The organism is Nonomuraea sp. NPDC001684 (assembly GCF_053596515.1).
On the sequence record NZ_JBSFGJ010000020.1, the window covers coordinates 1 to 51,934 of the forward strand.

The window sequence follows — 51,934 nt, forward strand, 5'->3', positions numbered from 1 at the left end:
CATCCTCGGCATGGACATCAAGGGCCACACGGTCCACAAGGTGCTCGTGGAGGAGGCCAGCGCGATCGCGGAGGAGTACTACTTCTCCTTCCTGCTCGACCGCGCCAACCGTACCTTCCTCGCGATCTGCTCCGCCGCCGGCGGCATGGACATCGAAGAGGTCGCCCACAGCACGCCCGAGAAGGTCGCCAAGGTGCCGGTCTCGGCCCTCGACGGCATCGACCGCGCCAAGGCCCGCGAGATCGCGGTGGCCGGCGGGCTGCCCGAGAAGTCGCTCGACGGCGCCGCCGAGCTCATCGAGAAGCTGTGGCACTGCTTCGTCGACGAGGACGCCACGCTGGTCGAGGTCAACCCGATGATCCTGTCGGCCGACGGCCAGGTGAAGGCCCTCGACGGCAAGGTCACCCTCGACGAGAACGCCGGCTTCCGCCAGGCCGACCACGAGGCGCTGGCCGACAAGGCCGCCGAGGACCCTCTGGAGGCCAAGGCCAAGGAGAAGGACCTCAACTACGTCAAGCTCGACGGCAACGTCGGCATCATCGGCAACGGCGCGGGCCTGGTCATGTCCACCCTCGACGTGGTGGCCTACGCGGGCGAGGCGTTCCCCGGCAAGCCGTCCCCGGCGAACTTCCTGGACATCGGCGGCGGCGCCTCGGCCGAGGTCATGGCCGCGGGCCTGGAGATCATCCTCTCCGACCCGAGCGTCAAGTCGATCTTCGTGAACGTCTTCGGCGGCATCACCGCCTGCGACGCCGTGGCCAACGGCATCGTCTCGGCGTTCAAGCTGCTGGAGAGCCGCGGCGAGGCCGTGACGCACCCGCTGGTGGTCCGCCTCGACGGCAACAACGCCCAGCTCGGGCGGCAGATCCTGGCCGACGCCGCGCTCCCGCGGGTCGAGCTGGTTGACACGATGGACGACGCGGCCAAGCGGGCCGCCGAGCTCGCTGCGGTAGGTGCGTGAGTCATGGCTATCTGGCTGACCGAGAACAGCAAGATCATTGTTCAGGGCATGACCGGCGGTGAGGGCACCAAGCACACCCGCCGCATGCTCGCCTCCGGCGCGAAGGTCGTCGGCGGCGTCAACGCCCGCAAGGCGGGCATCACGCACGAGGGCCTGCCCGTGTTCGGCACGGTGAAGGAGGCCATGGAGCAGACCGGCGCCGACGTGTCGGTCGTCTTCGTGCCGCCGGCCCACACCAAGGCCGCCGTCAAGGAGGCCGTCGACGCCGAGATCCCGCTCTGCGTCGTGATCACCGAGGGCATCCCCGTCCACGACTCGACCGAGTTCTGGGCGTACGCGGTGGCCAAGGGCAACAAGACCCGCATCATCGGGCCCAACTGCCCCGGCATCGCCTCGCCCGGCGCGTCCAACGCCGGCATCATCCCCGCCGACATCACCACCGCCGGCCGCATCGGCCTGGTCTCGAAGTCCGGCACGCTGACCTACCAGCTCATGTACGAGCTGCGCGACTTCGGTTTCTCGACCGCGGTCGGCATCGGCGGCGACCCGGTCATCGGCACCACGCACATCGACGCGCTCCAGGCCTTCCAGGACGACCCCGACACCGACGCGATCGTGATGATCGGTGAGATCGGCGGCGACGCCGAGGAGCGTGCCGCGGCCTACATCGAGCAGCACGTCACCAAGCCGGTCGTGGCCTACGTCGCGGGCTTCACCGCCCCCGAGGGCAAGACGATGGGCCACGCCGGCGCCATCGTCTCCGGCTCGGCCGGCACCGCCCAGGCCAAGAAGGAGGCCCTGGAGAAGGTCGGCGTCCGCGTCGGCAAGACCCCCTCCGAGACGGCCCGCCTGATGCGCGAGATCATGCAGTCCCGCTAGTCACGCTGGAAAAGCCCCGCCTGGCCGCCGCCATGCGGGGCTTTTCCATGCCGCCGGGCGTCCCAGGGCCCGCCGGGCGGCGCGTAAAGGGCGGGGAAAGGGCGCGAGGCGCGTTCGCGGGGGTCTCACGGCGACAAAGTGGACCCGCTGCGGCGCGTCAACCAAGCGATGGTTGGGAAAGATTGAGAAAATCACATCTGTGACGGCCATTCTCGACCAGTTGCGTACCGCCCCCAAGTCGGTGCTCGGCAAGCTCCCCGGGGTCTCGACCGACGACGACGAGACGAGGCGGCCGCTACCCGTGTCGGGCATGCTCGCCGCCGCCTGCACGCTCGGCGTCGGCCTGGCCGTGCTCACCACGCTCACCCTCGTCGGCTGGATCGCCGCGCCGCGCGGCACGCTCGGCGCGGGCCTGCCCGGCGTGTTCCGCGCCGCGGCGCAGCTCTGGCTGGCCGCGCACCACGCGGGGTTCGCGATGCCCGGCGGCCGGGTCGGGCTGCTGCCCCTCGGGCTGATGGTGCTGCCCGCCTTCCTGCTCTACCGCGCCGGCCGGTGGATGGCCCGCGACGCCGACCTGCGGCTGCGCCTGCCCGCCCGGCTGCCCAAGAACAGCCCGCGCGAGCAGGCCACCGCCCGCCGCCGCGCGCAGCTCGTGCTGGTCGGCCAGGCCGGCGTCTCGCTGGCGGCCCCCTACGCGCTGCTGGCCGGGCTGATCGCGCTGGTGGCGAGCAACGAGATCACCCAGCCGTTCATCGGCGAGGCGCTGCTCAGCCACTTCGTGCTGGCCTTCCTGGCGGGCTCGCTGGCCACCGCGCGCATGATCGGCCCGTGGCGGATCATGCTCAAGCTGCTGCCCGAGCGGCTGCGGGCCGTCACGGCCGGCACGGCGGTCGCCACCACCGCCCTGCTGGCGTCCGGGCTGGGGCTGGTGCTGGTCGCGGTCGTGCTGAACTTCGGCCAGGTCAGGGACCTGTCGAACGTGCTCGCGCCCGGCTTCGTCGGCGGCGTGCTGCTGTTGCTGCTCCAGCTCCTCTACCTGCTCAACGCCGTGATCTGGGCCTCCTCCTACATCGCCGGCCCCGGCTTCGCCATCGGCGCGGACACGCTGGTCGCCCCGACCGGCGTCGAGCTCGGCACGGTGCCGAGCCTGCCGCTGCTGGGCGCGCTGCCCGAGAGCGGGCCCGTGCCCGCGTGGATGATGGCGGTGATCGCGCTGCCGTTCGCGGCGGGCGCGGTGGCGGGCGTGTTCGTGGCCCGGATCTCGCCCTCGCATTCGTACGAGGCCGCCCCCCTGTGGGGCTTCCTGACCGGCGTCTCCACCGGCCTGGTCGCCGGCCTGCTGGCCGCGCTGTCCGGCGGGCCCATCGGCGGCGGCCGGCTGTCGGCGATCGGCCCGTCCCCCTGGGAGGTGGCCCTGTCGGTGGCCCTGGAGGTGGGCGTGGCGGCCGGCATCTCGGCGGGCGTGGCCAACCTGCTGCTGCTCAACAAGAAGGCCCGCGCGCCGCTCGACAAGGCCGCCGCCCCGGTCCGCAAGGCGGGGGCGGCCATCGCCAAGGCGGCCAGCAAGGTCGGCCTGGCCGAGTCCGACCCGCGCCCCCTGCCCGGCCACTGGATGGACGCCACCGAGGCCGACACCCAGGAGATCCCGGTCATCAGGGACGACTGGCAGGACGAGCACGCCTCCGCCGAGGCCGAGACCCTGGCCCAGGCCCGCCCACGCCCGGCCGAGCCCTCGGACGGCCCGGCCCGTCCGCCGCGCAAGGACATCGTGGACGAGTCCGACGACCGCGGCGGCCACGTCATCTACGTCGACCCCTACGCCTGGGACCGCGACTAGCCGGGGCGCGGGGCTAGGACTGCATCGCCCCGAGCAGCTGGAGGACGTCGGGCGGCAGCTTGCGCTGCGCGGCGTCCCTGAACTGGGTGAAGCACTCGCCCTGGGCCGAGACCGTGCCCGCGCCCTTCATGCACTCCTGGTAGGCGGAGTATTCGTCCATCAGGTAGAGCTGCATCCCCGTGGCCATCGCCGACAGGGCCAGCGCGATGGAGGAGATCGTGATGCCGCCGACGGCCGTGCCGGTGGGCTTGTGGGCGCCGCGCAGCCGCGGCAGCGCGCGGATGCCCGACATGAGCGCGAACAGGGCCATGACCAGGCCGGCGAGCGGCAGCATGAACGTCATGGCCAGCGCCGCGATGGACAACCAGATCGCACGGCGACCCGCTGAATCGGCGGGCTGCTGACCCGCCGGTGCCTGCACCGGTGTCGACACCTGACCTCCTCTGCGTCGCCGGGCGAGGAACAGATACCCTGTCAGCCCCACCCTGTTTCCATTCTTTGGAGTGTGCGTGTCAAAGGCTGGGCGGCTCGTCGTCCTCGTCTCCGGCTCTGGAACCAACCTACAGGCCCTGCTGGACGCTTCCGCCGACCCGTCGTACGGTGCGCGCGTGGTGGCGGTGGGCGCGGATCGGGACGGCATAGAGGGCCTGGCCAGGGCCACCAGGGCAAATGTCCCGACGTTTGTTGAAAAACTGGGCGATCATGCGACTCGGGCGGACTGGGATGCCGCTCTCGCCGCCAGGATCGCATCGTACGAGCCCGACCTGGTGGTGTCGGCGGGCTTCATGAAGATTTTGGGCGCGCCCACGCTCGACGCGTTCCCCGTGCTCAACACCCATCCGGCGCTGCTGCCGTCCTTCCCCGGCGCCCACGGCGTGCGCGACGCGCTGGCCCACGGGGTGAAGGTGACCGGCTGCACCGTGATGCTGGCCGACGCGGGGATCGACACGGGCCCGATCGTCGCCCAGGAGGCGGTGCCCGTGCTGCCGGACGACGACGAGCCGGTCCTGCACGAGCGCATCAAGACCGTCGAGCGCCGCCTGCTCGTCGACATCGTCGGCCGGATGGCCCGCGAGGGCTGGACGGTCAGCGGACGCACCGTCCGCATCGGCAACCAATCAGGAGGGGAAAGCACGTGACTCGCATCGCCATCCGGCGCGCGCTGATCGCTGTCTACGACAAGTCCGGGCTCGAAGAGCTGGCCAGGGCACTCGACGGCGCCGGCGTGGAGATCGTGTCGACAGGCGGCACGGCCGCCGCGATCGCGTCCCACGGGATCCCGGTGACCAAGGTGGAGCAGCTCACCGGCTTCCCCGAGTGCCTCGACGGCCGGGTCAAGACGCTGCACCCGCGCGTGCACGCCGGCCTGCTGGCCGACCTCACCAAGCCCAGCCACGTGGCCCAGCTCGACGAGCTGGAGATCGACCCGTTCCAGCTCGTGGTGGTCAACCTCTACCCGTTCCAGCAGACGGTGGCCTCCGGCGCCTCCGACGAGGAGTGCGTCGAGCAGATCGACATCGGCGGGCCCGCGATGATCAGGGGCGCCGCCAAGAACCACGCCACCTGCGCGGTCGTGGTCGACCCCGCCGCCTACGGCGACGTGCTCACCGCCCTGGACGAGGGCGGCTTCACGCTGCACGAGCGCCGCCGCCTGGCCGGTGTCGCCTACGCCCACACCGCCGCCTACGACGTGGCCGTGGCCAACTGGTTCGCCGGGCCGTACGCGGGCGGGGAGGAGGAGTTCCCCGAGTTCACCGGCGTCGCGTACGAGCGCAAGGCGACCCTGCGCTACGGCGAGAACCCGCACCAGCGCGCCGCCCTCTACACCGCCGGCTCCGGCGGCCTGGCCAACGCCGAGCAGCTGCACGGCAAGGAGATGTCCTACAACAACTACCTCGACTCCGACGCCGCCTGGCGGGCGGCCTGGGACTTCGCCGAGCCGTGCGTGGCCATCATCAAGCACCAGAACCCGTGCGGCATCGCCGTCGGCGCCGACGTGGCCGAGGCCCACCGCAAGGCCCACGCCTGCGACCCCGTCTCGGCCTACGGCGGCGTGATCGCGGTCAACCGCGAGGTCACCGTCGAGCTGGCCCGGCAGATCGCCGACGTGTTCACCGAGGTCGTCGTGGCTCCCGGCTTCAGCGCGGAGGCGCTGGAGGTGCTGCGGGCCAAGAAGAGCCTGCGCCTGCTGCGCTGCCCGGAGGGGCCGTCCCAGCCGCTGGAGTTCCGTCGCGTCGACGGCGGCCTGCTGCTGCAGGCGGTCGACCGGATCGACGCCGCCGGCGACGACCCGTCGGCGTGGGAGCTCAAGACCGGCGCGGCCGCCTCGCCCGAGCTGCTGGCCGACCTGGCCTTCGCCTGGCGCGCCTCGCGCTCGGTGAAGTCGAACGCGATCCTGCTGGCCGCCGGCGGCGCCACGGTGGGCGTGGGCATGGGCCAGGTCAACCGGGTCGACTCCTGCCGCCTCGCGGTGAGCCGGGCGGGGGAGCGGGCGGCCGGCTCGGTCGCCGCCTCCGACGCGTTCTTCCCGTTCCCCGACGGGCCGCAGGTGCTGATCGAGGCCGGGGTCAAGGCGATCGTGGAGCCGGGCGGCTCGATCCGGGACCAGGAGGTGATCGACGCCTGTGAGCAGGCGGGCGTCACCCTCTACTTCACCGGCACCCGCCACTTCTTCCACTGATCACCGGTTCATCGGATAAAGGGCAACAAGAGATCACTTGTTGCCCTTTATCCGTTTTGGCGGCGAGCATTGGCACTCCCCGGTTACCCTGATTGCCGCCCTGCTGTGCTGATTCCCCCGGAGTTTCCATGCTCGACGCGACCCTGCATGCCTTCGTGACCATGAACGGCTTCTCGACCAGCCCGTTCGTCCTGCTGGTCCTCGCCTTCATCGGTGCCTACCTCGGCAGCCGGGTCGTCGAGCTCATCCCGTACACCCGCCGGATCATCGAGCGCCGCGAGGCCCGCTTCGCAGAGCGCGACTAGCCGCCGGTTCTCGCATCTGCTGACGGACGCCGACGCCGTCGAGGTAGGTCTCGATCGCGCCGAGTTCGGCGGTGCCGACCACGGCCGCGACGTATCCGTCCGGCCGGATGAGCGCCCACTGCTCGGGCGACAGCCCGTACGCGCTCCGGACATGGCCTCCGGTGTCGAGGATGTCGTCGCCGATGACGTGGATGCGCAGGCCCCTGCGCGGTTCCGGGACCGCGGCGTCGCCGGGCTCGTAGCCGAGCAGGGTCCAGTGCGGTCCCTGGAACAGGCTGAACAACCGCGTGGCCGGCCCGCCCGCGCCGGTGACGGGGGCGTCGGGCGCGCGGTCGCCGGCCGCCACGCCCTTGTGGGGCTCCAGGCCGGTCAGCGACAGCGACGAGTCCGGGTAGCCGACATCGAGCTGGGTCACCTCGCGGCCCCGGCGCATCTCCCGGTTCCTGGCCGCTTCGAGCAGCTTCTCGGACAGGCCGAGGACCGCCTCGGCGACCGGCCGGCGCTCCTCCTCGTAGGTCGCCAGCAGTGACTCCGGCGCGCCGTCGAGCACGGCGGCGAGCTTCCAGCCGAGGTTGTAGGCGTCCTGGATGCTCGTGTTCAGGCCCTGCCCGCCGGTCGGCGGATGGCAGTGCGCGGCGTCCCCGGCCAGGAGCACGCGCCCACGCCGGTAGGCGTCGGCCAGCCGGGCCTGCATCGTGAACACCGATGCCCAGGACACCTCGCGGATCACGATGTCGTCCTGGCCGCCGCGCTCGTGGAGCAGGGCGGTGAGCCCTTCGGCCGAGAGGTCGACGTCCATGTCGAGGGGGACCGGGGCCATGTACTGGAACATGCCGGTGCCGTGGAGCGGGCACAGCGAGACGCTGCGCTCGGGCTGCTCGTCGCCCCAGCGGTGCCAGACGCGCGACGAGGCGCCGTCGGCCCGCACGTCGGCCACGAGCGCCCGCACGCCGAGGGCCTTCCCGCGGAACTCGATGCCGAGGGCCTTGCGGACGAAGCTCGATCCGCCGTCGGCGCCGACCAGGTAGGCGGCTCGCACGGTCCGCTCCCCGCCGGAGGTGGCCATCCGCGCGGTCACGCCGTCGGGGTCCTGGTCGAAGCCGACGAGTTCGCAGCCGTACTCCGGGGCGTGGCCGAGTTCGGCCAGCCGCTCCCGCAACCGGCGCTCGGTGCGGAACTGCGGAACGAGCAGCGGGATCTGGTACGGCTCGGCGGGCGTCGGCTCCGGCAGGATCCCGGCGTGCTTGTCGACCGGTCCGTCGGGGGTGTAGGTGCGCAGGGGAGGATATTCGCCTCCCGAGGCGACGATCCGGTCGACCACGCCGAGGTCCTCGAACACCTCCTCGGTGCGCGGCTGGATGCCCTTGCCGCGTGAGCCGATGAACGGATGCGGCGCCTTGTCGATCAACCGGAACGCGATGTTCCTGCGGGCGAGATCGATGGCGAGGGTCAATCCCGCCGCGCCGGAACCACAGATGATCACATCAAGGTCTTCGTTGCGTGCCACGGTTCACTCTCCGTCGGTGGCGGCCGGGCAGGTCGGCCCGTCCGGTGCAAATTTATGTGTATTAAGCACGGAGTATGATCTGCGGCCGGAGCGGCCGTCAAGCCGCCGTCCATGGTTGACGCGGCTTCACGGTCATCGAGCACACTGTCTTGAGCTGCCATTTTGTGTCCAGCTATGCATGGAGAAAACTCTGATCCGGGTGTTGTGATCAGGCTGTCCCGATGCCGGAAAATTATGTGTATTCTGAGCGCATCTTCGCGTCCTCGCCATGCGAAGGAGGCGTCTCCGCAGGTCTGCCGGAGGCTGCCGGTATTCTTGGCACCTCCCCGTCCGCAAGGGCACGTAAGGCATCGGTGGCGAGCATGGCTTCCCAACACCGCCGGCACATCACGTTCCGGCGCCTGCATGAGTCGCTCGTCGACCTGATCGCGCTCATGAACCTGCCGCAACGCGACGAGGTCCTCATGGCCGAAGCGGGCATCGATCTCGACCGCGCGTTGTTCAAACTGATCGTCGGAATCCGGCGGTTCGGGCCCATCGGCGTGGTCGAACTCGCCGAACGGGCCGGACGCGACCACACCACCGTCAGCCGGCAGGTGGCCAAACTCGCCGAGCTCGGCCTGATCGAGCGGCGTCCGAACCCGGCGGACCGACGGGTCAAGGAAGCCGTGATCACCAGCGCGGGCCGTCGCGTGACGGACGCGCTTGAGGAGGCCCGGCAGCGGCTCGTCGACTCCGCGTTCGCCGAATGGAGCGATAGGGACCTCGTTCAGTTCGAGCAACTGATGCGCAGGTGCGTCGACGACATGCTCGCCATGTCCGCGGCCGACAAGGAAGAGAGCGGCTAGGGCGTCGAAGCCGGCGGGCCGCCCCCGGCCATCGCCTGCTGCGCCAGGTTGTCGACCGGCTCGGCGGCGTCGAGCTCGCTGATCCGCTTCTCACCGCCATCCCGGGTGAGGTGGCCAGCGTGCCCAGCAGGGTCAGGGCATGGGCCGAGCATGAGTCCGGCTCGGCGAACCAGCGCTCAACCTGGTCGAGCCGGCGGCCGGACCGCCGCTCGCGGCCGGCTCACTGGCCGGACAGGCGCCAGGCCAGCCGGGCGGCCCCGGCCAGGCCCGCGCGCACGCCCAGCGTGGTCGGCCGCACCCGGACCGCCCGGACGAACGCCAGCCCCGCCACGTCGTCGAGCGCCCGCTCCAGCGGGCCGAACAACACCGCGCCGGCCGCCGACACGCCGCCGCCGATGACCACGGTGTCGAGCTCGACCGCGGCCGCCGTGGAGGCGATCAGGCCGGCCAGCGCCCTGGCGCCGCGCTCGAAGGCCGAAAGCGCCACCGGATGCCCGGCGGACGCGTCGGCGGCCAGCGCCCTGGCGTCGCGGTCGCCGGTGGGCGCCCAGCCGTTCTCCAGGGCCCAGCGGGCCAGGTTGGGGCCGCTGGAGTAGCGCTCGACGCAGCCCCGGCCGCCGCACTCGCAGCGCTCGCCGCCGGGATCGACGCTCATGTGGCCGACGTGCCCCGCGTTGCCCGCCGGGCCGAGCAGCGGCGCGCCGTCGATCACCAGGCCGCCGCCGATGCCGGTGGACACGACGACGCCGAGCAGCGACGTGCTGCCCTGCCCGGCCCCCAGCCAGTGTTCGCCGAGCGCCATGCACTGGGCGTCGCCGGCCAGCACCACGGGCAGGCCGGTCAGCCGCCGCAGCTCGTCGCGCAGCGGGAAGCCGCGCCAGCTCGGCATGTTCACCGGGCTCACCGTGCCCGTGGTGAGGTCGAGCGGGCCCGCGCAGCCGACGCCGACGGCGTGCGGTGCCGGGCCCCCGCCGGTCACCTCCGCGACGAGGGCCGCCAGCGCGGACATGACGTCGGCGCGCGGCGTGGGCCGCGCGGCGGAGCGCAGCAGGGAGCCGGCCTCGTCGACCAGCGCGGCGGCGAGCTTGGTGCCGCCGATGTCGACGGCGAGTACGCAGGTCATCCGGGTATGGGGGGGCCGGGCCGGCGGAGGCCGCCGAGGCGTGGCAGGGGGAAGCGGGCGCGCAAGGGGAACCTCCGTGGGACAGGGTGCCGGCGCCCGACACGATATGCCCTTCCTTGATCGATGACAACGATGTCATCGTTTCCCTGTGGACAACGGACGCCGCCTGCCTCCCATCTGTGGAAAAACTGTGGACGGACGCGCGGCCGGTGCAGGGAAGCCGACCAGTCATGGAAGGATTGACGGCATGAGCGCAGTGAAACTCGACGGCAAGGCGACAGCCGCCAGGATCAAGGCAGACCTCGCGACCCGGGTGGCCGCGCTCAAGGACCGCGGCATCACGCCCGGCCTGGGCACCGTCCTGGTGGGCGACGACCCGGGCAGCCAGATCTACGTCGCGGGCAAGCACCGCGACTGCGCCGAGGTCGGCATCGCCTCCATCCGCGTCGACCTCCCGGCCACCGCCACCCAGAAGGACGTCGAGGCGGCCGTCGACGAGCTCAACGCGTCCCCGGCCTGCACCGGCTACATCGTCCAGCTCCCGCTGCCCCAGCAGATCGACACGATGGCGCTGCTGGAGCGCATGGACCCGGCCAAAGACGCCGACGGCCTCCACCCGGTCAACCTCGGCCGCCTCGTCCACATGGTCGACGCGCCCCTGCCCTGCACGCCCCACGGCATCGTGCTGCTGCTCCAGGAGTACGACGTGCCGATCAAGGGCGCCGACGTCGTCGTGGTGGGCCGCGGCATCACCGTCGGCCGCTCGCTCGGCCTGCTGCTGACCCGCCGCAGCGAGAACGCCACGGTGACCCTCTGCCACACCGGCACCCACGACCTGGCCGCCCACGTGCGCCGCGCCGACATCGTCGTGGCCGCGGCCGGCGTGCCCGAGCTCATCACGCGGGACATGGTCAAGCCCGGCGCGGCCGTCCTCGACGTGGGCGTGTCCCGGGTCCACGGCAAGATCGCCGGTGACGTGGCCCCCGACGTCGAGGAGGTCGCCGGTTTCCTCACCCCCAACCCGGGCGGGGTCGGGCCGATGACCCGCGCGCTGCTGCTGTCCAACGTCGTGGAGGCGGCCGAGCGTTCCTGAGTGATCGGGGGATGAAGCCCTGATGGGGGGAATGGGAAGAAGAGCCAGCCCTACCCCCATCACGGAAGGCCGATTCATGGACACCCCGCTCATCGCTGTCGAGGGCACCTACGAGGAGATGGGGGCCGAGGTCGGCCACCGTACCGCCGACCTGGTCGCGCGGAGCGTCGAGACCTACCTGCGGCGGTTCCGCGACAAGTCCGGGCTCTCCTCGGCCGACGTGCTGCGCTGGGGCCAGACCTTCCTCGACGTGGCCAGGGCGTACGACCCGAGCATCGCCGCCATGCTGGCGGGCCTGGCGGCGGGCGCGGCGCAGCCGGTCGAGCACATCGCCGCGCTCAACGCCCGTACCGAGCTGCTCGACGGCACCGGCTACCACGACGACGGCTGCACCGCGCTGGCCGTCCTGCCCAAGTACACCCGCGACGGCCACACCCTGCTCGCCCAGAACTGGGACTGGCATCCCGAGCAGGGCGCGGTCACCTTCCTGCTGGCCACCCGCGACACCGAGGGGTTCGCGGTGCTCACGCTGGCCGAGGCGGGCATGCTCGCCAAGTCGGGGCTCAACTCGGCGGGGCTCGGCGTGTGCGCCAACCGCCTGCAGTCCGACCGCGACCAGGCCGGGGCGGGGGTCCCGTACCACTTCCTGCTGCGCGGGGTGCTGCAGTCCGACCGCATGAGCCGGGCCCACCGCAAGGTGCTCGACGTGCCGCGCGTCTCCTCGGGCAACCTGCTGATCGCCGACGCCGGAGGCGAGGCCATCGACCTGGAGGTGGCTCCGGGCGCGTTCGGCGCGCTGCTGCCGCGCGACGGCCTGCTCACCCACGCCAACCACTTCGAGGCCGAGCTGCCGCTGGAGGACATGAAGGCGGCCAGGTCCGGCCTGACCCTGCTGCGCCCCGAACGCGTGCGCCACCTGCTGGAGGACACCGCCGCCGAGCGCGCGGTCGGCCTCGAACACGTCGTCGCGGCCCTGCGCGACCACTACTCCTTCCCCGACGGCGTCTGCCGCCACCTCGACCCCCACGCCGGCCCGGCCGAGGAGTGCCACACGGTCTACTCCGTCGTCATGGACCTCGACGCCCGCGAGCTGGCGATCGCCGGCGCGCCGCCGTGCGCCCGCCCGTACGAGCGGTGGGCCCTGGACGAGGTGTTCAAGCCGGACGCCGCCCCCGAGCTCTGCTTCGACCCGGCAGCCGACGACGGTCGCCGCCCTCCGGCCTGGTGACCCGGCTCACGGCCGGAAGTCCCGGTCCACGGCCACGGTGACGTCCAGCAGCAGGGGCTCCTCGCGGGCGGCCAGCGACGGGATCACCTCGTCGAGCACGGCCCCCAGCTCGGCGGGGCCGTCCACCCGCCGGGCGGGGCAGCCCAGCGACCTGGCCAGCGCGGCCATGTCCACCTCCGCGAACGGCGGCCAGGGGGCCTTGCCGCCCTGCCGGTCGGCCAGCCGGTCCATGACCGCGTAGCGGCCGTTGGCGAGCACGACGAACAGCGCGCCCACCCGATAGTGGGCGGCGCTCCACAGGGCGTGCACGCCGTACAGCGCCGAGCCGTCGCCCACGACCGCGACCACCGGGCGTCCGGGCAGCGCCATGCGCAGGCCGACCGCGGCCGGCACGGCGAACCCGAGCCCGCCCATGGCCGCCGAGACGAAGCCCAGCGGGTTCCTGGCCGGGACCAGCCGGTGCAGGTCGGGACGGGACGACGGGGTCTCCTCCAGCAGCACGACGTCGCGGGGCAGCCGCCGGGCCAGCTCGCGCAGCACGTACGCGGGCCGCAACGGCTCCCCGCCGGGCACCTCAGGAGCCGGGGCCGGTGGAACGGCCGCCGCGGCGGCGGGACGGGCCGGCAGCAGGGCCGCCAGCCGCTCGCAGACGGCCCCCGGCGGGGCCAGGACGGCCAGGTCGGCGGGGCTCCGGTGCGCCTCGGCCGGGTCGTCGGTGACCACGGCGACCGCCGTCCCCGGCTCGACCAGCGGCCCCGGCGCGTACGGGTACTGCCGGAACACCGGCGCCCCCACGGCCAGCACGACGTCGTGCGGCGCGAGCACGGCCCGCAGCCGCTCCCGGTCGGCCGGCAGCACCCCCGCGTACTGCGGATGGTCCTGCGGGAACCCCGCCAGCGCCCCGAACGACTCCTGGAACACCGGGCACGCCAGCCGCTCGGCCAACCGCACCAGCGGCCCCCAAGCCGCTCCCGCCCCCGCCACGATCGCCGGTGACCGCGCCCCGGCCAGCAGCTCGACCAGCGGCGCCAGGCCGGCGTCGGGCACGGCGGCGGGCCGCAGCACCCGGGCCGGGGCCGCCGGGGTCTCGCCGGCGAAGGGCGCGTCCCAGTCGTCCATCGGCACCACGACCAGGGCGGGGCCCCGGTGCGTGACCGCCTCGTGAAAGGCCCTGGCCAGCGCGCCGGGCACGTCCTGCGCCCGCACCGGCTGGTCGGTCCACACCGGGTAGTCGCCGGCCAGCCCGGCCAGCCGTCCGGCGAGGAACGGCTCCAGCGCCAGGTGCCGCCGGTCCTGCTGCCCCACCAGGACGACCAGGGGCGCCCGGTTCACCCGGGCCGTGGCGAGGGCGCCCACCGCGTTGCCCAGCCCGGCCGTGGTGTGCAACACGGCCAGCGCGGGCTCGGCGTGCCCGATGGCCCAGCCGGTGGCCATGCCGACGACCGAGCCCTCGTGCAGCGCGAGCACGAAGCGGAGGTCGTCCGGCAGGCCGGTCAGCAGCGACACCTCGGTCGAGCCGGGGTTGCCGAAGATCGTCGTCAGGCCGTACCGCCGCAGCACCTCGAACGCCGCTGCCCGCACTGTGCTCATCGTGCCCCTCTCGCCTGCTGGATCCGCCGGTGGACCTGCCCGCGCAGCTCGCCGAAACGCGGCAGCGACCGGGTGGTGAGCTGGTCCCGGTCGCGCGGCAGGTCGATGGCCAGGTCCTCCAGGTCGGCCCTGGTCTGCGCGTCCGCGGCGGCGAACGGCTCGTGGCGGAAACTACGCCCTTGTCGGCTTCTGTCAAGGGATCACCATGGTCGATCATGTGCAGTCGCTGGCCAGAGGGCTGGCGGTGATCCGCGCGTTCAGCGCCGCGGCGCCCGAGCTGACGCTCAGCCAGGTGGCGCGGGCGACCGGCCTCAGCCGCGCCGACGCCAGGCGCTTCCTCATCACGCTGGCCGACCTCGGCTACGTGCGCAACGACGGCCGGCTGTTCGCGCTCACCCCGCGCGTCCTGGAGCTGGGGTACGCCTACCTGTCCGGCCTGTCGCTGCCCGAGGTCGCCGGCCCCCACGTCGTGCGGCCCGACGCGCTGCGGGCCGCGCTGGAGCAGGTGCGCCTGCGCGGCTGGGCGATGGTGGACCTGGAGCTGGAGGAGGGCCTGCGGTCCGTCGCCGCGCCCGTACGCGACCACGCCGGCCGCACGGTCGCCGCCGTGAACGTCTCCACGCACGCCGGCCGCACCAGCCTGCACCAGGTCAGGACGGGGCTGCTGCCGGAGCTCCTGGCCACGGCGGCGCGCATCGAGGCGCCGACCTGGCGAAGGTCTCGGTGACCCGCGCCTGACGCCCTCCTGTCGGTCGCCTGCCGTCCGTCACCGGTTGCGGTAGCGGTCGGTCGCGTCGCGGGTGGCCCGGATCGCCGCCTCGGCCCGGTCGTAGGTGCGCTGGGCCAGGCCGACGAAGATGCAGTCGACGATCAGCAGCTGGCTGATCCTGCTGGCCAGCGCGCCGGGCCGGAAGGCGGTCTCCCGGCCGGCCGACACCAGCGTGTGGCTGGCCAGGTCGGCCAGCGACGAGCGCGGGTTGTTGGTGATGGCCACGATCAGCGCCCCCGCCTCGGCCGCCGTACGGGCCGGGACCAGCACGTCGGGCGTCTCGCCGCTGCAGCTGATGGCCACCGCGACGTCGCCGTCCCGCAGCAGCGCCGCGCTGGTCAGGGCCAGGTGGGCGTCGCTGAACGGGTGGCTGGACAGGCCGATGCGCAGCAGCTTCTGCGACATGTCGGCGGCCACCAGCCCGGAAGCCGCCACGCCGTAGACGTCCACCCGCCGGGCCACCGCGATGGCCTGGACGACCTCGCCGAGCTGGTCGGGGTCGAGCTGCGCCGCCGTGTCCGCCAGCGCGTCGGACTCCGCCCGCGCCACCTTGGCGATCACGTCGGTCAGCGGGTCGTCGGGGGCCAGGTCGCCGGGCACCAGACGTTCGGGCTGCTTGGCCACGGCGGCGGCCAGCGCGAAGCGCATCTGCGAGTAACCGGCGAAGCCGAGCGCCCGCGCGGTGCGCACGATCGTCGCCTCGCTGGTGCCCGACACCGCGCTGAACTCGGTGATCGTGCTCCGCACGACCAGCCCCGGGTCGTCCAGGATGATGCGCCCGATGGCCTGCGCCGCCGGGGTCAGCGACGGCAGCACCGCCCGCACGGTGGCGACCGGGTTCGCGGGCTCGGTGTTCAACGGGTCAGCCATTCGGCCGCCGCCTGCGCGGAGACGCGGGAGATGCCGTGCGTGGCGAGATGGGCGGCTCCGACGGGCGCGTCGCTGATGCCGGTGTCCACCACGATCGCGTCGGGCCGGACGGCCAGCGCCCGCGCCAGCGCCTCGCGCACCCACGGATGCCGGGCCGCGTCGTGCACCACGAGCACCACGGGACGGTCGTCGAAGGCGGGCAGCTCGCCGTCGCGGTCGAGGCGCACCCTGGCGGTGTTCGGCAGCCGGGCGGCCAGCGCCGCCGCGATGCCGGTCGGCGTGGCGGGATCGACCGCCTGGTTGAGCCGGGTGTTGACCTCCACGACCAGCGGCCCCCGGTCGAGCACGGCGGTGCCGGTGGTGGTCAGCGCGGCCCTGGCGGCCTCCAGGCCGACGCCCTCGTCGATGTCGGCGCGGGCCTTCTCGCGCAGCTCGGACCGCTCGGCGTACCAGGTGGACAGGGCGAGCACCCGGCCGGCCGCCTCGGCCAGCCGCTCCTCCGCCAACCGGCCCGTGCGCACCGCCTCGACGACGGCGTCGCGCATCTCGTGCAGGCTCCGCTCGTCGGCCCGGCCGGCGCAGATGGTGTCGACGCCGGCGGCCAGCGCGCGCACCGCGATCTCGCCGGGGCCGAACATGGCGGCCACGGCCTGCATCTCGATCGCGTCGGTGACCACCACGCCGTCGAAGCCGAGCTCGCCCCTGAGCAGGTCGGTCAGGGCGCTGTGGCTGAGCGTGGCCGGCATCGACGGGTCGAGCGCGGGCACGAGCAGGTGGCCGGACATGATCGAGCGCACCCCGTGCGCGATGGCGGCCCGGAACGGCGGCAGGTCGCGCTCGTCGAGCACCGCCCGCGAGGCGTGCACGGTGGGCAGCGCCAGGTGGGAGTCGGTGGTGGTGTCGCCGTGCCCCGGGAAGTGCTTGGCGCAGGCGGCCACGCCCGCGCCCTGCACCCCGGCCACGTACGCGACGGTGTGCCGGGCGACCAGCTCGGGGTCGGGCCCGAAGGAGCGCACGCCGATGACCGGGTTCTCCGGGTTGGCGTTCACGTCGGCGGAGGGGGCGTAGTCGAGGGAGATGTCGAGTTCGGCGAGCATCCGGCCGATCTGCCGGCCGACCCGCTCGGTCAGCTCGACGTCGTCGGCCACGCCCAGCGCCCGGTTGCCGGGGAAGGAGCTGCCGGCGAGCACTTCGAGCCGGGTGACCGCGCCGCCCTCCTCGTCGATCGCGACGATCGCGCCGGGGTTCTCGGCGCGCACCGAACGGACGAGCTGCTCGCCGATGGAGTTGCGGGCGAACAGGATGACGCCGCCCAGGCCCTCGCCCAGCGCGCGGCGCAGCCAGTCGGGAGGCGACGTCCCTTCGAACCCCGGCTGGAGCACCGTCATCGCAAGTCGGACCAGCTCTGCGCTCATGCGGCATTTTCCTTCACGGTTGTTGATCTGAAGGTAATTTTCTGTCATCGTCGCCCTCGACACAACCATTGTCGAGAGGCCACCCCCCATGCCCAGCAGAAGGACTCTCCTGAAGGGTCTCGCTCTCGCCGCCGCCGCGTCAGCCGTGCCGCTGCCGGCCTTCGCCCAGGCAGACTACGTCCCCCCGCTGCGTCAGATGCGCGGCATGTGGATCGCTTCCGTCGTCAACATCAACTGGCCCTCGAAGCCGGGGCTGAGCGCCGACGAGCAGAAGGCCGAATACCTCGCCTGGCTCGACGTGGCCGTGCAGCGCAAGCTCAACTCCGTGTTCGTGCAGATCAGGCCGACCGCCGACGCGTTCTGGCCGTCGCCGTTCGAGCCCTGGTCGCAGTACCTGACCGGCACCCAGGGCCAGGACCCCGGCTACGACCCGCTCGGGTTCGCCGTGGAGGAGACCCACAAGCGCGGCCTGGCCTTCCACGCCTGGTTCAACCCCTACCGCGTGTCGATGCAGCCCGACCCGAGCAAGCTGCACCCCGATCACCCCGGCCGCAAGAACCCCGACTGGATCCTGCCGTTCGGCGGCAAGCTCTACTACAACCCGGGCATGCCCGAGGTCCGCAAGTTCTGCCAGGACGCGATGATGGACGCGATCACCCGCTACGACATCGACGGCCTGCACTTCGACGACTACTTCTACCCGACCAACACCACTGCTTTCGACGACAGCGCCGCCTTCGCCAAGTACGGCGCCGGCTTCCCCGACCTGGCCTCCTGGCGACGCAACAACGTCGACCTCATGGTCAGCGAGATGCAGCAGCGCGTCCTGCAGGCCAAGCCGGAGATCGCCTGGGGCATCAGCCCGTCGGGCATCTGGCGCAACAAGGGCACCGACCCGCTCGGCTCCGAGACCAACGGCGGCCAGTCCTACGACAACCTGCACGCCGACACCCGCGGCTGGGTCAAGAAGGGCTGGCTGGACTACATCGCGCCGCAGCTCTACTGGTACATCGGGCAGCCGCCGGCCGACTACTCCAAGCTCGTCCCGTGGTGGTCGGACGTGGCCGCGGGCACGAACACGCTGCTGTGGATCGGGCAGGCGGCGTACAAGGCGGGCGACCCGGCCCAGGCCGCCGAGTGGCAGAAGCCGGACGAGCTGTCCAGGCACCTGACGCTCAACCGCGCCCACCCCGAGGTCGGCGGCGACATCTGGTACAACGCCAACGACGTCAAGGTGGACCGGCTCGCCTCCATCACGACCGCCGTCAACGACCACTACCAGCGCCCCGCGCTCGCGCCCGTGCTGCCCCGCCTGGCCAACGGCGAGCCGCCGCGCCGCCCGGTGGTGGCGTACGCGCTGCGCCGCACCGGCGGCGTCGAGGTGCGCGTGGTCGCCACCGGCCGGGACGAGCCGTTCCAGTTCGCCATCTTCCGCTTCCCGGACGAGGCCGGCCAGAACGCCTTCGCCGACGCGCGCAACCTGGTCGCGGTCGTGCCCGCCGACCGCCAGATCCGCTGGACGGACCCCGACGGCAAGCGCGGCGACCACTACTACGCGGTCGCCGTCGACCGGGCCAACAGGACCAGCAAGCCCAGCCACGGTTTCCGGGTGATCTGAAGGACGCCGGTGAAGGAACGCTGACCTCCGGCGTCGCGCGCATGGCTCGCCAGCGCGCGTCGCCGGCACGTTCCCTGACCGGCGTCGAGCACGGCGCGCGCCACCGGCCTGTCGGCCCGCGGTCGCCCGCCGTCGCCCGTTCCGCGCCCAGCAGGGGTGAGCGCAGTGATCTCTCGATGGTTCCGACGCTGCCGGAACCCCTCGCCGAAGCCCCGGTCGCGATCTGGCTCCCTCTAGGAAGCCCTCCTACCGGCCGCCGACGGCTGCTGCTCAGCCGCGGCGCCCGCCGACCGCTGTGGTGGCACCACAGGGGTCGGGCGCACCAGCCCGAGCGCGACGACCTCGTTGGCGAGGCGCGTGCGGCGGTTGGTGCCCTCAGGAATCCTGAACTTCTGGTACAGCCGCAGCAGGTGTTGCTTGACCGCGGCTTCGGTCACGACCAGGTCGTCGGCGATCTCGCGCGCCGTCGCCGGAGCGACGAACGCCTCGTCGGACAGCGCCGGCCTGCAGAGCGAGGTCAGCACATCGACCTCGCGCCTGGTCAGCTCGGGCGCCGCCGCCCTGCGCAGCTCGACCTCGGGGGTGAAGTCCTCACGAGGGACTCCACCGATGCGACCCCGCGCCGCGCCGAACGAGACGACGTCTCCGTCGTCAAGGACCCTCCGGGCGATCGGCCTGCCGTTCACCCGTGTGCCGTTGCGGGACAGGCCCAGGTCAACGACGTACAGGTAGGGTCCTCGTCTGACGAACTCGGCATGGAGTCGAGACACACTGGGGTCGGTGAGCCGGATGTCCACACCCCGGCCTCTCCCGACCGTCGTGATCTCGGGGCGCAACGGGACCACGTCGCCGGTGTCCTCGATGCGTATGAACGGCCCCTCCACGGCAGTTCCTCCCCAGGTAGCCCGCCGTAACTATTACTACAGCTCCGGCTTACCCAACCGAGGGGATGCGGAATCTCCTTTGCCGAAAGGAGAATCCCCCGTGAAATTGGTCTGGACCTCTGCGAACGGTTTTACCTGCTCACGGGTAGACTTCGGAGGAAGATAAGCGGAGGAAACACTCATGGCGGACAAGCCCACGAAAGGCCTGGCCGATGTCGTCGCCGCGTCCACAGCGCTGAGCGACATCGACGGCAAGGCCGGTCGCCTGTTCTACCGTGGATACGACATCCACGATCTGGCCGGCCGAGCGACGTTCGAGGAGACCGCGTACCTGCTGCAGCACGGCAGGCTGCCCGACCGGGCCCAGCTGGAGGCGTACGGCGCCGACCTGGCCCAGGGCAGGGAGCTCGGCGCGCTGGTCGCCGCCAACGTGGCGGAGATCGCCGAGAAGCAGAAACCCATGGAGGCGCTCCGCTCCCTCGTCTCACTCTCCGGCGCCGACGACCCCGACAAGGACTCCACCGCCCCCGACGCGAACCTGCGCAAGGCGGCCCGCCTGACCGCGCAGCAGCCCGTGCTGGTCGCCCGCTACCACGCCGCGCGCACCGGCGGCGCGGTCCCCGAGGCCGACCCCGAGCTCAGCATCGCCGGCAACTTCCTGCTCCAGGTCACCGGACGCGCCCCCGAGCGGCGTGCGGTCGAGATCTTCGACGAGTGCCTGGTGCTGCACGCCGACCACACGATGAACGCCTCGACGTTCGCCGCCCGCGTCTGCGCCGCGACCCTGTCGGACATGCACTCGGCCATCGTCGCGGCCATCGGCACGCTCAAGGGCCCGCTGCACGGCGGCGCGAACGAGCAGGTCATGAAGACCCTGGAGTCGATCCCGCCGGGCGGGGTGGCCCAGGCCGTGCGCGACAAGCTCGCCGCGGGCGAGAAGATCATGGGCTTCGGCCACCGCGTCTACAAGACCGAGGACCCGCGCGCGACGCACCTGCGCCGCATGTCCGCCGAGCTGGCCGAGGCCGCCGGCGACGACACCTACTACCGGATGTCGAAGGAGATGGAGGAGGTCGTCTTCGAGACGAAGGGCCTCTATCCGAACGTCGATTTCTACGCGGCGTCGGTCTACCACTACCTTGGCATTCCGACGGACCTGTTCACCCCCGTCTTCTCGATCAGCCGCATGTCCGGCTGGACCGCGCACGTGATCGAGCAGCATGCCGACAACAGGCTGATCCGGCCCGACAGTGAATACATTGGCGAGCGCGATCAGAAGTGGAAGCCAATAGAAGAGCGTTGAGCCGAGAGAACGAACGTGAACGCTGGGGACCGTTCCCGCTGATCGTGGCGGGAGCGGTCGCCGCCGTGCTCGTGATCCTGTTGGTGGACCCGCGCTGGGGCGGGTTCGCGCTGGGCGGTGTGCTGATGGTCGCCGCCGCGCTCCGGTTCGCCGGGTTCGACGGGCAACTGGCCGTCCGCGACAAGAAGACGGACGTCATCACGCTGATCGCGTTCGGCTTCCTCATGGCCCTGACCTCGCTCGCGCTGTACAACAACGGGTTCAAGGCCTGGCTCCTGTCCCTTTTGGCCGGTTGACGGGACGGTCCGATAGCCTCAACGCATCCATTCATTGAAGGGGAACCATTCGCATGCCCAAGATCAAGGTGGAGGGTCCGGTCGTCGAGCTCGACGGCGACGAGATGACCAGGATCATCTGGCAGTTCATCAAGGACCAGCTGATCCTTCCCTACCTCGACGTCGACCTGAAGTACTACGACCTGGGGATCGAGTACCGGGACTCGACGGACGACCAGGTCACCATCGACGCCGCCAACGCCATCAAGAAGTACGGCGTCGGTGTGAAGTGCGCCACCATCACCCCCGACGAGGCGCGGGTCGAGGAGTTCGGGCTCAAGAAGATGTGGAAGTCCCCCAACGGGACCATCCGCAACATCCTCGGCGGCGTGATCTTCCGTGAGCCGATCATCATGTCGAACGTGCCGCGGCTCGTGCCCGGCTGGACCAAGCCGATCGTCGTCGGCCGTCACGCCTTCGGCGACCAGTACCGCGCCACCGACCTGGTCATCCCCGGCGAGGGCACCCTGACCCTCACGTACACGCCGAAGGACGGCTCCGAGCCGATCGAGCTCGACGTGTACGACTTCCCGGGCGGCGGCGTCGCCATGGCGATGTACAACCTCGACGAGTCGATCCGCGACTTCGCCCGCGCCTCCATGCGCTACGGCCTGGCCCGCAACTACCCGGTCTACCTGTCGACGAAGAACACCATCCTCAAGGCGTACGACGGCCGCTTCAAGGACATCTTCGCCGAGGTCTTCGAGACCGAGTTCAAGGCCGACTTCGACAAGGCCGGGCTCACCTACGAGCACCGCCTCATCGACGACATGGTCGCCGCGGCGCTCAAGTGGGAGGGCGGCTACGTCTGGGCCGCCAAGAACTACGACGGCGACGTGCAGTCCGACACCGTCGCCCAGGGCTTCGGCTCGCTCGGCCTGATGACCTCCGTCCTCATGACCCCCGACGGCCAGACCGTCGAGGCCGAGGCCGCCCACGGCACCGTGACCCGCCACTACCGCGAGCACCAGAAGGGCAACCCCACCTCCACGAACCCGATCGCCTCGATCTTCGCGTGGACGCGTGGCCTGGCCCACCGCGGCAAGCTGGACAACACCCCCGCCGTGACCGACTTCGCCAACAAGCTGGAGCAGGTCTGCATCGAGACCGTCGAGAGCGGTCAGATGACCAAGGACCTCGCCATGCTGGTCGGCGGCGACGCCAAGTGGCTCACCACCCAGGACTTCCTGGCCGCCCTGGACGAGAACCTCAAGAAGAAGATGTCTGCTTGAGAAAAAGCGGCCTCTACCTGCGACTTCGTCGTACGGTAGAGGCCGTTTCGCATGCCTGGGCCGTCAAAGCTTCGGGCCGGACGCGAACACGGCGGCCACGGCGTTCCGTGTCCGGTCCTGGCTGCTCGGCATGAGGTGGGTGTAGGTCCGCAGGGGGAACCCCGGATCGTGGTGCCCGAGGTACTCGCTGAGGGCCTTGATGTTCTCGCCGGCGTTCAGGAGCACTGAGGCGTAGAAGTGCCGCAGGGCGTGCATGCCGTGCTCGCGTGCGGCCTTGTGCGGCTCGCCGCGCTGGAGGCCATCGACCTCGCCGGGCCGCTCAAGTCGGAGCGCTATCTCCGGTACATCCGAGACCTGCAAGCAGACCTGAAGGCATACGCCGACGATGGTTTGGTGGCGGAGTTCAACGCCGTCGTCGCTCGGAAGTATTCGTCGGAGAGCGACTAGGGCCGGCCTGCCGCGACGGCGATCGTTCCCGCCGTTCGACCGCCTGCCGGAGGAACACGACGCCACCGAGGCGTCGTGCGTGTCGCCCGCTCAGTCTGCGGCTTCGCAGGCGAGGCGGGAGGCGGGGCGCCGGGCATGAGCGCGGAGCGTGCCGATGCTGAGCCGGCAGGTGAGCAGCAACGCCAGGGCTGCGGGGATCAGCGCCCATGCGGGCAGATCGCCCGGATCGACGCCGTTGGCGAGCAGACCGCTGCCCGCGGCGGCTCCCGCGGCGGAACCGAGATACATCGCCGCCATCTGGAACGCGACGATCGGCATCGCCCGCTCGGGCCGGGTCCCGGTCAGGGCTTGTTGCAGGGTCGGAACGCTCGCCCACCCCGCCGCCCCCCACAACGCCGCCGCGACGAGCCAGGCCGCCGGTGTGGCAGAGATCCAGAAGACGGCGAAGCCCCCCAGGAGCACTGCCGGCAGGACGATGAGCAGCGTACGGGGCCCGAAGGCGTCCAGCGGCCTGCCGACCAGGGCGGAGCCGGCGACTCCGCCGATGCCCCAGGCCCACACCAGCGCGAATCCCCAGTCCTGGAGCCCTCGCGCCTCGGCCATGGGCAGCAGATAGGTGTAGAGCCCGAGACTGGCCACACCGAGGAGGAACGCGGCGGCGACCCCGACGAGCGTCCTCGCCGAACGCAGCACCGCGAAGGCGGGACCACGCGAAGCGGGCAACGACGGGATCGTTCGCGCCTTGACGGCCAGGGCCACCATGCTGAGCAGGCCGACCGCGACGACCAGGGCCATGGTCCATCGCCAGCTCAGCCGGTCGCCGATGAGCATCCCGACCGGCACTCCGGCGACCGTCCCGGTGGACAGGCCGAAGGTCACCATGGCCATGGCGCGCCCCCGTTCGTGGTCGGCGACCATGGCGGCGGCGGCTGCGGTCGCCACAGCGGTGAGCACGCCGGCGCCGGCGCCCGCGATCACCCGCGAGGCGAGGAACACCTCGGTCCCCGGCGAGACCACGGTGACGAGGTTGCCGAGATTGAACACGCCCAACGCGATCAGCAGCGCCCTCGCGGTACTCCCGCGGATCAGCGATCCGGACAACAACGGTCCTGCCAGAGCGTACGCGGCGGTGAAGGCCGTCACCCCCAGGCCGACCGCCGCGACCGTCGTGGCGAGCGAATCGGCGATCGAGGGCAGCACCCCGGCGAGAACGTAGGCGTCTATCCCCAGCGCGATCGCGGCGGCGACAAGCGGCCAGACGCGGCGGATCACGCGTCCTCCTGCGTGGGAGCGGCTTCCTGGTAGCCGTTGAGCACGGTGTCGATCAATCCGGGGAACCGCGCCTCCAGGTCGTCGTCGCGAAGTCGGATCAGGCACTTGCGTCCCTCGGCACGGACGAACACCACCCCGGACTCGCGCAGGAGGCTGGTGTGATGCGTGAGCGTGGAGCGCGGCAGGTCCGGGCCCAGCTCGATGCTGTCCACCTCGCCGCGTTCCGCGAGCATCCGCACCATCGACAACCGCAGCGGCTCACTCAACGCGAACAGCACGCGCGGGATCGCGATCTCATCAACCTCGGGATGCTGGTACACCCGTGCCGGCGCCAACGGAACCACCTTCAATCGTTCGACAATTTTCGCACGATGATAGTGCGAGAATTCTCGAACGATCAAATCGATCTGCAGGCGGTGCGCCGGCTCCGAAAGCAGGCCAGGTCAGCGCGGAGAGCCGGTTCGACAAGACGCCTGACAGCCGCCTGGCCGGGCTGGAGATCCGAACTCCGTGCAGACCCCAGTACTCCAGCCGTAGATCGTGATCTTGTTGCTGGAGTGCGGTGGAGAGGGGGCGGCGGTCAGTGGTCGCGATCGAGTTGGGCAGCCAGGCGTCCGCTACTCACTTCCTTCGAGACGGCGGGCATCTTTGATCTCGCTGAACCTGGCAGCCGTCATCGGGGTCCACTCCCTCCTCTCTCCAGCGGCACGGACGGCTTCTCCAACCTCGCTGAGCTTCACGGAGGACAACGCGCCCGCCCGTTCGATCAGGTCGTCCCGTGCCACGGTGGTCAGCCATGTGCACGGAGTAAAGCCTGGACGCGGGAACGCGAACCGCAGCACGCCTTCGAAGGGCAGCCCTTCCGGGGCTCCTACGGTCACTTCAACGCCCAGGCCGCTCATCTCGACGCCCGCTGGCGCAACGACCTGCATCGCTTGAAACCCGGATGACTCCTCGTCCGAGAGCAGCACGACAGGGCGTCGCTCATCGAAGTCGACCCACCAGACTTCACCGCGTTGCATGTGTCCTCCTGGTGCGAGGCGGCGGGCGAACGCTGCGTGCCCCGTGCGGGACACGGAAGGGATGCGGGCGCGGCCATTGCTGATCATCGGTGTGTGAAGAATGAAGATCATGCGGTGGCCGCGAGGCACAGCGTAGACCCTGCCCGCCGGCAGGAGGCGTTCGAGGTCCTGTTGGGTGTAGGTCCGCAGGGTGAAACCCGGATCGTGGTGCCCGAGGTACTCGCTGAGGGCCTTGATGTTCTCGCCGGCGTCCGGGAGCACTGAGGCGTAGAAGTGCCGCAGGGCATGCATGCCGTGCTCGCGCGCGGCCTTGTGCGGCTCGCCGCGCTTGCGCTTCGGGATGACACCGGCCCGTACGAGAGCCGTCGTCCAGTGGACGTACCGGCCGCCCGGTCACCGTCACCGTTCCCGCCTGCGGCGACCAGGGGAGGTGGGAGCCGGCCTCCGCCGTGGTCTTCTACGGTCAGCACCAGGAGCAGGCCTGCTGTGAGGGCGCCGCCGGGGAGGTGCGCTGCGGCCACGTCAGCTTCTTCGCCGACAGCGCGGCGGCACAGGCGTGGAGCCAGGCGCACCCGCAGGCGGCAGGACGGCTGCTCGCCCAGCGCCAAGCCTGGGAGATGGGCGTGGACATCTTCGGCCCACTCATGCGCCCATGGCCGGAAATTGGACAGTGAATGGCCTGGGAACTGGTCAGGTGAAATGCCGACACTCGGCGGGCAGGTCCTGCGACCGTCCCACCGAGGAAGGCTGATCGATAGTGACAGAACGCGTACGCGTGGCGGTGCTGGCCGGCGGGCCGTCCGCCGAGCACGAGGTGTCGCTGCTGTCGGCACACGCCGTGCTCGACGCCCTGCCGAAGGAGCTGTACGAGCCCGTGCCCGTCATCATCGACCGCCAGGGCAGGTGGCCGGTGGAGCTGCGACGCGATCAGGTGGACGTGGTCTTCCCGGTGCTGCACGGACCGTTCGGCGAGGACGGCGTCGTCCAGGGGCACCTGGAGACGCTGGGCATCCCGTACGTGGGTTGCGGCGTCCTGGCCTCCGCCGTGGCGATGGACAAGGTCGCGATGCGGCGCGCGTTCCTGGCGGAGGGCATCCCCGTCACCCCGGGTGTGTGGTTCACCGAGCACGAATGGCGCGCCACCATCGACTCCTGGGGGCTGGTGAAGTCGCTCGACTGGCCGATGTACGTGAAACCGTCCGGTCTGGGCTCCTCCATCGGCATCTCGCGTGTCACCACGATGGAGGAGCTGCGCGCGGGTGTGGAGCTGGCGCTGACACACGACCGGTTGGTCATCGTCGAGCAGGAGGTAGCCGCGCGCGAGCTCATCTGCAGCGTGCTCGGCGGTCATGACTTCCCGGAGGCGTCGCTGCCCGGCGAGCTCCTCGTGCCAGGCGACTGGCTCGACTACGAGGCCAAGTACCTCAGCAATGCCGAGATCGCCACGATCCCCGCCGTCCTGCCCGAACGCGTGGCCGAGGACGTGCGCGAGATGTCGCTGCGCGCCTTCCGGGCGATCGGCGGTTACGGCCTGGCCAGGGTCGACTTCCTCTACGAGGAGGAGTCGGGACGCCTGTACGTGCTGGAGATCAACACCATGCCCGGCTTCACGGCCCGTTCCGTCTACGCCAGGGCCTGGGCCGAGAGCGGTGTCCCGTACCCGGATCTGCTGCGCCGCCTCATCGACCTCGCGTTCGCCCGGAGCGGCAAGTGATCGCCAGAAGCAGGCAAGTGACCGTCAGGAGCGGCAAGTGATCGCCACGACGCTGGAGAGGATCGCGCAGGTCGTCGGCGCGAGCCTGCACGACGTGCGCGATCCGCGGGCGCTGGTGACGGCGCCCGCGGCAGTCGATTCGCGCGAGGTGGTGCCCGGCGGCCTGTTCGCCGCGACGGTCGGCGCCCGCGTAGACGGCCACGACTACGCGGGCCGTGCCGTCGCGGGCGGCGCCGTCGCCGTGCTGGCCTCGCGGCCCGTCGGCGTGCCCGCCCTCGTGGTCGACGACGTGCAGCTCGCGCTCGGCGTGCTGGCCAAGCACCTGCTCGGACGCATCAGCCCGACCGTGATCGGCCTGACCGGCTCCGTGGGCAAGACCACCACCAAGGACCTGCTGGCGCAGGTGCTCGAACGGCACGCCGAGACGGTCGCCACGGACAGGTCGTTCAACAACGAGCTCGGACTGCCGCTCACCGTGCTGCGCGCCGATGCCGCCACCCGGTACCTGGTGCTGGAGATGGGGGCGAGCAGGAAGGGCGACCTGACGTACCTGACCGGACTCGCGCCACCGCAGCTTGGGCTGGTGCTCAATGTCGGCAGCGCGCACGTGGAGCGCATGGGATCCGGGCCGGCCGACATAGCCGAGGCCAAGGGCGAGCTGGTCGAGGCGCTTCCGGCGGACGGGTTCGCGCTGCTCAACGCCGACGACCCGTACGTCGTCGGGATGGCCGGCCGTACCAGGGCCGAGGTCCTGCTGTACGGCGCGGCGGCGGGGGCACGGGTGCGGGCGGAAGGCGTGCGGCTGGACGACCGCGCGCGGCCCGCGTTCGAGCTGGTGACGCCGGGCGGCAGCGCCCCGGTCACGCTCGACCTCATGGGCGAGCATCAGGTGGGCAACGCGCTGGCCGCCGCCGCCGTGGCCACCGCGCTCGGCCTGGGCGCCGCCGAGATCGCCGAGGGACTGAACGCCGCCCGGCGGCGCTCCGCGGGCCGGTTGGAGATCGTCGAACGACGTGACGGCATCACCATCGTCGACGACGCCTACAACGCCAGCCCCGAGTCCATGAAGGCCGGGCTGCGGGCGGTGCGGGCGATGGCGGGCGCCCGCCGTACCGTCGCCGTGCTCGGCGCGATGGGGCAGCAGGCGGACACCTCGCGCGCCCGGCACGCCGAGATCGGCCGGCTCGTCGCCGACCTCCGCTTCGACGTGCTGATCGCGGTAGGGGAGGGGGATCCGCTCGCGATGGCGTGGGCGGCGGAGTCCGCGAACCGGGGCGTGGCCGTCCACACGGTCGAGGACGTGTCCGGCGCCACCGAGCTGGCCGGCTCGCTGCTCGAACCGGGCGACGTGGTGTTCGTCAAGGCCTCAAGCGAGATCGGGCTCGGCGCCTGCGCCCGCGCGCTGGCCGACGCCTGAACAGCTTCTGCTCTGCAGAATGACCGGCCACCCTGTCAAGCCTTCCGGCGACGAGCCGGCGAAACGGAGTTCCATGCGCACCATCGGTCTTATCGGCGGGTTGAGCTGGGAATCGACGGTGATCTACTACCAGATCATCAACCAGCGCACCCGCGAGCACCTCGGCGGCAGCCATTCCGCCAACAGCCTCATCTGGTCGGTCGACTACACGACGGTCGAGGACCTCATCTTCGCCGACCGCTGGGACGAGGTGAGCACGTTGCTGACCGGTGCGGGCAGGCGACTGGAGGATTCCGGCGCCGACGTCCTGCTCGTCTGCAGCAACACCTTCAGCCGGGTGAGCGACGACGTGGAGCGGGCCGTGGGCGTGCCGGTGCTGCACATCGCCGACGCCGTGGGCGCCGAGATCCGCGCCAGGGGCATGCGCAAGGTCGGCCTGCTCGGCACCAGGTTCACCATGGAGGAGCCCTTCTACCTGGATCGGCTGGCCGCCCACGGCGTCGAGGTGGTCGTCCCGCGTCGCGAACAGCGGAAGCTGGTCCACGACGTGATCTTCGACGAGCTGGTGCGCGGGGTGATCAGGGAAGCGTCCAGGGACGCCTACGCGCGGATCATCCAGGACCTCGCCGACGACGGCGCGGAGGGCGTCGTACTCGGCTGCACGGAGATCGAGCTGCTGATCAGTGAGAAGCACAGCCCGATCCCTGTGCTGCCGAGCGCCCGGCTGCACGCCGAGGCGGCGGTCGGTTTCGCCCTCGCCGAGTGATTCACGTACGGCTGGTGCCGTACAGCTCGCGGTGCCACAGGCCGGCGCAGACCCGTTCGATGCCGGCCGCCAGGTGGCGGCGATAGGTGGTGAAGGGGATGCCGAGCCGTTCCGCGGCCAGCTCCTGCGTGGGCGTACCGCAGAGGAACGTGACGGACAGCGCCCGGTGGAACTTGACCGAGCGCGGGTCCTCGCTCAGGTCGCCGATCGCCTGGCGCAGCAGGTCACCCAGTGCCGTGGCGGGATTCTGCTCCTCGGCGACCAGCCTGGTGCGCGTCAGGGGGGAGGCGGCCAGCTCGTCCGGCCGCGGCAACCTGCGCAACGCTCCGCGGACCGCGTCGGCGAACTCCTCCCTGGACAGCACCGCCAGTCTCGCCGTCGCGGCGCCAGGGCCGCTGGCGGGCCTCTTGACCATCTGCTCCAGCCACGCCCGCGCGGGCACCGCCCGCCAGTCATGGACGAACAGGCCGCCGGCGATGTCACGCATCCCGTGGTACCGCTCCGTGCGTGCTTCGATGTACGACCAGGCCAGCCGTTCGGCCCGTAGACAGTTGCCGAGCGCTCGCCACTGGATCAGTTCCAGCACCAGCGCGTTACCGCGGTACGGCGGAAGCACCCACTGCCTGCTGACCGCCAGGTGCTCACCGGCGCGCAGCGGGGTGGTGGCGCGCGCGTGCGCCCACGCCGCGGCCACGACGGGATCGGCCGCCAGCTCCTCCTCATCGAGCTCCGTCAACCGCAGCCACGCGGAGAGAGCCACCGGCTCGCCCGTCTCGGCGCTTCGATAGAGGCGGAACGCTTCCGGCTGACGCTCCACCCAGAATGCCGCCTCCTGTACCAGGATGCCGGCCTCCGCCTCCGCCTGCGGCAAGGCCTCTTCCTGGAACTCGCCGTCTCCGGTAGGCGGCCCGTGGTGGAGATGGAGCAGTGCCGCCACCGCGCCGGGCACGTCCGCGTCGCTCGCCGTACGCACCCTGTCCGCCAGGCGCGCATGCACGCGCTCGTGCATCACCGTGTACGCCTCAGGGTCCCGCCAGCGCAGGTCCGCCTCCAGCAGCCGCCGGACCACGCCGTGCGGGAACAGCCCGAGACCGCTCGATTCGACGAACGGCAACCGCCGCAGCCAGCGGAACAGCGTCCCCGCGTCCTCGGGGAAGGCCGCCCGCAGCAGGTCCTCCGTCGTCGTGTACGCGTGCGCGCAGATCTCCAGGGCACGCCGGTGCGCGGCCGAGGGCAGCTCGCCCACCAGCTGATCCAGCAACTCGGCCACCAGGTCCTGATCAGGTCTCCATCGCCTGCCGTCCTTCGCCGCCACGGCCGCCCCCAGGAGCAGCGCCAGCGGGTGACCGCCGGCGAAGGCGAGCAGCGGCTCGCGCACCTCGGCCGGCACGCCGGCGGCGTCCAGCAGGGTGTGCGCGTCCGCGGCCCGCAGATCGCGCAGCGGCAGCACCTCCAGCGACCCCGCCCATGCCGGGTCCGCCTGCCAGCGCACATCCGGCGGGTTCCGTCCCGCGATCACCGCCAGCGCCCCCGCGGGCACCCGCGGCAGGAACCGTTCGCGCAGCCACCCCTCAAGGTTCTGCACGCGGTCGAAACCGTCGAACAGCAGCACCGCGTCGTCCTGGCAGGCCGCCGGGTCCATCAGGCGCTCGTCCAGCATGGACACGGGCCGCCCCGCCGTCTCGGCCTCGTCGGCGAAGCGCCGCAGCAGGGCCGACTTCCCGATGCCGCCCGGACCGTGCACGTACAGGACGCTGCGGGCGCCGCTGTACAGCGCCGTGGTGAAGACCGCGAGCTCCTCCTCCCGCCCCACGAACGTCATCTCGCGCGCCGCGCGCAGCCGCCGCTCCAGAGAACCGGATATGGATCGCTACCCCTTCTCGAAGAGGTGGTGCACGCCGGGGTGGGGGAGCCGTCGCGGCGGTATGCCCCGCCTGTCCGGGCGGTGCTCGAAATGCCACCACTCGTTGTCGTACAGGCGGTAGAGGTCGTAGCGGGCGCCGTGCTCCTCCAGCCAGCGAGCGCCTTCGTGCGGGCGCACGTCCAGGGCGATGCCCTTGACGTGGCTGGACTCGGCCGGTGGCAGCACGAGCATGCGGGCCAGGGACGGAGAGCCGGAGCGGCGCACCTCGTCGTCGAACATCCGCTGCTGGACGACGGGGTCGCGGTATCCGGAGGTGGCGCCGATGAGCTGGCCGTGACGCCACAGCGCCTCGGTGCGCGCCGCGGTGAACGCGGCCATCGCGCCGTCGGTGAGCCCGGCGAGGTTCTCGGCGGGGAATCGCATCCGCAACGCCCAGCGGCAGGCCAGTTCGCGGGCGCGGCCTGGATGGCGAACGAAGGCCGGCGGCAGCAGCAGTACGGCGAGCACCAGCGTGGCCGCGGCGTACAGCCTGTCTCGGGGCCGGGGAGGGATGGTGCGTGGTTCGTCCATGACGAACCACCCTTGGCGCCAAATATGAGCGCATCGTCCGCCGAATGTCACCGTTTGTCGACGGCCCCAGGCTGTGCGCCTCGGGCGAACTGCCAGGACGGCCGGACGGCATCCTCCAGTGCCGGGACCGGAGCCCCCGCTTACGCGATCAGGAGGCTGGCCAGCGCCGGACCTAAGGCGCCGCCGAGTTGGTAGCACAGGGTGAACAGGGCGAGCGCGGTGGCTCGATGCTCGCCTGGGACGGCCTTGCCGGCGCGATCGGAGTGCCAGGCCATCGCCGCCGTGGCGGCGAACACTGCGAACGCGTTGGCCGCTACGAGGGCCGTCGGCCAGGGCGCGGTCAGCGGCAGGGCCACGGCCACGGCGCCGGCGGTCAGGAGGACCGTCCGGGTGAGGGCGGGGGCGTACCGGGAGGTCCAGCGGGTGAACAGCAGCGAGGCGATTGAGCCGGCGGCCAGCATGACGAGCGTCGCCAGCCCGATCCGTTCGGCCGGCCAGTGGCGTTCCAGCATTCTGGGAACGGTGTAGAGCAGGGCGAAGTAGGAGGTGGACAGCGCACACGCGGTCGCCGAGGCGATGACGAACACGCGGGAGCTCACCACCGCCCGGGGGACGAACCCGGCGTTGCTCCTGCGGATGTGCAGGGTCAGGAGCGCGGTCGCGACGGCGGCTGCGGCCAGTGTGGCCGGGCCCAGGCGCGGGGTCAGGATGAACGCGCTGATCAACGTCATCACCAGCAGGATGCCGACGATGTCGGTGGGCGCGGAGGCGTCGGTGGGTCCGGCGTCATGATCGTGGGGGTGTGCTGGAGCGTGGCGCAGGATGGCGGGGACGGCCAGCAGCGCGGGCAGGGACAGCAGCAGCGGCGTCCGCCAGGAGATCGCTGACAGGGTAGAGCCGACCAGCGGGCCGAACGCGCCGACGAGGCCGACTCCGGCGGTGATCACGCCTGTCCGGGAGGTCGTCCCGGCCAGGGTGATGGCGAGGGTCACCAGACCGCCCCCGCCGGCGGCCTGAGCGGCGCGTCCGGCCAGGAGCATCGGCAGCGCCGGCGCGAGTGCCACCAGGAGCGTGCCGAGCAGCACCAGGGCGGCGTTGGCGAGTGTGGCGACGCGGCTGCCGCGGGTACGCAGCAGCGCGGCGGTGAGTGGGGCGCCCAGCACGCCACCCCAGCCGAAGGCGGTGGCGGCCCAGGTGGCGTCGGCGGCCGAGACGTCGAGCGCGTGGGCCAGGGCGGGGATGACGGTGGTGATGCTGTTGGCGCTGAGTGAGGTCGGGGTCGCCAGCAAGGCGAGGGAGAGGACGGAGATCCGTCCGTTGTGTGCGGTCGCGTGGATCACTCGCTCAAAGTACACCAGATAGTGTAAAACATGCACTCGATGGTGTAGTTTGATGTTCGTCCACCGAAGGAGAGACATGAACGAGCTGACCATCCTGGCCCTGTCCGGCAGCCTGCGCGCGCAGTCCCACAACACCGCACTGCTGCACGCGGCACGCACGCTGAGCCTCGGGGGGCCGGCCATCGCCATCGAGGACGACCTGGGCCGATTGCCGCTCTACAACCAGGACCTGGACAGCGGTACGCCACCCGTGACGGTCGCCGAATTCCGGGCCCGCATCGCCGCCGCCGACGCCCTGCTGATCGCCACCCCGGAACACAACGCCTCGGTCCCGGCCGCACTGAAGAACGCCATCGACTGGGCGAGCACCCCACCCGAAGGGTTGTTGCGCGGCAAGCCAGTGGCCATCGCAGGCGCCTCACCGGGACCGTTCGGTTCGGTACGCGCGCAACTCGCCCTCCGCCAGATCCTGGCCGCGGTGGGGGCCGAAGTCGTGGTCAAACCGGAGGTCACGGTGTTCCACTGTGACACCCGCTTCACCAGCGAACGCGAGCTGAGCGACCCCTGCACCGCCGACCTGCTGCGGGAACTGCTCAACGCCCTGTCGCGCAAGGTCCGCCCGTACACTGCGGCCAAGTAGCCCCAGCCCGAAAGGACACCGATGACCCTGAGCCGGCCCGAGCCGTACGGCAGAGCGGACAAGCGGCAGGCGATCACCCAAGCCGCTCGCCGGGTGTTCGGCCGCGACGGCTACACCCGCGCCAGCATGGACTCGATCGCCGCCGCGGCCGGGGTGTCCAAGCGGACGGTCTACAACCACTTCACCGACAAGGAACAGCTGTTCCTGACCGTCGCGCTGGAAGGCGCCGAGGACGTCACCGCCGCGATCGCACAGATCATGGACCGGCACCTGCGCAAAATCGTGGACCTGGAGCAGGACCTGATCGACTTCTCCCTCGACCGGGTCGCCGCAGTGACCTCTTTCCCCGATCACTTCGCTCTGGTGCGGGCCATCGAGGCCGAGGCCGCCCACATCCCCCCACCGATCCTGAAGTCCTGGATCGCAGCCGGACCACAGACCGCGCACCTGCGCCTGGCACCGTACCTGCGCCGGATCGCCGACCGCGGCCTGCTGGACATCCATGACGCCGACAGCGCCGCCGCCCACCTCACCCTGTTGACCGTCACCGATGTCAACCAGCAGACGTTCTACGGCGCCGTCCCGCTGCCCCAGGAGGAGATCACTCAGCTCGTCACCATCGGCGTGCGGGCCTTCCTGCGCAGTTACGCCCCCACCGTCCCTTAGCGTGATGCGCCAGGAGTTCGCGCCGAAGCGGCTGATGTGGGCCCGCAGGTAGGGCGCGATCCGACCGAGCTGGTCGGCGGTGATCTCCCGTTCCTCTGCGACGAGCCGGCGCACGATGTCCTACGCCGCCTACTCGCCCAGGGCGAAGACGGCCAAGGAGCAGGTGTACCAGAGGTTCGCCATGGACTTCGCGCTCTGACCGGGGCGCGCCTGGGGGCCTGGTCGCTCGGGGTGAGCGAGCGGCGTTCGAGGTGATGGGGGGCCGTGGAGCCTTCCGGCCGGGCCACGGCGGACCGTACGCACGAGGTCGAGACGCGCATCACCCTGGCCCGGGCACCCCCGAGCAGTTGCGGACCGTACGCGAGTGCATGCCGAAGGGAGGTCCGGTGCACAACATGGACGGCAGCCGGCGCCTCCCCGAGCAGGGCGCGGTCGAGGACTTCCGGCTGCTGGCGGACTTCCGGGACAGGTGGGGGACGACCGCTCTGGTGGGCAGCCGGGCCGGCTTCGTCCTGTGCACGCCGGCGTCTCCCCGCACCGCGTACGGCCCGCAGGACCAGGTCCTGGGGCAGGAGAAGGACGTGGCGTTCGGCCCCCTGGGCCGGGGCGGCGACTGAGCCCCCGCCGGGGCCGTCTCACCCGCTCACGCGCTCCGCGCGCCCGTTCGCGCGGCGCCAGTCGCTCGCGGTGAGGCGGTACAGGACGTGGCGGCGCAGCCGGTGGCCGGGCGGCAGGACGGGATGGTCGAAGTCCCCCTCGGGGTCGTGGACCATCCCGAGGCGGCGCATGACGGCGCTGGAGCGGGTGTTGACCGTGGCCGTGAAGGAGACCACCTCCGCCAGGCCGAGCCGGTCGAAGGCGAAGCCGAGCGCGGCGGTGGCCGCCTCGCTCGCGTAGCCGTGCCCCCACGACCTGCGGTCGAGCCGCCAGGCGATCTCCGTCGCGGGCATGAAGGGGGCCTCGAACGTCGGCCGGTGCAGGCCGGTGAAGCCGATGAACTCGCCGGTGTCCAGCCGTTCCAGCGCCCAGCGTCCCCAGCCCTGCCGGGTGATCAGGTCGTCGCTGGCGTCGGCGAGCGCGTCGCTCTGCTCGCGGCTGAGCGTGGCGGGGAAGTGTTCCATGACCTCGGGATCGGCGTTGAGCTCCGCGAAGGGCTCGCGGTCGGAGGGGCGCCATGGCCGCAGCAGCAGGCGCTCGGTACGCAGCTCGACCGGCGGCAGGTGGGTGGAGTCGATCACCGGTCACATCTTATGCGCGGGGCGAGGTGGGGGAGCTCGTACTCTTGGTCCCGTGTTGAGTAGTAACCGGCTGCGTGTCCTGCTTGAGGTGTTCAGGACGGGCAGTATCGCCGGTGCGGCCAGGGTGCTGAAGTTGTCGCCGTCCGCGGTGTCCCATCAGCTGTCCCGGTTGGAGCAGGAGGCGGGGGTCGGGCTGGTCGAGCGCAACGCCCAGAGCCTGCGGCTGACCGAGGCGGGACGCCGCCTGGCCATCCGCGCCCAGGAGGTCGTCGACATCATCGAGGCGGCCGAGAAGGACCTGCTCGCCCAGGCCAGGGTGGACGCCGGCGAGCTGCGCATCGGCTTCTTCGCCTCCGCCGGGTACCGGCTGCTGCCGCTGGCGTTGTCGCGGTTCGCCTCCCGGTATCCCAAGGTGGCGCTCGACCTGGTGGAGGGCCAGCCGTACGAGCTGCTGCCCGATCTGGAGCGCGGCGCGCTCGACGTGCTGGTGGTCTTCGAGCACGCGCTGGACCCGTGGCAGTGCCCGGAGGGGGTGGAGGTCGTCCACCTGTTCGACGAGCCGCAGCTGCTGGTCCTGCCGACCGGCCACGCCGCCGCCCAGCGGCCCAAGGTACGGCTGGCGGACCTGGCCGAGGAGCCGTGGATCACCACGTTCGGCGCCGAGCACCCGGTGTCGATCCTGGAACGGGCCAGCACGCTGGAGGGCTTCTCGCCGCGGATCCGCTGCCGCAGCGACCACTACGAGGTGACGATCGGCCTGGTACGGGCCGGGCTCGGCGTCGCGCTGGTGCCGAGCCTCGGCCTGCAGGGCGCGACCGGGCTGCACACCTGCCGGCTGACCACGCCGAACCTGTTCCGCAGGATCGGCGTGGCCAGGCGGCCGACCAATCCCAACCCGGCCGCCCGGTCGTTCCTGGCCTACCTGCGTACGGCCTCGGCCCAGCTCAGGAACTCGCTGGAGCCGTCGCTGCGCTGAGGCGGGCGGCGACGTCCAGGCCGGCCCGCCGTACGGCGGAGGTCAGGTCGTGCTCGCTGCCCGCGGGGCCGTGGGCCAGGACGGCGTAGGCGATGCGGCCGTCCATGATGCCGACGTCGGACCGGACGCCCTCGTCGGTGCCGGTCTTGTTGGCCAGCCAGTCGCCCTCGGGATCGTGCCTGACCAGGGCGGGGACGAGCCCGTGGTCGGTGTTCTGCCGCATCCAGCCGCGCATGAGCGCCTGCCAGCCGCCCGGACCGGCGAGCAGCGCGGCCAGGCCGGACAGCTCGGCCGCGGTGCCGATCGCGAACGTCGGCGGGTCCTGCGGGGTGCGCGGTTCCCTGATGCGGTCGAGCAGCCTGGTCCGCGACAGCCCGAGGGCTGCGGCGGCGGCGTTGACCCGGTCCAGGCCGATCGTGCGCAGCAGCGCGTTCGTGGCGGTGTTGTCGCTGACGGCGGCGGTCAGCAGGGCGAGGTCGCCGATCGTCCAGGCGCGCGCGGACAGCGACGTGAGCAGCCCGGAGCCGCCGCAGTAGTCGTCGTCGTGCAGCGTCACGGGCGTGTCGGGGGCCAGGATGCCGCCCTCGACGCTCATCGCCACCTCGGCCAGCAGCAGCAGCTTGCCGACGCTGGCCAGCGGCAGCTCGGCGTCCTCGTTGACGCCGTGGAACTCGCCCGTCACCAGATCCCTCGTCGCGACGGCGAGCGTGATGTCGTTCACCGCCCGATGATCCTTCCTGGTCTGTCCTCGGTGAGCCTGTTGTCCTCCACGGCGAGCCGTCCGGCCACCACGACGGCCCTGATGCCGACGGGAGGCAGCAGCGGGTCGGCGTAGGTCGCGCCGTCGGCCACCGTCGCGGGGTCGAAGAGCACCAGGTCGGCGTGCGCTCCGTCGCGCACGACGCCCCGGTCCGCCAGCCCGAACCGGTCGGCGGCCATGCCGGTCATCTTGTGGACGGCGGTCTCCACCGGGAACAGCCCCTGGTCGCGGGAGTAGCGGCCGAGCACCCTGGGGAAGGTGCCGGCCAGCCGGGGGTGCGGATGGCCCGGCTTGGGCACGCCGTCCGAGCCGATCATGACGTACTCGCTCGCCAGGACCCGCTGGACGTCGTCCTCGCGCATGGAGTGGCTGATGATCGTCACCTCGCCGTCCTCGGCGAGCAGCAGCTCGGCCGCCGCGTCCACCGGGTCGCCGCCCAGCTCGGCGATCGTGCGGCCCTCGGCCTCGGGATGACGGGTGGCGCAGGCGACCGAGATGCGGTCCCAGCCGCCGTTGCCGACGGTGTTCTCCCAGCCCGGCACGCCGTCCTCGATGGCCGCGCGCATGCGGTCGCGCTGGCCGGGGTCGCGCAGCCGGTCGAGCAGCGCCTCGGTGCCGCCGTCGTTGGCCCACGGGGGGAACATCGCCGACAGCGACGTGCTGCCCTCGGTGTAGGGGTAGACGTCGCAGGTGAGGTCCATGCCCTGGGCGCGCAGCGCGGCGATGCGGGGGAGCGTGCGCAGGGTCTTGCCCCAGGCGTGCTTGCCGGCCGTCTTGTGGTGGCTGACGTGCAGCGCGGCCCCGCTGCTGCGGGCGATCTCGACGGCCTCCTCCAGCGCCTCCTCCACGCGCGACATCTCGTCCCGCAGGTGGGTGACGTACGGCTTGCCGTGCCGGGCCGCGACGCGGGCCAGCGCGACCACCTCGGCGGTGTCGCCGTACGTGCCGGGGGTGTAGATGAGGCCGGTGGACAGCCCGGCGGCGCCGGCGGCCAGCGCCTCGTCGAGCAGCGCGCACATGGTGGCGAGCTCGGCGGGGGTGGCCGGGCGGTCCTCGTAGCCGAGCACGCCGGCCCGCAGGGTGCCGTGGCCGACGAGGGAGGTCAGGTGGTTCGACCGGGGGGCCCGCTCGTGCGCCGCGACGAACCCGTCGTAGTCCTCAAAAATCGGGATGTCGCCGCCGAAGCCGGCCCTGCTCGACCGGCGCAGCGCCGGCACCCGCTCGGGCAGCGCCGGGAACAGGCTCGACCCGCAGTTGCCGCAGATCTCCACCGTGACGCCCATGAGCACGGGCGCGGCGGCCAGCTCCCGGCCCGCCTCCCCGAGCAGGGTGACCGCGTCGGAGTGGGTGTGGACGTCGATGAACCCGGGCGCGACCACCAGCCCGGCGGCGTCGATCACCCGCCCCCCGCCGCCGTCGGACGGGCCGCCCCCGGGCAGCAGGACGAGGCGGTCACCGCGGACGCCGACGTCGGCCCGGCGCAGCGGCGCGCCCGTCCCGTCGGCCACGAGGCCACCGCTGATCAGCATGTCGAGGCTCACGTGGCCGAACCCTCCCTGAGAAGCGAGCCGTTCACAGCACCTGCCCGAGGAAGGCGCGGGTGCGCTCGTGACGCGGCGCGGACAGCACCTCGCGCGGCGGCCCCTCCTCCACGATCACGCCGTCGTCGATGAACACCAGGTGGTCGCCCGCCTCTCTGGCGAAGCCCATCTCGTGGGTCACCACGATCATCGTCATCCCGCTGGCCGCCAGGTCGCGCATGACCTGCAGCACCTCCTGCACCAGCTCGGGGTCGAGCGCGCTGGTCGGCTCGTCGAACAGCATGAGCTTGGGGTCCATGGCCAGGCTGCGCGCGATCGCGACCCGCTGCTGCTGGCCGCCCGACAGCTGCCTGGGGTAGTGGCCGGCCCGGTCGGCCAGCCCCACCCGGTCGAGCAGCGTCATCGCGCGCTCGGCCGCCTTCGCCTTCGGCAGGCGCTTGACCGTGCACGGGCCCTCCATGACGTTCTCCAGCGCGGTCATGTGCGGGAACAGGTGGAAGCGCTGGAAGACCATGCCGATCTCCTGGCGCTGGCGGCACAGCTCACCGGGCCGCAGCAGGTGCAGCTTGCCGCCCTGCTCGCTGAAGCCCATGAGCTCGCCGTCGACCCACACCCGGCCCGCGTCGATCGTCTCCAGCCGGTTGACGCAGCGCAACAGCGTCGACTTGCCGGACCCGGACGGGCCCACCACGCAGACCACCGCGCCGGCCGGCACGTCGAGGCTGACGCCCTTCAGCACCTCCAGCTGGCCGAAGCGCTTCCGGACCGATTCGATCTTCACCATGCTAGTGGCCACGGCTGAACCTCCTCTCCAGGGAGCGCTGGCCGAAGGTGGCCACGGTGGTGAGCAGCAGGTACCAGGTGGAGGCGACCACCAGCAGCGCGATCACCTCGAAGTTGTCCAGGTAGATGCGCTGGGAGACGGTCAGCAGCTCCGCGCCGGAGATGACCGAGACCATCGAGGTGGTCTTCAGCATGGAGATGAACTGGTTGCCGGTCGGCGGGATGATCACCCGCATCGCCTGCGGCAGCACGACCCTGCGCAGGATCTGCCGGTGCGTCATGCCCAGCGACTCGGCCGCCTCCCGCTGCCCGGGATCCACCGAACGGATGCCCGCGCGGACGATCTCGGCCATGTACGCGCCCTCGTTGATGGTCAGCCCGAGCAGCGCCGCCGTGAACGGCGTGATCAGCTCGTTGGCCGGCCACTGGAGGAACATCGGGCCGCCGAACGGCACGCCGAGCCCGATCTCGGGGAAGACCAGGCCGATGTTGAACCAGAAGATGAGCTGCACCAGCAGCGGCGTGCCCCGGAAGAACCAGGTGTAGAGGCCGGCCGCGCCGCGCAGCACCGGGCTGTCCGACAACTGCATGACGGCGGCGACCACGCCGAGGGCGACGCCGATGACCATGGACAGCGCGGTGAGCGCGATCGTGATCCACAGGCCGCCGAGCACGCGGCCGTCCAGCAGGAACTCGGCGATGACGTCCCAGTGGAGGTTGGGGTTGACGATGACGGTGTAGGCCAGCCACGCCATCACCAGCGCCGCGACCACCGCCGCGACGAGCCGCCCGGGCCTGGGCGGCTTCACCGCCTCGATCGGGAGTTCCATCATGCGCCGGTGTTGATCGTGACCTTGGGCACGGCGTTGGCCGTCGTGCCGTACTTCTCCAGGATCCTGCCGTACTCGCCGCTGTCGATCAGCTCCTGCAGCGCCTTGGCGACGGCGTCGCGCAGGCCGGTCTGCTTCTTGTCGATCGCGATGCCCCAGGGGCCGGCGTCGTACTGCTCGGCCAGGACCTCGTACTTGCCGGTCTCCTTGGCGTACATGGCGGCCACGGGGGAGTCGACGATCGTGGCGACGGTACGGCCGGAGTCGATGGTGAGCAGGCCGGTGGGGGCGTCCTCGCTCTGCATGATCTCCATCTTCTGGGCGCACTTCTCGTTCTGGCGCTTGCCGATCTCCAGGTTGGAGCTGCCCTTGGCCAGGACGACCTTCTTGCCGCACAGGTCCTCAAGGGTCTTGATGCCCTCGGGGTTGCCCTTCTTGACCATGATCGAGCCGCCGGCGTTGAAGTAGTCGACGAAGTCGACGGCCTTGCGGCGCTGTTCGAGGTCGCTGAGCGCGGCCATGGCGATGTCCCACCGGCCGCCCTGCAGGCCGGGGATGAGACCGTCGAAGGAGGCGTTGATGATCCGGGTCTTCAGCCCGAGCCGCTCGCCGACCGCCACGGCCAGGTCGGCGTCGACGCCGGTCATCTCCTGGGTGCCCGGCTTGTACATCTCCATCGGGGGATAGCCTTCCGAGGTCGCCATGCGGAGCTCGCCGGACTTCCGTACGGAATCCGGGACGAGGTCCTTGGCGCTCTTGCCGGTCGAGGAGGGCGGCGTGGGGGCCGCCGCCGTACCCGAGGTGGACCTCCCGCATCCCGCGCCGAGCGCGCAGGCCGCCACCAGGGCGATGACCAGGTGTGTTCGCATGGCATGTCATCGTGGCCAGGCCGTCAGGCGGCACCAAGCCTCGTGAAGGCATGCGACCCTCAGCAACGAATCCGTCGATGCTCGACCCTTCATGCCCTCGCGGTTGTTTACGCTCGCCCCTCATGAGTTTGGACATCTGGCCCCAGACCACCACATGGCACGACGGGGAGCTGCGGCTCGGCGGGATCGGCGCGGTCGAACTGGCCCGGGAGCACGGCACGCCCGCGTACGTGCTGGACGAGGCCGACTTCACCGCCCGCGCCCGCGCCTGGCTGGACGCGCTGCCCGACGGCGACGTGCACTACGGCGGCAAGGCGTTCCTCTGCCCTGAGGTGGTGCGCTGGCTGGACCGGCTGGGCCTGTCCCTGGACGTCTGCACGGGCGGCGAGCTGGCCGTGGCCATGGCCGGCGGGATGCCGCCGGAGCGGGTCGTCTTCCACGGCAACAACAAGTCGGCCGACGAGCTGCGCAGGGCCGTGGCCTGGGGCATCGGCTGCGTGGTCGTCGACTCCTTCGCCGAGATCGCCAGGCTCGCCGAGATCGCCGCCTCCCTGGGCGTCCGGCAGCGGGTGATGATCAGGGTGACGCCGGGCGTGGACCCGCACACCCACGCCTTCATCGCCACCGGCGGCGAGGACTCGAAGTTCGGCTTCTCGCTGAGCGCCGGCGCCGCCGCGCTCGCGGTGGCGCAGGTGACCGCCGAGCCCGCGCTGGAGCTGTACGGCCTGCACTCTCACATCGGCTCGCAGATCTTCGAGCTGGACGGCTTCGGCACCGCCGCCGCCAGGATGGCCGCCTTCGCCGCCGAGACCGGCGTCACCAGGCTCGACCTGGGCGGCGGCCTCGGCATCGGCTACACGCCGGACGACCCCACCCCGCCCACGCCCGCCGAGCTGCTCGCCGTGCTCAGGAAGGAGACCGCGGGCCTGCACCTGGCCGTCGAGCCCGGCAGGTCGATCGCCGGGCCGTCCACGGTCGCCCTGTACGAGATCGGCACGATCAAGGGCCGGTACGTGAGCGTGAACGGCGGCATGAGCGACAACCCCCGCCCCGGCATGTACGGCGCCGCCTACACCGCCGCCCTGGCCAACCGCGCCTCCGACGCCGCCACGAGCGCGTTCACCGTGGTCGGCAAGCACTGCGAGAGCGGGGACGTGCTGGTCAGGGACATCGCGCTGCCCGGCGACGTGCGACCCGGCGACCTGCTCGCCGTCCCGGTGTCAGGCGCCTACCAGCGCTCGATGGCCAGTAACTACAACCACGTGCCCAGGCCGCCGGTGGTCGCGGTGCGCGACGGGCAGGCGCGGGTCATCGTCCGCCGCGAGAGCGAGGAGGACCTGCTGCGGCTCTACGTGTGACGCGGCCGCGAAGCCGCGCCGGCGCTCAGAGCGTGAGCTTGGCCAGGTCGGGGGCGTAGGCGGTCATCCAGCTCGGGTGCAGCCGGTAGTAGACCACGTCGTTCTCCCAGTCGAAGGCGTCCGCGCCGTAGAAGTCCTTGAAGTAGTCCAGGATGGCCGGCCAGTCGGCGGCCGGCTCGCTGTCCCGCGGGTTGAGGATCTCCACCCTGCCGTGGGTGAACACGCCCAGGTCCTCCCCGCGCATGTGGGCGATGCTGGCCGCCGGGCGGGCGGCGAGGTGGCGCGCCTTGGCGGCGCCGCGGGCCGTGCCGAAGTGCCATTTGCCGTGCAGGAAGTGGCCGTCGGCGCCGCTGATCCGCGGCTCGCCCTTCGCCGTCACGGTGGACACGGCGAGGACGCGCATGCCGGTCAGGAGCCCGGTGAGCTGCTCGGCGTTCAGGGTGCGCTCGGTGACGATCGAGCGCAGGTGCGAGGTGGAGCGGGAGAGCGAGGCGTCCAGGAGCGCCTGGAGCTCTTCGAGCTCCTGCGGGGTTTCGCGCATTGAGGTCCTTGTCTGTACGTACGTACCGGCCCGCGGTCTGCGCCGGCCGGTGGGACCATGCTCGACCGGAAACCCGACACCCTGTGTCGTGTTTTCCGGAACTCAGGACGAATCTCTGACGCGGGCCGCCTGTTCCTCCTGGACCCTGCGGGCGGTGCGCAGGAAGCCGAGGATCACCGCCAGCTCGTCCGGCCCGTAGCCCTCCAGCGCCCGCGCGCCCGCCTGGCCGACCGGGACGAAGATCTCGGCCTCGGCGGCGCGGGCGGCGTCGGTGGCGGCGACCAGGACGCGGCGGCGGTTGCCCGGATCGGGCGCGCGGGCCACCATGCCCGCGCGTTCCAGCCGGTCGATGACGGTGGTGACGGCCGCCGGGCTGAGCTTCAGCGCGAGGCTGAGCGCGCCCGCGGCGACCGGGCCCTCGGCCAGGACGACGTCGAGGCAGCGCAGGTCGGTGCGGTTGAGGCGGAGCCGGGCCGCGGCGGCCTCGTCGAAGGCGTCGAAGCTCTGCTGCAGCTGCCGGAGCTCCATGGCGATCTCTCCGATGACGGCACGATCGCCCGCGGCCGCCGCGCGCACGAGCTCAACCACGACAAGCTCTTCCGCGGCGTCCTGGCCGGCTCGGCGCTCGTCGGCGACCTGGAGTCGGTGCGCTTCCTCACCCCCGACGTGGCGGTCGCGCACGGCACGGCCTCCGTCCTGATGCCCTGGCGGTCCACGCTGCCCAGGCGGCGGCTGTCCCGGCAGACCGTCGTCGTGGTGCGGACGGGCCAGGGCTGGCGCATAGGCGCGATCCACAACGGCCGGGTCCGGCCGGTCACCGTCCCGGACGCGTTCCCGTCCCGGATGTCGCAGCTGATGGCCCGGGTCGCCCGCCGGCTCGGCCTCGGCGGGAGATGACGCTTTTCGCAATCCCTGACCCTTCTTTGACGAGGTCGCGGCGTGGCGCAGTTGATCATCTGGGTAAGGCCCAACCTGTAACAGTCGTACGCGTCTCGGGGGGTTCGGATGCGACTGGGTATTTTGACAGGAGCGGGGCTCCTTGCGGCCGCCGTCGTCCTGACCGGGTGCGACTCGCCGCCCGACACTGCCAAGATCACCGACAGCAAGGCCGAGGCCGCGGCCAAGCTGAAGCAGAGCAAAGCGGCCAAGATCGCGCTGGCGCGCAAGGTCAAGGCGAACGAGCTGGGCCAGATCCCGGTGCTGATGTTCCACCGGGTCATCAAGAACCCGGCCACCACCGACGACAGGACGCCGCAGCAGTTCCGCTCGGACCTGGAACGGCTGGTCAAGGAGGACTACGTCCCGATCAGCGCGTCGGAGATGGTGACCGGGAAGATCAACGTCCCGGCGGGCAAGCATCCCGTGGTCCTGACGTTCGACGACTCCTCGCCCTCGCAGCTCACGCTGAACGAGATGGGCGTCCCGCAGCCGGACACCGCCGTGGCCATCCTGCGCGAGGTGGCCGCCAAGCACCCGGGTTTCCGGCCGGCCGCCACCTTCTACGTCACCCGCGACATGTTCGGCAAGACCGTGCGCGAGGAGCAGGCCCAGACGCTGGGCTGGCTCAAGGACAACGGCTTCGACATCGGCAACCACACGCGCGACCACGTCAACCTGCACGGACGCTCGGAGAAGGAGGTGGAGGACCAGATCGGCGGCATCGCCAAGCAGATCGACGACCTGACCAAGGTCAAGCCCAACTCCATCGCCCTGCCGTACGGCAACCAGCCGCGCAACAAGAATTGGGCGCTGCACGGCAAGCTCTACAACCACGCCGGCGCGTTCCTGGCCGGATACACGCCCGCGCCGTCGCCGTTCAGCAAGGCGTTCGACCCGGGCGGCATCCCGCGCATCCGGGTCATGGAGAAGAAGGGCGACTGCGCGCAGTTCTGCTCGGCGGCCTGGCTCGACTGGCTCAAGAACAACCCGGACATGCGCTACACCTCGGACGGTGACGTCAGCACGGTCGCGTACCCGAAGTTCAAGAACCCGTACCTGCGCAAGTCCTTCACCACCTGGAGCCTGCCCTACTGACGGACGCGCCCCAGCACCACGCTCAGCTCGGCGGGTTGCAGCATGAAGTCGGCCACCTCGCCGGTGACGTCGATCGGGCGGACGGCCCCGGTGCGCAGGTCCAGCACCAGGTAGGCGGTCTCGCCCAGCGGGCCGTTCGCCCTCACCGTGAGGGTGTCCTCGTCCTCCCAGCGCAGCAGGGCGGCGAGCCACCAGCCGGTGGCCAGCCGCGGCGTGACCGTGCGCACGTGTTCGCCGGTCTTCGTGTCGAACAGGGCGACGCCCTGCTGGAGCACGCCGCCGGGGGTGAGCTCCCGGTGTCGTGAGGCGATCAGGCGGCCGGAGGGGGACGGCTCGATGGCCCACTCCACGTTGCCCGGCATGGTGTAGCTGCGCAGCAGGTCGCCCTTGGGCGAGTAGACGGCGAACCACACCGACCTGAGGTGGCCCGGGGAGCGGCGGGCGGGCTCGACGCTCTTCATGACGAGACCTTCCGACGTCCATCCGGCGACCTGCCCGCGGTCCGGGAGGCGGGTGGCGGTGCCGCGCGCGACGTCCACGATCATGGGCGGCTCCAGCACCACGTCGGTGTCCTTGGTCAGATGGTCGGGCTGGAGGAGCACGTGCCGGCCGTCCAGGGAGAACAGCGGCGGCTGAGCGCCGAACAACGCCGTGACGGTCCCGCGCGGCTGCCTGACGGGGAGCCGTTCGACGGCTCCCGTCCGCAGGTCGGCCACGACGTAGGTGTTGTCGCTGTCCCTCAGGAAGGCGGCACGCCGGCCGTCCCGGCTGAGGGCGAACATCGTCTGGTCGAAGCTGTACGGCAGGCGGCCGCGCTCCGCGCCGTCCCCGACGAGGATCATGTGCGCGCACTCCTCGCAGCTCGGGACGTACGCGTAGCGGATCGGGGAGGCGTACTTCGTGCGCTTCGCAGGCTTCGCCGGCTCTTTGGCCGTCCTGCCGGGCGTGACCGGCTGGGAGCGGACGAACCGCACGCCGGGCTCCGCCGGCAGGGGCGCGGCGACCCACGCGGCGGCCAGAACCACGCTCAGGGCGGCGGCCCCCGCCCGCCAGGGACGCCTCCGGCGGCGCGTCACGCCAGCCTGCCGACGACGACCTCGCCAAGGCGGGAGGGGACGTTCTTCACCTGGCGGCTCTTCCCCGTCTCCAGGTCCACGAGGTACAGGACGGGATCGTCCCAGCCGAGCATGACGAGCAGGCGCCCGTCCTCCGTCCACCGCACCAGCTCCGCCTCGGCGCCCGGCCCGCCCAGCGTCGCGCGCCCCCGCACCCGGCCGCCGGTGCGCGGATCCATGGTCAGCACCTCGTTGTCCGAGACGAGGACCAGGCGGTCGCCGCCGGGCGTGAGCAGCGCCTGCAACGCCGGGTCGAAGGGCGTCCTGGTGCGTACGGCCCCCTGCGCGTCGAGCGTGACCAGCTCGGTGTCGGGGGCGCCCTCCAGGGCCCGTCGGCCGGTGGTCGCCACCACCTTGCCGGGCACGACGCCGATCACGCGGCCGATGCCGGGCAGCCGCCTCCGGGCCCCGGTGGCGGCGTCCACCAGGTCCACTCCGTCCGGCCAGGTCAGGATGACGTGCCGGTCGTCCTGGCCGAAGGCCGCGTCGGGCACGCCTTCGCCGGGCCCGGTCAGCGGGCGCGCGGCTTTCTCGGCGGACAGGTCGTGCAGCACGAGACGGCCGGTCGCCGCGTCCAGGTAGATGAGGCGGTAGCCGTCGCCGCTGATCACGAGCGGCGCCCGCCGATTGCTGATCGGCAGCACCGCGCGGGCCTGGGGAAGGGCGACCGTCTGCCATGAGCCGGAGCGTCTCAGGTGCAACCGCCACCGGTGGTCGCTCGCGTCGGCGAAGCCGATGGGCGCGGGGAGCGGCCCGGTGAGCGCCGCGGGAGGAGGGGGAGAGCTGTAGCGCCAGACCACGAGGCCGTTCCAGGCCGTGATCAGGCAGACGGTGACCAGCGCCGACAGTATGGCCCGCCACCGGCCCGGCACACCGGGCCGGAAACGTCCGGAGAGGATCCAGGCGAGCAGGGGCAGTCCCCAAACCGCCACGTGGCTGAGGAGAAGCAGGTCGTCGCGGAGATCGGGCAGCTCGGAGAGCGGCGCCGCCCACAGCGCTGCCGCGCTCCCGCCCGCCATCAGCGCCCGGGCCGTGTCCGACCTCATGGCCGCCTCGGCGGCGACCAGATCGGCGGGCCCCCGCGCGAGGGGCCGGCCCAGATCGTGCAGCACGGCCTGGACGATCACCACGACCGCGAGCGTCCACGCGGCGGCGGCGCGTCCGGCGGATCCGACGTCACCCAGGAAGGAGCGTGCCACCACGTAGAGCGCGACGCCGCAGGAGAGGGCGGCGCAGATGCGCCAGACGATGACGAGCGGCCGTGACCCGAGGTCCAGCCGCGGCGCGCGGACCGTCCGTGGCCTCGGCCCGCGGCCCTTGGACAGCTCGCCGGCCAGCACTCCGAGGGTCCAGCCGCCCACCGGCAGGAACAGGCGGAGGCCGACGTCGCCCGAGACCAGCGGCAGAGCCATGAGAGCCGTTCCCGCACTCGCCCCCGCCCACCGCAACCGCCGGGTGATCTGCATGTGGCGCAGCATCAGCGGGCCGTTGAACGCGGTGAAGGCCACCTGCTGCCGGGCCGAGAACCGGTCCGCGGCGGCACGGCTCATCGGCCTGTTCGCCACGAGCGCCGCTGTCGCCGCCGACAGCACCGCGACGGCGACGACGATCGCGATCACCATGAAGAGGCGTCTTTCGGCCTGCCCGGGAAGGGTGCACAATACGCCTTTCCGGGACGGAAGGGGCTGGCGTGGTTTCTCCGGAGATCTGGGAACGGCTCGACCACCGGGCGGGCATGCTCACCCGCCGGCAGGCGTGGCGCTGGGGCGCGGTCGCCGCCGCCGGCCTGGCGACGGTGCTCCTCGTCCTGGCCGGCTGGTCCAGCGGCGCCCTGTTCCCGCGCGTCGAGGAGTCGGGGGTGGGCAACTCCTCCGTCAGGATGTACCAGGACGAGCTCGGCCGGCCGACCGGTCTCCAGGGCACGGTGAGCCGCTACTTCCACAACCAGGGCCACTTCCCCGTGACGGTCACCGGGGTGGGCGTGGAGGGAGCGGGACTGACGGTGACGTCGGCGGGAGGCGAGGACGGCCGCGCCCTGCCCCTGACGATCCCCGCCGGGCAGGGGGTGTCGCTGAGCCTCGGCCTGGTCGTCACGGACTGCGATGCCGCCACCTCCTCGGGTCCCCGTGTGGTGCTGGAGGTCGATCGCTGGTGGGGGAGCGTCGCCGTGCGACCGGAGACCGTCGGCGACTCGTTCCACGCGGCGGACCTCAGCTGCCGGTGACCGGCTCATGTTGATCAACCGTAGCGACCGGCAGAGCTGGGACGCCAGGTTGGAAGGAGGATTTCCTGATTGCCCCTGATGTCCGCGGCGTGCGAGGAGGTCGTCGAAGACCTGATCCGTGATCTGCGACCAACCAGTCAAGACCGCTGTTACAGGGTCCGAATGGACGCTGTGTACGGGCTTTGTGCAAAAACCGGTGAGTCACGAACGGTTAACGGATCCCTGGGAAGTTGCTGAGCGTCGTAAAGTTTGCGTGGTTGGGGTTCAGTGAACGTGGGGAAAGACGAATGCCGCAGATCGCGCCGCTGGTGGCCGGCGATCCAGCGCTGCTGGGATCGTTCCGGCTGTCCGGACGGATCGGCGAGGGCGGCCAGGGGATCGTCTACCTGGGCGTCAACGAGCAGGGCGAGCGGGCCGCGATCAAGCTGCTGCACGTGAAGTTCAGCGGTGACACGATCGCCAGGTCGCGCTTCGCCAGGGAGCTGAAGGCGGCCCAGCGGGTGGCCTCCTTCTGCACCGCGCGGGTGATGGAGGCCGACCTCGACGGCGACACGCCGTACATCGCCAGCGAGTACATCGACGGGCGGGCGCTGCGCGACATCGTCGAGACCGACGGCCCGCTCAGCGGCACGGTGCTCGACCGGCTGGCCATCGGCACGGCCACCGCGCTCACCGCCATCCACCACGCCTCGATCGTCCACCGGGACTTCAAGCCCGACAACGTGCTCATCGCCGCCGACGGGCCGCGCGTGGTCGACTTCGGCATCGCCCGCATCATCGACTCGACCGGCACGATCACCAGCCGCGCGATCGGCACGCCCGCCTACATGGCGCCCGAGCAGATCGCCGGCGACGACATCGGGCCCTTCACGGACGTGTTCGCCTGGGGCGCGACCATGGCCTTCGCGGCCACCGGGAAGGCGGCCTTCGAGGGCAAGTCGATCGCCGTGGTGCTCAACCGCATCCTGAACCACGAGGTCGACGTGGAGATGATGCACGAGCCGCTGCGGGGCGTGGTGCGTTCGGCGCTGGCCAAGTCGCCCGACGAGCGTCCCTCGGCCGACCAGCTCCTGCTGCGCCTGCTCGGGCAGACCGGCACGGCGGCCGGGGCCTCGACGGCGGTGCTCACCAGGGGCGTGCAGGTGGCCGGCGACGACACGACGCCGTTCACCCGGGTGTCGGCCACGTCCATCACCGACCGGCCCGCCACGCAGGCCACCGGCCACCCGTCCGGCACGGCCGCCGTCCCCGCCCACCCGGCCACGACCGGCACCGGCTCCGCGCACCCGACCGGCGCCAGGTCCGCACACCCGACCGGCACCGGCACCCCGCACTCGACCGGGACCGGCCCCGGCACTCCGCATACGACCGGCACCCCGCACACGACCGGCACCGGGACCGGTGTCTCCGGGCGTGTGGAGACCGTGCAGTCCGGCCAGGGCCAGGGCCAGGGCCAGGGCCCGGCGGCGAGGCCCCTCGACGAGCCGGTGCCGTCCGGCGGGCGGCGGCGGCTCAAGGTGTGGCTCGCGCTGGCCGCCGCGCTCGTCATGCTGGCGGTCGTGGCCGTCGCGGCGATGGCGAACGGCTGGTCGCCGCTGGCGTTCAAGGGCGAGGTCGTGACCCCCGTGCCGACGGGAAAGAAGAACTCGCGGCCCCCCACGTTCGCCTCGGTGGTGGACAAGGTCGCCCAGACCGGAAAGATCATCGTCGGCGTCAAGGGCGACCTGCCGGGCGTCGGCCTGCAGAACGGCGACGACTTCAGCGGGTTCGACGTCGAGGTGGCCAAGCTCGTGGCCGCCGCGCTCGGGGCCGAGGAGACGGTGTTCACCCGGGTCGGCCGGAACGACCGGGCGGCCGCGCTGGCCGAGGGCAGGGTCGACCTGGTCGTCGCCACGTACTCGGTGGACAAGAGCGAGACCAGGTTCGCCGGGCCGTACTACGTGGCCCACCGCGACGTGCTGGTCCGCGCCGGCACCGGCATCGACTCGCTGGACGACCTCAAGGGCAAGAAGATCTGCGCGCTCGACACCCCGACGGTCGGCGAGGTGCAGGACCGGGTGAAGGTCGAGCCCGTGACCGCCGGCAACTACGCGGCCTGCATGGACCTGCTCAGGAACGGCAAGGTCGACGCGGTGCCCGGCGAGGACCTGATCCTGGCCGGGTTCGCCAGCCGGGAGAACATGCGCTACAAGATCATCGGCGCCAAGCTCGACAACGAGCGGTACGCGGTCGGCATCCGCGACGGCGACGCCAAGACCTGCACCGCGGTCAAGGGCGTCATCGCCGACCTCTACCGCACGGGCGCCATCAAGAAGCTCCTGAGCAGCCACTTCGACAAGGTCGACTTCCAGCCCGAGCTGAAGGTGCCCGCGATGGAGCCCTGCGGATGACGAGCGGTAACATCCGAAAGTCCAACGAATTCATCCAGCGAGTTAGGGGAAGGCCATGGCCACGCCCGTCAAGGTAACCGTCACCGGGGCCGCCGGTCAGATCGGCTACGCACTGCTGTTCCGCATCGCGTCGGGACAGCTGCTCGGCGCTGACGTCCCGGTCAAGCTGAGCCTGCTGGAGATCCCGCAGGCGGTGAAGGCGGCCGAGGGCACCGCCATGGAGCTCGACGACTGCGCGTTCCCGCTGCTGTCCGGCATCGAGATCACCGACGACGCCAACGTGGCCTTCGCCGGCGCCAACGTCGCCCTGCTGGTCGGCGCCATGCCGCGCAAGGCCGGCATGGAGCGCGGCGACCTGCTCGGCGCCAACGGCGGCATCTTCGGCCCCCAGGGCAAGGCGATCAACGAGCACGCCGCCGACGACATCCGCGTCCTGGTCGTGGGCAACCCGGCCAACACCAACGCGCTCATCGCCCAGCAGCACGCGCCCGACGTCCCGGCCGAGCGGTTCACCGCGATGACCCGCCTCGACCACAACCGCGCGCTGTCCCAGCTCGCCGCCAAGCTCCAGGTCCCGGTCACCGAGATCAAGAAGATGACCATCTGGGGCAACCACTCCGCCACCCAGTACCCCGACCTGTTCCACGCCGAGGTCGGCGGCAAGATCGCGGCCGAGCAGGTCGAGGGCGAGTGGCTGCGCGAGACGTTCATCCCGACGGTCGCCAAGCGCGGCGCCGCCATCATCGAGGCCCGTGGCGCCTCCTCGGCCGCCTCGGCCGCCAACGCCGCGATCGACCACGTCCACGACTGGGTCAACGGCACCGAGTGGACCTCGGCTGCCGTCGTCTCCGACGGTTCGTACGGCGTGCCCGAGGGGCTCATCTCGTCCTTCCCGGTGCGTTCGGTCAACGGCCGGTACGAGATCATCCAGGGCCTGGAGATCGACTCCTTCTCCCGCGAGCGCATCGACGCCAGCGTGCGCGAGCTGACCGAGGAGCGCGACGCCGTCCGCGAGCTCGGCCTCATCTGAACCCGGCGCGACACCTCGGACGCGCGTCCCCGGCTCAGCGGGGGCGCGCG

General features: G+C 71.6%; 52 protein-coding genes and 2 pseudogenes. 29 read left to right on the top strand and 25 right to left on the bottom strand.

The window, feature by feature from the left end:
- From sucC to ACWCSD_RS06725, 3 genes are all read left to right on the top strand, one after another.
- On the top strand, window positions 1-961 hold a 961-nt coding region (gene sucC, locus ACWCSD_RS06715), incomplete at its 5' end, for an ADP-forming succinate--CoA ligase subunit beta (RefSeq protein WP_449913435.1).
- Window positions 962-964: 3 nt separating this feature from the next.
- A complete protein-coding gene (gene sucD / locus ACWCSD_RS06720) occupies window positions 965-1,840 on the top strand; it encodes a succinate--CoA ligase subunit alpha (RefSeq protein ID WP_125644468.1) in 876 nt (291 codons plus the stop codon).
- Window positions 1,841-2,039: 199 nt separating this feature from the next.
- Window positions 2,040-3,677, top strand: a complete 1,638-nt coding sequence (locus ACWCSD_RS06725) for a cell division protein PerM (protein WP_449913437.1) — start codon at window positions 2,040-2,042, stop codon at window positions 3,675-3,677.
- 13 nt (window positions 3,678-3,690) lie between these two features.
- Here the strand turns inward: ACWCSD_RS06725 and ACWCSD_RS06730 are convergent, their stop codons facing one another.
- Window positions 3,691-4,110 (bottom strand): hypothetical protein, encoded by a 420-nt coding sequence (locus ACWCSD_RS06730; RefSeq protein ID WP_397165191.1) that lies wholly within the window; start codon window positions 4,108-4,110, stop codon window positions 3,691-3,693.
- 76 nt (window positions 4,111-4,186) lie between these two features.
- On the opposite strand from ACWCSD_RS06730, the gene purN reads away from it, so the two are divergent.
- From purN to ACWCSD_RS06745, 3 genes are all read left to right on the top strand, one after another.
- Window positions 4,187-4,816, top strand: a complete 630-nt coding sequence (gene purN / locus ACWCSD_RS06735; RefSeq protein WP_352366616.1) for a phosphoribosylglycinamide formyltransferase — start codon at window positions 4,187-4,189, stop codon at window positions 4,814-4,816.
- Complete coding sequence (gene purH, locus ACWCSD_RS06740) at window positions 4,813-6,357, top strand: bifunctional phosphoribosylaminoimidazolecarboxamide formyltransferase/IMP cyclohydrolase (RefSeq protein ID WP_449913440.1); 1,545 nt, start codon at window positions 4,813-4,815, stop codon at window positions 6,355-6,357. Before purN ends, purH begins: the two co-directional genes overlap by 4 nt.
- Window positions 6,358-6,485: 128 nt before the next feature.
- The gene (locus tag ACWCSD_RS06745) at window positions 6,486-6,662 is read left to right on the top strand and encodes a hypothetical protein (protein WP_352323910.1); all 177 of its coding nucleotides are present in this window, start codon (window positions 6,486-6,488) and stop codon (window positions 6,660-6,662) included.
- Here the strand turns inward: ACWCSD_RS06745 and ACWCSD_RS06750 are convergent.
- Entirely contained in the window at window positions 6,622-8,169 is a 1,548-nt protein-coding gene (locus tag ACWCSD_RS06750) for an FAD-dependent oxidoreductase (RefSeq protein ID WP_449913442.1), read from the bottom strand. The two genes, ACWCSD_RS06745 and ACWCSD_RS06750, sit on opposite strands and share 41 nt — an antisense overlap.
- A 362-nt stretch (window positions 8,170-8,531) precedes the next feature.
- Here ACWCSD_RS06750 and ACWCSD_RS06755 point away from each other — a divergent pair, with 362 nt between their 5' ends.
- Entirely contained in the window at window positions 8,532-9,017 is a 486-nt protein-coding gene (locus ACWCSD_RS06755) for a MarR family winged helix-turn-helix transcriptional regulator (RefSeq protein WP_358282299.1), read from the top strand.
- A 220-nt stretch (window positions 9,018-9,237) separates the two neighbouring features.
- On the opposite strand, the gene ACWCSD_RS06760 is transcribed toward ACWCSD_RS06755, so the two are convergent.
- Window positions 9,238-10,140, bottom strand: a complete 903-nt coding sequence (locus ACWCSD_RS06760; RefSeq protein WP_397165197.1) for an ROK family protein — start codon at window positions 10,138-10,140, stop codon at window positions 9,238-9,240.
- Between the two features lie 247 nt (window positions 10,141-10,387).
- Between ACWCSD_RS06760 and ACWCSD_RS06765 the strand changes: the two genes are divergently transcribed.
- Both ACWCSD_RS06765 and ACWCSD_RS06770 read left to right on the top strand, forming a co-directional pair.
- Window positions 10,388-11,233 carry a bifunctional methylenetetrahydrofolate dehydrogenase/methenyltetrahydrofolate cyclohydrolase gene (locus ACWCSD_RS06765; protein WP_449913443.1) on the top strand — a complete coding sequence of 282 codons (846 nt, stop codon included), beginning with the start codon at window positions 10,388-10,390 and terminating at the stop codon, window positions 11,231-11,233.
- 76 nt (window positions 11,234-11,309) lie between these two features.
- Window positions 11,310-12,461 (top strand): C45 family autoproteolytic acyltransferase/hydolase, encoded by a 1,152-nt coding sequence (locus ACWCSD_RS06770; protein WP_449913444.1) that lies wholly within the window; start codon window positions 11,310-11,312, stop codon window positions 12,459-12,461.
- 6 nt (window positions 12,462-12,467) lie between these two features.
- Here ACWCSD_RS06770 and ACWCSD_RS06775 read toward each other — a convergent pair whose 3' ends face one another.
- Together ACWCSD_RS06775 and ACWCSD_RS06780 are read right to left on the bottom strand one after the other, a co-directional pair.
- Entirely contained in the window at window positions 12,468-14,051 is a 1,584-nt protein-coding gene (locus ACWCSD_RS06775) for a thiamine pyrophosphate-dependent enzyme (RefSeq protein WP_358282310.1), read from the bottom strand.
- Window positions 14,048-14,212: pseudogene (locus ACWCSD_RS06780) on the bottom strand (ABC transporter ATP-binding protein); the annotation flags it as partial. The gene ACWCSD_RS06775 and the pseudogene ACWCSD_RS06780, both read right to left, overlap by 4 nt.
- Before the next feature lie 44 nt (window positions 14,213-14,256).
- On the opposite strand from ACWCSD_RS06780, the gene ACWCSD_RS06785 reads away from it, so the two are divergent.
- On the top strand, window positions 14,257-14,778 hold the full coding sequence (locus tag ACWCSD_RS06785) for a helix-turn-helix domain-containing protein (RefSeq protein ID WP_449913446.1): 522 nt from the start codon (window positions 14,257-14,259) through the stop codon (window positions 14,776-14,778).
- Between the two features lie 39 nt (window positions 14,779-14,817).
- On the opposite strand, the gene ACWCSD_RS06790 is transcribed toward ACWCSD_RS06785, so the two are convergent.
- Together ACWCSD_RS06790 and ACWCSD_RS06795 are read right to left on the bottom strand one after the other, a co-directional pair.
- Entirely contained in the window at window positions 14,818-15,690 is an 873-nt protein-coding gene (locus ACWCSD_RS06790) for a MurR/RpiR family transcriptional regulator (protein ID WP_352328557.1), read from the bottom strand.
- Window positions 15,675-17,105 carry a glycoside hydrolase family 3 protein gene (locus tag ACWCSD_RS06795; RefSeq protein ID WP_397165201.1) on the bottom strand — a complete coding sequence of 477 codons (1,431 nt, stop codon included), beginning with the start codon at window positions 17,103-17,105 and terminating at the stop codon, window positions 15,675-15,677. Before ACWCSD_RS06795 ends, ACWCSD_RS06790 begins: the two co-directional genes overlap by 16 nt.
- Window positions 17,106-17,310: 205 nt before the next feature.
- Between ACWCSD_RS06795 and ACWCSD_RS06800 the strand changes: the two genes are divergently transcribed.
- Complete coding sequence (locus ACWCSD_RS06800; RefSeq protein WP_397165203.1) at window positions 17,311-18,723, top strand: glycoside hydrolase family 10 protein; 1,413 nt, start codon at window positions 17,311-17,313, stop codon at window positions 18,721-18,723.
- A gap of 233 nt (window positions 18,724-18,956) precedes the next feature.
- Here the strand turns inward: ACWCSD_RS06800 and ACWCSD_RS06805 are convergent, their stop codons facing one another.
- Entirely contained in the window at window positions 18,957-19,607 is a 651-nt protein-coding gene (locus tag ACWCSD_RS06805) for an FHA domain-containing protein (RefSeq protein WP_352362084.1), read from the bottom strand.
- Window positions 19,608-19,788: 181 nt separating this feature from the next.
- Here ACWCSD_RS06805 and ACWCSD_RS06810 point away from each other — a divergent pair, with 181 nt between their 5' ends.
- The 3 genes from ACWCSD_RS06810 to ACWCSD_RS06820 are packed head-to-tail and all read left to right on the top strand — an operon-like array spanning window position 19,789 to window position 22,477.
- The gene (locus ACWCSD_RS06810; RefSeq protein WP_358282320.1) at window positions 19,789-20,910 is read left to right on the top strand and encodes a citrate/2-methylcitrate synthase; all 1,122 of its coding nucleotides are present in this window, start codon (window positions 19,789-19,791) and stop codon (window positions 20,908-20,910) included.
- Window positions 20,907-21,206, top strand: a complete 300-nt coding sequence (locus ACWCSD_RS06815; protein ID WP_358282322.1) for a DUF3017 domain-containing protein — start codon at window positions 20,907-20,909, stop codon at window positions 21,204-21,206. Before ACWCSD_RS06810 ends, ACWCSD_RS06815 begins: the two co-directional genes overlap by 4 nt.
- 53 nt (window positions 21,207-21,259) lie before the next feature.
- A complete protein-coding gene (locus tag ACWCSD_RS06820) occupies window positions 21,260-22,477 on the top strand; it encodes an NADP-dependent isocitrate dehydrogenase (RefSeq protein WP_357969726.1) in 1,218 nt (405 codons plus the stop codon).
- 63 nt (window positions 22,478-22,540) lie between these two features.
- Here ACWCSD_RS06820 and ACWCSD_RS06825 read toward each other — a convergent pair whose 3' ends face one another.
- Window positions 22,541-22,732 carry a tyrosine-type recombinase/integrase gene (locus ACWCSD_RS06825; protein WP_449913449.1) on the bottom strand — a complete coding sequence of 64 codons (192 nt, stop codon included), beginning with the start codon at window positions 22,730-22,732 and terminating at the stop codon, window positions 22,541-22,543.
- Between ACWCSD_RS06825 and ACWCSD_RS06830 the strand changes: the two genes are divergently transcribed.
- Window positions 22,727-22,924: a hypothetical protein gene (locus ACWCSD_RS06830; protein ID WP_449913451.1), complete on the top strand. Its 198-nt coding sequence runs from the start codon at window positions 22,727-22,729 to the stop codon at window positions 22,922-22,924. The two genes, ACWCSD_RS06825 and ACWCSD_RS06830, sit on opposite strands and share 6 nt — an antisense overlap.
- A gap of 90 nt (window positions 22,925-23,014) precedes the next feature.
- Here the strand turns inward: ACWCSD_RS06830 and ACWCSD_RS06835 are convergent, their stop codons facing one another.
- The 3 genes from ACWCSD_RS06835 to ACWCSD_RS06845 form a co-directional block, all read right to left on the bottom strand.
- Window positions 23,015-24,196 (bottom strand): MFS transporter, encoded by a 1,182-nt coding sequence (locus ACWCSD_RS06835; protein WP_449913453.1) that lies wholly within the window; start codon window positions 24,194-24,196, stop codon window positions 23,015-23,017.
- Window positions 24,193-24,540 (bottom strand): ArsR/SmtB family transcription factor, encoded by a 348-nt coding sequence (locus tag ACWCSD_RS06840; protein WP_364086743.1) that lies wholly within the window; start codon window positions 24,538-24,540, stop codon window positions 24,193-24,195. Before ACWCSD_RS06840 ends, ACWCSD_RS06835 begins: the two co-directional genes overlap by 4 nt.
- Window positions 24,541-24,813: 273 nt before the next feature.
- Window positions 24,814-25,509 (bottom strand): type II toxin-antitoxin system PemK/MazF family toxin, encoded by a 696-nt coding sequence (locus ACWCSD_RS06845; protein ID WP_449913454.1) that lies wholly within the window; start codon window positions 25,507-25,509, stop codon window positions 24,814-24,816.
- Window positions 25,510-25,583: 74 nt separating this feature from the next.
- Between ACWCSD_RS06845 and merB the strand changes: the two are divergent.
- The 4 genes and pseudogenes from merB to ACWCSD_RS06865 all read left to right on the top strand — a co-directional run.
- Window positions 25,584-25,892 (top strand): annotated as a pseudogene (merB, locus tag ACWCSD_RS06850) (organomercurial lyase); the annotation flags it as partial.
- An 83-nt stretch (window positions 25,893-25,975) separates the two neighbouring features.
- The gene (locus tag ACWCSD_RS06855) at window positions 25,976-26,932 is read left to right on the top strand and encodes a D-alanine--D-alanine ligase family protein (protein WP_449913455.1); all 957 of its coding nucleotides are present in this window, start codon (window positions 25,976-25,978) and stop codon (window positions 26,930-26,932) included.
- A 37-nt stretch (window positions 26,933-26,969) separates the two neighbouring features.
- On the top strand, window positions 26,970-28,349 hold the full coding sequence (locus ACWCSD_RS06860; RefSeq protein ID WP_449913456.1) for a UDP-N-acetylmuramoyl-tripeptide--D-alanyl-D-alanine ligase: 1,380 nt from the start codon (window positions 26,970-26,972) through the stop codon (window positions 28,347-28,349).
- 73 nt (window positions 28,350-28,422) lie between these two features.
- The gene (locus tag ACWCSD_RS06865; protein ID WP_449913458.1) at window positions 28,423-29,115 is read left to right on the top strand and encodes an aspartate/glutamate racemase family protein; all 693 of its coding nucleotides are present in this window, start codon (window positions 28,423-28,425) and stop codon (window positions 29,113-29,115) included.
- Between the two features lies 1 nt (window position 29,116).
- Here the strand turns inward: ACWCSD_RS06865 and ACWCSD_RS06870 are convergent, their stop codons facing one another.
- The 3 genes from ACWCSD_RS06870 to ACWCSD_RS06880 all read right to left on the bottom strand — a co-directional run bounded on the left by ACWCSD_RS06870 (window position 29,117) and on the right by ACWCSD_RS06880 (window position 32,889).
- Window positions 29,117-30,937, bottom strand: a complete 1,821-nt coding sequence (locus ACWCSD_RS06870) for an ATP-binding protein (RefSeq protein ID WP_449913459.1) — start codon at window positions 30,935-30,937, stop codon at window positions 29,117-29,119.
- 48 nt (window positions 30,938-30,985) lie between these two features.
- Entirely contained in the window at window positions 30,986-31,549 is a 564-nt protein-coding gene (gene vanY-N, locus ACWCSD_RS06875; RefSeq protein ID WP_449913461.1) for a D,D-peptidase/D,D-carboxypeptidase VanY-N, read from the bottom strand.
- Window positions 31,550-31,689: 140 nt separating this feature from the next.
- On the bottom strand, window positions 31,690-32,889 hold the full coding sequence (locus tag ACWCSD_RS06880; protein WP_449913463.1) for an MFS transporter: 1,200 nt from the start codon (window positions 32,887-32,889) through the stop codon (window positions 31,690-31,692).
- Window positions 32,890-32,965: 76 nt separating this feature from the next.
- Between ACWCSD_RS06880 and ACWCSD_RS06885 the strand changes: the two genes are divergently transcribed.
- The 3 genes from ACWCSD_RS06885 (at window position 32,966) to ACWCSD_RS06895 (ending at window position 34,812) form a co-directional block, all read left to right on the top strand.
- Window positions 32,966-33,529, top strand: a complete 564-nt coding sequence (locus ACWCSD_RS06885; protein ID WP_397165222.1) for an NADPH-dependent FMN reductase — start codon at window positions 32,966-32,968, stop codon at window positions 33,527-33,529.
- Window positions 33,530-33,550: 21 nt separating this feature from the next.
- Window positions 33,551-34,195, top strand: a complete 645-nt coding sequence (locus tag ACWCSD_RS06890) for a TetR/AcrR family transcriptional regulator (RefSeq protein WP_449913464.1) — start codon at window positions 33,551-33,553, stop codon at window positions 34,193-34,195.
- Between the two features lie 386 nt (window positions 34,196-34,581).
- The gene (locus ACWCSD_RS06895) at window positions 34,582-34,812 is read left to right on the top strand and encodes a hypothetical protein (RefSeq protein ID WP_449913466.1); all 231 of its coding nucleotides are present in this window, start codon (window positions 34,582-34,584) and stop codon (window positions 34,810-34,812) included.
- A gap of 18 nt (window positions 34,813-34,830) precedes the next feature.
- Here the strand turns inward: ACWCSD_RS06895 and ACWCSD_RS06900 are convergent, their stop codons facing one another.
- Complete coding sequence (locus tag ACWCSD_RS06900) at window positions 34,831-35,433, bottom strand: GNAT family N-acetyltransferase (RefSeq protein ID WP_397165227.1); 603 nt, start codon at window positions 35,431-35,433, stop codon at window positions 34,831-34,833.
- Between the two features lie 52 nt (window positions 35,434-35,485).
- On the opposite strand from ACWCSD_RS06900, the gene ACWCSD_RS06905 reads away from it, so the two are divergent.
- The gene (locus tag ACWCSD_RS06905; protein WP_357969738.1) at window positions 35,486-36,409 is read left to right on the top strand and encodes a LysR family transcriptional regulator; all 924 of its coding nucleotides are present in this window, start codon (window positions 35,486-35,488) and stop codon (window positions 36,407-36,409) included.
- Here ACWCSD_RS06905 and ACWCSD_RS06910 read toward each other — a convergent pair.
- Genes ACWCSD_RS06910 through ACWCSD_RS06930 form a run of 5 tightly spaced genes read right to left on the bottom strand, consistent with a single transcriptional unit; the run spans window position 36,378 to window position 41,192 of the window.
- Window positions 36,378-37,130, bottom strand: a complete 753-nt coding sequence (locus ACWCSD_RS06910; RefSeq protein ID WP_387669120.1) for a serine hydrolase — start codon at window positions 37,128-37,130, stop codon at window positions 36,378-36,380. The genes ACWCSD_RS06905 and ACWCSD_RS06910 overlap by 32 nt on opposite strands.
- Window positions 37,127-38,710: an amidohydrolase family protein gene (locus ACWCSD_RS06915; RefSeq protein WP_397165229.1), complete on the bottom strand. Its 1,584-nt coding sequence runs from the start codon at window positions 38,708-38,710 to the stop codon at window positions 37,127-37,129. The genes ACWCSD_RS06910 and ACWCSD_RS06915 overlap by 4 nt, the downstream gene beginning before the upstream one ends.
- Window positions 38,711-38,741: 31 nt before the next feature.
- Entirely contained in the window at window positions 38,742-39,494 is a 753-nt protein-coding gene (locus ACWCSD_RS06920; protein ID WP_387669274.1) for an amino acid ABC transporter ATP-binding protein, read from the bottom strand.
- Window position 39,495: 1 nt separating this feature from the next.
- Complete coding sequence (locus ACWCSD_RS06925) at window positions 39,496-40,326, bottom strand: amino acid ABC transporter permease (RefSeq protein WP_358282334.1); 831 nt, start codon at window positions 40,324-40,326, stop codon at window positions 39,496-39,498.
- Window positions 40,323-41,192 carry an ABC transporter substrate-binding protein gene (locus ACWCSD_RS06930; RefSeq protein WP_397165230.1) on the bottom strand — a complete coding sequence of 290 codons (870 nt, stop codon included), beginning with the start codon at window positions 41,190-41,192 and terminating at the stop codon, window positions 40,323-40,325. The genes ACWCSD_RS06925 and ACWCSD_RS06930 overlap by 4 nt, the downstream gene beginning before the upstream one ends.
- Window positions 41,193-41,314: 122 nt before the next feature.
- Here ACWCSD_RS06930 and lysA point away from each other — a divergent pair, with 122 nt between their 5' ends.
- Entirely contained in the window at window positions 41,315-42,550 is a 1,236-nt protein-coding gene (lysA, locus tag ACWCSD_RS06935; RefSeq protein WP_449913469.1) for a diaminopimelate decarboxylase, read from the top strand.
- Between the two features lie 25 nt (window positions 42,551-42,575).
- On the opposite strand, the gene ACWCSD_RS06940 is transcribed toward lysA, so the two are convergent.
- A complete protein-coding gene (locus ACWCSD_RS06940) occupies window positions 42,576-43,091 on the bottom strand; it encodes a pyridoxamine 5'-phosphate oxidase family protein (protein ID WP_449913470.1) in 516 nt (171 codons plus the stop codon).
- A 102-nt stretch (window positions 43,092-43,193) separates the two neighbouring features.
- Window positions 43,194-43,679, bottom strand: coding sequence for a MarR family winged helix-turn-helix transcriptional regulator (locus ACWCSD_RS06945; RefSeq protein ID WP_397165236.1), 486 nt, complete (start codon window positions 43,677-43,679; stop codon window positions 43,194-43,196).
- Here ACWCSD_RS06945 and ACWCSD_RS06950 point away from each other — a divergent pair.
- Both ACWCSD_RS06950 and ACWCSD_RS06955 read left to right on the top strand, forming a co-directional pair.
- The gene (locus ACWCSD_RS06950; protein ID WP_449913475.1) at window positions 43,644-43,988 is read left to right on the top strand and encodes an SgcJ/EcaC family oxidoreductase; all 345 of its coding nucleotides are present in this window, start codon (window positions 43,644-43,646) and stop codon (window positions 43,986-43,988) included. The genes ACWCSD_RS06945 and ACWCSD_RS06950 overlap by 36 nt on opposite strands.
- A 108-nt stretch (window positions 43,989-44,096) precedes the next feature.
- Window positions 44,097-45,125: a polysaccharide deacetylase family protein gene (locus tag ACWCSD_RS06955; RefSeq protein ID WP_397165237.1), complete on the top strand. Its 1,029-nt coding sequence runs from the start codon at window positions 44,097-44,099 to the stop codon at window positions 45,123-45,125.
- On the opposite strand, the gene ACWCSD_RS06960 is transcribed toward ACWCSD_RS06955, so the two are convergent.
- Window positions 45,119-46,201: a hypothetical protein gene (locus tag ACWCSD_RS06960; protein WP_397165239.1), complete on the bottom strand. Its 1,083-nt coding sequence runs from the start codon at window positions 46,199-46,201 to the stop codon at window positions 45,119-45,121. The genes ACWCSD_RS06955 and ACWCSD_RS06960 overlap by 7 nt on opposite strands.
- Window positions 46,198-47,862 (bottom strand): hypothetical protein, encoded by a 1,665-nt coding sequence (locus tag ACWCSD_RS06965; RefSeq protein WP_449913471.1) that lies wholly within the window; start codon window positions 47,860-47,862, stop codon window positions 46,198-46,200. Before ACWCSD_RS06965 ends, ACWCSD_RS06960 begins: the two co-directional genes overlap by 4 nt.
- Before the next feature lie 68 nt (window positions 47,863-47,930).
- Between ACWCSD_RS06965 and ACWCSD_RS06970 the strand changes: the two genes are divergently transcribed.
- The 3 genes from ACWCSD_RS06970 to ACWCSD_RS06980 all read left to right on the top strand — a co-directional run bounded on the left by ACWCSD_RS06970 (window position 47,931) and on the right by ACWCSD_RS06980 (window position 51,884).
- Window positions 47,931-48,464 carry a hypothetical protein gene (locus ACWCSD_RS06970; protein ID WP_449913473.1) on the top strand — a complete coding sequence of 178 codons (534 nt, stop codon included), beginning with the start codon at window positions 47,931-47,933 and terminating at the stop codon, window positions 48,462-48,464.
- A gap of 287 nt (window positions 48,465-48,751) precedes the next feature.
- Window positions 48,752-50,854 carry a serine/threonine-protein kinase gene (locus ACWCSD_RS06975; protein WP_449913474.1) on the top strand — a complete coding sequence of 701 codons (2,103 nt, stop codon included), beginning with the start codon at window positions 48,752-48,754 and terminating at the stop codon, window positions 50,852-50,854.
- Between the two features lie 55 nt (window positions 50,855-50,909).
- The gene (locus ACWCSD_RS06980; RefSeq protein ID WP_358282356.1) at window positions 50,910-51,884 is read left to right on the top strand and encodes a malate dehydrogenase; all 975 of its coding nucleotides are present in this window, start codon (window positions 50,910-50,912) and stop codon (window positions 51,882-51,884) included.
- Window positions 51,885-51,934: the final 50 nt, after the last annotated feature.

Coding starts and splice junctions, on each gene's coding strand:
- ACWCSD_RS06890 (WP_449913464.1), top strand. CDS start 33,551: ATGACCCTGAGCCGGCCCGAGCCGTACGGCAGAGCGGACAAGCGGCAG.
- sucD (WP_125644468.1), top strand. CDS start 965: ATGGCTATCTGGCTGACCGAGAACAGCAAGATCATTGTTCAGGGCATG.
- ACWCSD_RS06790 (WP_352328557.1), bottom strand. CDS start 15,690: ATGGCTGACCCGTTGAACACCGAGCCCGCGAACCCGGTCGCCACCGTG.
- ACWCSD_RS06775 (WP_358282310.1), bottom strand. CDS start 14,051: ATGAGCACAGTGCGGGCAGCGGCGTTCGAGGTGCTGCGGCGGTACGGC.
- ACWCSD_RS06885 (WP_397165222.1), top strand. CDS start 32,966: ATGAACGAGCTGACCATCCTGGCCCTGTCCGGCAGCCTGCGCGCGCAG.
- ACWCSD_RS06765 (WP_449913443.1), top strand. CDS start 10,388: ATGAGCGCAGTGAAACTCGACGGCAAGGCGACAGCCGCCAGGATCAAG.
- ACWCSD_RS06980 (WP_358282356.1), top strand. CDS start 50,910: ATGGCCACGCCCGTCAAGGTAACCGTCACCGGGGCCGCCGGTCAGATC.
- ACWCSD_RS06825 (WP_449913449.1), bottom strand. CDS start 22,732: ATGCACGCCCTGCGGCACTTCTACGCCTCAGTGCTCCTGAACGCCGGC.
- ACWCSD_RS06845 (WP_449913454.1), bottom strand. CDS start 25,509: ATGCATGCCCTGCGGCACTTCTACGCCTCAGTGCTCCCGGACGCCGGC.
- ACWCSD_RS06760 (WP_397165197.1), bottom strand. CDS start 10,140: ATGACCTGCGTACTCGCCGTCGACATCGGCGGCACCAAGCTCGCCGCC.
- ACWCSD_RS06965 (WP_449913471.1), bottom strand. CDS start 47,862: ATGGTGATCGCGATCGTCGTCGCCGTCGCGGTGCTGTCGGCGGCGACA.
- ACWCSD_RS06755 (WP_358282299.1), top strand. CDS start 8,532: ATGGCTTCCCAACACCGCCGGCACATCACGTTCCGGCGCCTGCATGAG.
- ACWCSD_RS06800 (WP_397165203.1), top strand. CDS start 17,311: ATGTGGATCGCTTCCGTCGTCAACATCAACTGGCCCTCGAAGCCGGGG.
- ACWCSD_RS06925 (WP_358282334.1), bottom strand. CDS start 40,326: ATGATGGAACTCCCGATCGAGGCGGTGAAGCCGCCCAGGCCCGGGCGG.
- ACWCSD_RS06920 (WP_387669274.1), bottom strand. CDS start 39,494: ATGGTGAAGATCGAATCGGTCCGGAAGCGCTTCGGCCAGCTGGAGGTG.
- lysA (WP_449913469.1), top strand. CDS start 41,315: ATGAGTTTGGACATCTGGCCCCAGACCACCACATGGCACGACGGGGAG.
- vanY-N (WP_449913461.1), bottom strand. CDS start 31,549: ATGGACGAACCACGCACCATCCCTCCCCGGCCCCGAGACAGGCTGTAC.
- ACWCSD_RS06795 (WP_397165201.1), bottom strand. CDS start 17,105: ATGAGCGCAGAGCTGGTCCGACTTGCGATGACGGTGCTCCAGCCGGGG.
- ACWCSD_RS06865 (WP_449913458.1), top strand. CDS start 28,423: ATGCGCACCATCGGTCTTATCGGCGGGTTGAGCTGGGAATCGACGGTG.
- ACWCSD_RS06930 (WP_397165230.1), bottom strand. CDS start 41,192: ATGCGAACACACCTGGTCATCGCCCTGGTGGCGGCCTGCGCGCTCGGC.
- ACWCSD_RS06940 (WP_449913470.1), bottom strand. CDS start 43,091: ATGCGCGAAACCCCGCAGGAGCTCGAAGAGCTCCAGGCGCTCCTGGAC.
- ACWCSD_RS06955 (WP_397165237.1), top strand. CDS start 44,097: ATGCGACTGGGTATTTTGACAGGAGCGGGGCTCCTTGCGGCCGCCGTC.
- ACWCSD_RS06810 (WP_358282320.1), top strand. CDS start 19,789: ATGGCGGACAAGCCCACGAAAGGCCTGGCCGATGTCGTCGCCGCGTCC.
- ACWCSD_RS06785 (WP_449913446.1), top strand. CDS start 14,257: ATGGTCGATCATGTGCAGTCGCTGGCCAGAGGGCTGGCGGTGATCCGC.
- ACWCSD_RS06820 (WP_357969726.1), top strand. CDS start 21,260: ATGCCCAAGATCAAGGTGGAGGGTCCGGTCGTCGAGCTCGACGGCGAC.
- ACWCSD_RS06745 (WP_352323910.1), top strand. CDS start 6,486: ATGCTCGACGCGACCCTGCATGCCTTCGTGACCATGAACGGCTTCTCG.
- ACWCSD_RS06870 (WP_449913459.1), bottom strand. CDS start 30,937: ATGACGTTCGTGGGGCGGGAGGAGGAGCTCGCGGTCTTCACCACGGCG.
- ACWCSD_RS06975 (WP_449913474.1), top strand. CDS start 48,752: ATGCCGCAGATCGCGCCGCTGGTGGCCGGCGATCCAGCGCTGCTGGGA.
- ACWCSD_RS06770 (WP_449913444.1), top strand. CDS start 11,310: ATGGACACCCCGCTCATCGCTGTCGAGGGCACCTACGAGGAGATGGGG.